This is a genomic window from Aeromonas piscicola (assembly GCF_000820005.1).
GTDB lineage: Bacteria > Pseudomonadota > Gammaproteobacteria > Enterobacterales > Aeromonadaceae > Aeromonas > Aeromonas piscicola.
In genome coordinates this window covers 1-55,579 of the sequence record NZ_CDBL01000087.1, presented here as the reverse complement: position 1 = coordinate 55,579, position 55,579 = coordinate 1, and the positions used below count along the sequence as shown (strand labels likewise).

54 protein-coding genes and 2 pseudogenes are annotated in these 55,579 nt (G+C 55.6%); 26 read left to right on the top strand and 30 right to left on the bottom strand.

From position 1 onward, the window contains the following. The 4 genes from BN1128_RS23345 to lexA form a co-directional block, all read right to left on the bottom strand. Positions 1-1,297: MATE family efflux transporter (locus BN1128_RS23345; RefSeq protein ID WP_042873426.1), on the bottom strand; the 1,297-nt coding region annotated here is incomplete at its 3' end. Positions 1,298-1,319: 22 nt separating this feature from the next. After that, positions 1,320-1,946, bottom strand: coding sequence for an SCO family protein (locus tag BN1128_RS23340; RefSeq protein WP_042873424.1), 627 nt, complete (start codon positions 1,944-1,946; stop codon positions 1,320-1,322). A gap of 222 nt (positions 1,947-2,168) precedes the next feature. Further along, complete coding sequence (locus BN1128_RS23335) at positions 2,169-2,456, bottom strand: hypothetical protein (RefSeq protein ID WP_042873422.1); 288 nt, start codon at positions 2,454-2,456, stop codon at positions 2,169-2,171. A gap of 464 nt (positions 2,457-2,920) precedes the next feature. Then, complete coding sequence (lexA, locus tag BN1128_RS23330; RefSeq protein WP_042873420.1) at positions 2,921-3,544, bottom strand: transcriptional repressor LexA; 624 nt, start codon at positions 3,542-3,544, stop codon at positions 2,921-2,923. 204 nt (positions 3,545-3,748) lie between these two features. Between lexA and plsB the strand changes: the two genes are divergently transcribed. Beyond that, positions 3,749-6,172 carry a glycerol-3-phosphate 1-O-acyltransferase PlsB gene (plsB, locus tag BN1128_RS23325; RefSeq protein ID WP_042873417.1) on the top strand — a complete coding sequence of 808 codons (2,424 nt, stop codon included), beginning with the start codon at positions 3,749-3,751 and terminating at the stop codon, positions 6,170-6,172. Positions 6,173-6,294: 122 nt separating this feature from the next. On the opposite strand, the gene ubiA is transcribed toward plsB, so the two are convergent. Further along, positions 6,295-7,158, bottom strand: coding sequence for a 4-hydroxybenzoate octaprenyltransferase (ubiA, locus tag BN1128_RS23320; RefSeq protein ID WP_042873414.1), 864 nt, complete (start codon positions 7,156-7,158; stop codon positions 6,295-6,297). Then, positions 7,155-7,691, bottom strand: coding sequence for a chorismate--pyruvate lyase family protein (locus tag BN1128_RS23315; protein WP_042873412.1), 537 nt, complete (start codon positions 7,689-7,691; stop codon positions 7,155-7,157). The genes ubiA and BN1128_RS23315 overlap by 4 nt, the downstream gene beginning before the upstream one ends. A gap of 145 nt (positions 7,692-7,836) precedes the next feature. Between BN1128_RS23315 and BN1128_RS23310 the strand changes: the two genes are divergently transcribed. Next, positions 7,837-8,268 carry a flagellar basal body-associated FliL family protein gene (locus tag BN1128_RS23310; protein ID WP_042873410.1) on the top strand — a complete coding sequence of 144 codons (432 nt, stop codon included), beginning with the start codon at positions 7,837-7,839 and terminating at the stop codon, positions 8,266-8,268. Between the two features lie 103 nt (positions 8,269-8,371). Continuing rightward, complete coding sequence (locus BN1128_RS25775) at positions 8,372-8,536, top strand: hypothetical protein (protein WP_005321246.1); 165 nt, start codon at positions 8,372-8,374, stop codon at positions 8,534-8,536. A 22-nt stretch (positions 8,537-8,558) separates the two neighbouring features. On the opposite strand, the gene BN1128_RS23305 is transcribed toward BN1128_RS25775, so the two are convergent. The 4 genes from BN1128_RS23305 to BN1128_RS23295 form a co-directional block, all read right to left on the bottom strand. Beyond that, positions 8,559-8,894, bottom strand: a complete 336-nt coding sequence (locus BN1128_RS23305; RefSeq protein ID WP_042873408.1) for a DUF2799 domain-containing protein — start codon at positions 8,892-8,894, stop codon at positions 8,559-8,561. 136 nt (positions 8,895-9,030) lie between these two features. Beyond that, on the bottom strand, positions 9,031-9,153 hold the full coding sequence (locus BN1128_RS26475) for a hypothetical protein (protein WP_111589670.1): 123 nt from the start codon (positions 9,151-9,153) through the stop codon (positions 9,031-9,033). Positions 9,154-9,227: 74 nt separating this feature from the next. Beyond that, on the bottom strand, positions 9,228-10,208 hold the full coding sequence (gene acuI, locus BN1128_RS23300; RefSeq protein ID WP_042873406.1) for an acrylyl-CoA reductase (NADPH): 981 nt from the start codon (positions 10,206-10,208) through the stop codon (positions 9,228-9,230). A 32-nt stretch (positions 10,209-10,240) separates the two neighbouring features. Further along, complete coding sequence (locus tag BN1128_RS23295) at positions 10,241-11,260, bottom strand: LacI family DNA-binding transcriptional regulator (RefSeq protein WP_042873404.1); 1,020 nt, start codon at positions 11,258-11,260, stop codon at positions 10,241-10,243. A 253-nt stretch (positions 11,261-11,513) separates the two neighbouring features. Here BN1128_RS23295 and BN1128_RS23290 point away from each other — a divergent pair, with 253 nt between their 5' ends. The 3 genes from BN1128_RS23290 to BN1128_RS23280 are packed head-to-tail and all read left to right on the top strand — an operon-like array spanning position 11,514 to position 13,591. Next, complete coding sequence (locus tag BN1128_RS23290) at positions 11,514-11,957, top strand: PTS sugar transporter subunit IIA (protein WP_042873401.1); 444 nt, start codon at positions 11,514-11,516, stop codon at positions 11,955-11,957. Positions 11,958-11,992: 35 nt separating this feature from the next. Then, positions 11,993-12,280, top strand: coding sequence for a PTS sugar transporter subunit IIB (locus tag BN1128_RS23285; protein ID WP_042873399.1), 288 nt, complete (start codon positions 11,993-11,995; stop codon positions 12,278-12,280). A 51-nt stretch (positions 12,281-12,331) separates the two neighbouring features. After that, positions 12,332-13,591 carry a PTS ascorbate transporter subunit IIC gene (locus BN1128_RS23280; protein ID WP_042873430.1) on the top strand — a complete coding sequence of 420 codons (1,260 nt, stop codon included), beginning with the start codon at positions 12,332-12,334 and terminating at the stop codon, positions 13,589-13,591. An 83-nt stretch (positions 13,592-13,674) separates the two neighbouring features. On the opposite strand, the gene waaA is transcribed toward BN1128_RS23280, so the two are convergent. Then, entirely contained in the window at positions 13,675-14,940 is a 1,266-nt protein-coding gene (waaA, locus tag BN1128_RS23275; RefSeq protein ID WP_042873397.1) for a lipid IV(A) 3-deoxy-D-manno-octulosonic acid transferase, read from the bottom strand. A gap of 1 nt (position 14,941) precedes the next feature. After that, on the bottom strand, positions 14,942-16,057 hold the full coding sequence (gene waaF / locus BN1128_RS23270) for a lipopolysaccharide heptosyltransferase II (RefSeq protein WP_042873396.1): 1,116 nt from the start codon (positions 16,055-16,057) through the stop codon (positions 14,942-14,944). A 241-nt stretch (positions 16,058-16,298) separates the two neighbouring features. On the opposite strand from waaF, the gene BN1128_RS23265 reads away from it, so the two are divergent. After that, complete coding sequence (locus BN1128_RS23265) at positions 16,299-17,087, top strand: glycosyltransferase family 2 protein (RefSeq protein ID WP_042873393.1); 789 nt, start codon at positions 16,299-16,301, stop codon at positions 17,085-17,087. 61 nt (positions 17,088-17,148) lie between these two features. On the opposite strand, the gene BN1128_RS23260 is transcribed toward BN1128_RS23265, so the two are convergent. Next, complete coding sequence (locus BN1128_RS23260; RefSeq protein WP_042873391.1) at positions 17,149-18,192, bottom strand: glycosyltransferase family 9 protein; 1,044 nt, start codon at positions 18,190-18,192, stop codon at positions 17,149-17,151. Positions 18,193-18,425: 233 nt separating this feature from the next. Here BN1128_RS23260 and coaD point away from each other — a divergent pair, with 233 nt between their 5' ends. After that, positions 18,426-18,908 carry a pantetheine-phosphate adenylyltransferase gene (gene coaD / locus BN1128_RS23255; protein WP_042873389.1) on the top strand — a complete coding sequence of 161 codons (483 nt, stop codon included), beginning with the start codon at positions 18,426-18,428 and terminating at the stop codon, positions 18,906-18,908. Positions 18,909-18,975: 67 nt separating this feature from the next. Here the strand turns inward: coaD and BN1128_RS23250 are convergent, their stop codons facing one another. The 6 genes from BN1128_RS23250 to radC all read right to left on the bottom strand — a co-directional run bounded on the left by BN1128_RS23250 (position 18,976) and on the right by radC (position 22,644). Then, complete coding sequence (locus BN1128_RS23250) at positions 18,976-19,854, bottom strand: VirK/YbjX family protein (protein ID WP_042873386.1); 879 nt, start codon at positions 19,852-19,854, stop codon at positions 18,976-18,978. A gap of 178 nt (positions 19,855-20,032) precedes the next feature. Next, complete coding sequence (mutM, locus tag BN1128_RS23245) at positions 20,033-20,845, bottom strand: bifunctional DNA-formamidopyrimidine glycosylase/DNA-(apurinic or apyrimidinic site) lyase (protein ID WP_042873384.1); 813 nt, start codon at positions 20,843-20,845, stop codon at positions 20,033-20,035. A 24-nt stretch (positions 20,846-20,869) separates the two neighbouring features. Then, a complete protein-coding gene (locus BN1128_RS23240) occupies positions 20,870-21,325 on the bottom strand; it encodes a hypothetical protein (protein WP_042873382.1) in 456 nt (151 codons plus the stop codon). A 93-nt stretch (positions 21,326-21,418) separates the two neighbouring features. Next, complete coding sequence (gene rpmG, locus BN1128_RS23235; RefSeq protein ID WP_005307500.1) at positions 21,419-21,586, bottom strand: 50S ribosomal protein L33; 168 nt, start codon at positions 21,584-21,586, stop codon at positions 21,419-21,421. A gap of 11 nt (positions 21,587-21,597) precedes the next feature. Then, complete coding sequence (rpmB, locus tag BN1128_RS25045) at positions 21,598-21,834, bottom strand: 50S ribosomal protein L28 (protein WP_005321271.1); 237 nt, start codon at positions 21,832-21,834, stop codon at positions 21,598-21,600. Positions 21,835-21,969: 135 nt separating this feature from the next. Next, positions 21,970-22,644, bottom strand: coding sequence for a RadC family protein (radC, locus tag BN1128_RS23230; RefSeq protein ID WP_042873380.1), 675 nt, complete (start codon positions 22,642-22,644; stop codon positions 21,970-21,972). Between the two features lie 147 nt (positions 22,645-22,791). Here radC and coaBC point away from each other — a divergent pair, with 147 nt between their 5' ends. The 4 genes and pseudogenes from coaBC (at position 22,792) to BN1128_RS25040 (ending at position 25,699) form a co-directional block, all read left to right on the top strand. After that, complete coding sequence (gene coaBC / locus BN1128_RS23225) at positions 22,792-23,994, top strand: bifunctional phosphopantothenoylcysteine decarboxylase/phosphopantothenate--cysteine ligase CoaBC (RefSeq protein ID WP_042873379.1); 1,203 nt, start codon at positions 22,792-22,794, stop codon at positions 23,992-23,994. Between the two features lie 89 nt (positions 23,995-24,083). Then, a pseudogene (dut, locus tag BN1128_RS23220) lies at positions 24,084-24,341 on the top strand (dUTP diphosphatase); the annotation flags it as partial. Between the two features lie 128 nt (positions 24,342-24,469). After that, positions 24,470-24,781, top strand: coding sequence for a site-specific integrase (locus BN1128_RS23215; protein ID WP_042873376.1), 312 nt, complete (start codon positions 24,470-24,472; stop codon positions 24,779-24,781). Between the two features lie 75 nt (positions 24,782-24,856). Beyond that, the gene (locus BN1128_RS25040; protein WP_167335831.1) at positions 24,857-25,699 is read left to right on the top strand and encodes a tyrosine-type recombinase/integrase; all 843 of its coding nucleotides are present in this window, start codon (positions 24,857-24,859) and stop codon (positions 25,697-25,699) included. Between the two features lie 85 nt (positions 25,700-25,784). Here the strand turns inward: BN1128_RS25040 and BN1128_RS23205 are convergent, their stop codons facing one another. After that, positions 25,785-26,201 carry a helix-turn-helix domain-containing protein gene (locus BN1128_RS23205; protein WP_042873371.1) on the bottom strand — a complete coding sequence of 139 codons (417 nt, stop codon included), beginning with the start codon at positions 26,199-26,201 and terminating at the stop codon, positions 25,785-25,787. Positions 26,202-27,187: 986 nt separating this feature from the next. Between BN1128_RS23205 and BN1128_RS25765 the strand changes: the two genes are divergently transcribed. From BN1128_RS25765 to BN1128_RS23195, 3 genes are read left to right on the top strand one after another with little or no spacing between them, the layout of a single operon-like run. Then, positions 27,188-28,723, top strand: a complete 1,536-nt coding sequence (locus BN1128_RS25765; RefSeq protein WP_156140672.1) for a hypothetical protein — start codon at positions 27,188-27,190, stop codon at positions 28,721-28,723. A 1-nt stretch (position 28,724) separates the two neighbouring features. After that, positions 28,725-30,638, top strand: coding sequence for a site-specific integrase (locus BN1128_RS25760; protein WP_156140670.1), 1,914 nt, complete (start codon positions 28,725-28,727; stop codon positions 30,636-30,638). Continuing rightward, positions 30,631-31,065 carry a hypothetical protein gene (locus tag BN1128_RS23195; RefSeq protein ID WP_042873367.1) on the top strand — a complete coding sequence of 145 codons (435 nt, stop codon included), beginning with the start codon at positions 30,631-30,633 and terminating at the stop codon, positions 31,063-31,065. The genes BN1128_RS25760 and BN1128_RS23195 overlap by 8 nt, the downstream gene beginning before the upstream one ends. A 136-nt stretch (positions 31,066-31,201) precedes the next feature. On the opposite strand, the gene BN1128_RS23190 is transcribed toward BN1128_RS23195, so the two are convergent. After that, positions 31,202-31,603 carry an H-NS family histone-like protein gene (locus BN1128_RS23190; protein ID WP_042873365.1) on the bottom strand — a complete coding sequence of 134 codons (402 nt, stop codon included), beginning with the start codon at positions 31,601-31,603 and terminating at the stop codon, positions 31,202-31,204. A 783-nt stretch (positions 31,604-32,386) separates the two neighbouring features. On the opposite strand from BN1128_RS23190, the gene BN1128_RS26625 reads away from it, so the two are divergent. Then, positions 32,387-32,524 (top strand): AbiTii domain-containing protein, encoded by a 138-nt coding sequence (locus BN1128_RS26625; protein ID WP_167335830.1) that lies wholly within the window; start codon positions 32,387-32,389, stop codon positions 32,522-32,524. Positions 32,525-33,161: 637 nt separating this feature from the next. Here BN1128_RS26625 and BN1128_RS23185 read toward each other — a convergent pair. Next, positions 33,162-34,412, bottom strand: coding sequence for a hypothetical protein (locus BN1128_RS23185; RefSeq protein ID WP_209428614.1), 1,251 nt, complete (start codon positions 34,410-34,412; stop codon positions 33,162-33,164). Positions 34,413-35,213: 801 nt separating this feature from the next. Between BN1128_RS23185 and BN1128_RS23180 the strand changes: the two genes are divergently transcribed. Next, a complete protein-coding gene (locus tag BN1128_RS23180) occupies positions 35,214-35,453 on the top strand; it encodes a hypothetical protein (protein WP_042873361.1) in 240 nt (79 codons plus the stop codon). A gap of 87 nt (positions 35,454-35,540) precedes the next feature. Here BN1128_RS23180 and BN1128_RS23175 read toward each other — a convergent pair whose 3' ends face one another. The 5 genes from BN1128_RS23175 to BN1128_RS23155 all read right to left on the bottom strand — a co-directional run bounded on the left by BN1128_RS23175 (position 35,541) and on the right by BN1128_RS23155 (position 42,237). Continuing rightward, positions 35,541-37,055: a hypothetical protein gene (locus BN1128_RS23175; RefSeq protein ID WP_042873359.1), complete on the bottom strand. Its 1,515-nt coding sequence runs from the start codon at positions 37,053-37,055 to the stop codon at positions 35,541-35,543. Positions 37,056-37,499: 444 nt separating this feature from the next. Beyond that, on the bottom strand, positions 37,500-39,920 hold the full coding sequence (locus tag BN1128_RS23170) for a S8 family peptidase (protein WP_042873357.1): 2,421 nt from the start codon (positions 39,918-39,920) through the stop codon (positions 37,500-37,502). Positions 39,921-39,944: 24 nt separating this feature from the next. Continuing rightward, positions 39,945-40,931 carry an AAA family ATPase gene (locus BN1128_RS23165; protein ID WP_042873355.1) on the bottom strand — a complete coding sequence of 329 codons (987 nt, stop codon included), beginning with the start codon at positions 40,929-40,931 and terminating at the stop codon, positions 39,945-39,947. Between the two features lie 262 nt (positions 40,932-41,193). After that, positions 41,194-41,784: a DUF6088 family protein gene (locus BN1128_RS26620; RefSeq protein ID WP_042873353.1), complete on the bottom strand. Its 591-nt coding sequence runs from the start codon at positions 41,782-41,784 to the stop codon at positions 41,194-41,196. A gap of 201 nt (positions 41,785-41,985) precedes the next feature. Next, positions 41,986-42,237 (bottom strand): type II toxin-antitoxin system Phd/YefM family antitoxin, encoded by a 252-nt coding sequence (locus BN1128_RS23155; protein ID WP_042873351.1) that lies wholly within the window; start codon positions 42,235-42,237, stop codon positions 41,986-41,988. A gap of 642 nt (positions 42,238-42,879) precedes the next feature. On the opposite strand from BN1128_RS23155, the gene BN1128_RS23150 reads away from it, so the two are divergent. The 5 genes from BN1128_RS23150 to BN1128_RS23130 all read left to right on the top strand — a co-directional run bounded on the left by BN1128_RS23150 (position 42,880) and on the right by BN1128_RS23130 (position 46,458). Continuing rightward, a complete protein-coding gene (locus BN1128_RS23150; protein ID WP_042873349.1) occupies positions 42,880-43,338 on the top strand; it encodes an antitoxin Xre/MbcA/ParS toxin-binding domain-containing protein in 459 nt (152 codons plus the stop codon). A 689-nt stretch (positions 43,339-44,027) separates the two neighbouring features. Next, positions 44,028-44,492, top strand: a complete 465-nt coding sequence (gene dut / locus BN1128_RS23145) for a dUTP diphosphatase (RefSeq protein WP_042873347.1) — start codon at positions 44,028-44,030, stop codon at positions 44,490-44,492. An 82-nt stretch (positions 44,493-44,574) separates the two neighbouring features. Beyond that, positions 44,575-44,805 carry a dCTP deaminase domain-containing protein gene (locus BN1128_RS23140; RefSeq protein WP_420864949.1) on the top strand — a complete coding sequence of 77 codons (231 nt, stop codon included), beginning with the start codon at positions 44,575-44,577 and terminating at the stop codon, positions 44,803-44,805. A 69-nt stretch (positions 44,806-44,874) separates the two neighbouring features. Continuing rightward, positions 44,875-45,471 carry a nucleoid occlusion factor SlmA gene (gene slmA / locus BN1128_RS23135; RefSeq protein ID WP_005321293.1) on the top strand — a complete coding sequence of 199 codons (597 nt, stop codon included), beginning with the start codon at positions 44,875-44,877 and terminating at the stop codon, positions 45,469-45,471. Positions 45,472-45,621: 150 nt separating this feature from the next. After that, a complete protein-coding gene (locus BN1128_RS23130) occupies positions 45,622-46,458 on the top strand; it encodes a mechanosensitive ion channel domain-containing protein (protein ID WP_042873341.1) in 837 nt (278 codons plus the stop codon). Between the two features lie 160 nt (positions 46,459-46,618). Here BN1128_RS23130 and BN1128_RS23125 read toward each other — a convergent pair whose 3' ends face one another. Further along, positions 46,619-46,807, bottom strand: coding sequence for a hypothetical protein (locus BN1128_RS23125; protein WP_042873338.1), 189 nt, complete (start codon positions 46,805-46,807; stop codon positions 46,619-46,621). Between the two features lie 431 nt (positions 46,808-47,238). Between BN1128_RS23125 and pgi the strand changes: the two genes are divergently transcribed. Continuing rightward, the gene (gene pgi / locus BN1128_RS23120; RefSeq protein ID WP_042873335.1) at positions 47,239-48,888 is read left to right on the top strand and encodes a glucose-6-phosphate isomerase; all 1,650 of its coding nucleotides are present in this window, start codon (positions 47,239-47,241) and stop codon (positions 48,886-48,888) included. Between the two features lie 156 nt (positions 48,889-49,044). Here the strand turns inward: pgi and ilvC are convergent, their stop codons facing one another. After that, positions 49,045-50,526, bottom strand: coding sequence for a ketol-acid reductoisomerase (gene ilvC, locus BN1128_RS23115; RefSeq protein ID WP_042873333.1), 1,482 nt, complete (start codon positions 50,524-50,526; stop codon positions 49,045-49,047). 187 nt (positions 50,527-50,713) lie between these two features. Between ilvC and ilvY the strand changes: the two genes are divergently transcribed. Continuing rightward, positions 50,714-51,607, top strand: a complete 894-nt coding sequence (gene ilvY / locus BN1128_RS23110) for an HTH-type transcriptional activator IlvY (RefSeq protein ID WP_042873332.1) — start codon at positions 50,714-50,716, stop codon at positions 51,605-51,607. On the opposite strand, the pseudogene BN1128_RS23105 reads toward ilvY, so the two are convergent. After that, positions 51,596-52,468 (bottom strand): annotated as a pseudogene (locus BN1128_RS23105) (hypothetical protein). The gene ilvY and the pseudogene BN1128_RS23105 sit on opposite strands and share 12 nt — an antisense overlap. 171 nt (positions 52,469-52,639) lie before the next feature. Here BN1128_RS23105 and BN1128_RS23100 point away from each other — a divergent pair. Continuing rightward, positions 52,640-52,831: a hypothetical protein gene (locus BN1128_RS23100; protein WP_042873330.1), complete on the top strand. Its 192-nt coding sequence runs from the start codon at positions 52,640-52,642 to the stop codon at positions 52,829-52,831. Between the two features lie 72 nt (positions 52,832-52,903). After that, on the top strand, positions 52,904-55,477 hold the full coding sequence (locus BN1128_RS23095) for a bifunctional acetate--CoA ligase family protein/GNAT family N-acetyltransferase (protein WP_042873328.1): 2,574 nt from the start codon (positions 52,904-52,906) through the stop codon (positions 55,475-55,477). The last annotated feature ends 102 nt before the right edge of the window (positions 55,478-55,579 follow it).

Sequence of the window (55,579 nt, the reverse complement as noted above, 5' to 3'; positions counted from 1 at the left end):
GCGTCAGACCCCTCCCCGCCATCAGCGCCCCCATGGCGGCCCACAAGGCGGCCACGCCCCAGCCCTGACAGAGCCACCAGATGGGGAAGAAGCCGCACAGTACCGCCACCAGCATGCTGTTACGCATCTCGCGGGCCCGGGTCGCACCGATGAAGACCCCATCCAGCAAGAAGCACCAGACCGCCAGCAATGGCATGACGATCAGCCAGGGCAGCTGGCGATTCGCCTCGGCGATCACCGCCGGAATGTCGGTGATATGGGCGATGAGCCGACTGCCACCCGCCGCAAACAGCAGACTGAAACCAATTGCGATGAGCAGCGCCCACCCCAGGTTCAGCACTATGGCCTCGCGCAGCCCCTGCCGATCCCGCCGACCTATGGCGCGGCCCACCATGGCCTCTACCGCATAGGCAAAGCCATCCAGCCCGTAGGAGATGATCATCAGGAAGTTGAGCAACACCGCATTGGCGGCCACAGCTACATCTCCCAGTCGCGCCCCCTGCAAGGTCATGAAGGCGAAACAAAGCTGCAGACAGAGGGAGCGGATGAAGATATCCCGGTTCAGACTGAGCAGTCTCAGCAAGGCCGGCCACTGACGCCAGCGCTGCCAGGCACTCTGCCACACTGCGGGCGACAGGCGGCGCAGATGACGGCTCACCAGCCAGAGTCCGACCCCCAGGGCGCTGTAATCTGCCAGCAGCGAGGCGGCGGCCACCCCTTTCACCTGCCAGCCCAGCCCCAGCACGAACCAGGTATCCAGCGCCATGTTGACCAGGTTGGTGAAGATCAGCAGCAGCATGGGGCTGCGGGCATCCTGCATACCCAGCAACCAGCCCATGATCACCAGATTGCAGAGTGCCACCGGCGCGCTCCAGATCCGTACCGACACATATTCGCCAGCATAGCCCTGCACCTCGGCTGAGCCGCCACCGAGTGCAATGAGCGAAGGCAGGAAGGGCAGCAACAGCAGTAGCAGGGCCAGCCCCAGTCCGACGGCGAGGCCGAGCGCCCGCGCCAGGGTGTCGAGCTGACTGTGCGGGCTACCGGCGCCATGGGCCTGGGCGGTCAACCCTGTGGTGGACATGCGCAGGAAACCCAGCAGCCAGAAGATGAGGTTGATGAGGGTTGCCCCGACCGAGACGCCACCGAGGAACCAGGCCTGGCCGAGATGACCGATCACCCAGGTATCCACCAGCCCCAGCAAGGGGGTGGTGATATTGGAGAGCACCATGGGCAAGGCCAAGGCAAACACGGCGCCATGGCGCCGGCCGTCTTTCAACCAGGGCGGGATCAACATGACAACCGACGCTCGCCTGACATCACTCGCTTTCCAGTCGCACGATTCTGGCAAAATCGGAGACCAGGGTCGCCATGACCACGTGCGGCACCTGCCCCTCGCTCATCTGGGGGCGGAACACGGCCTCCAGCTTGCCTTCCGGGTTGATCAGCACGATGGAGGCGGAATGGTCTATCAGGTAATCCTTTTCCCCCTGATCGGCGATGGAATAGATGAGGCCCAGATTGCGTACAAACGGGAACAGCTTGTCATGGGAACCGGTCGCCGCCTTGAACTCGGGGTGAAAGAAGGCGGTATAGGTCTTGAGGCGGGCCACGTCATCCCGCTGCGGATCCGCCGAGATGAACACCACCTGGCTCTCGGGTGCGATCTTCTTCAGCGCCGGGTAGACGGAGCGCAGATCCGCCAGCGTGGTCGGGCAGATATCCGGGCAGAAGGTATAACCGACAAACAGGAAGGTCCAGTGCCCCAGCAGACTGGCCGGGACGAAGGGCTGACCGTCCTCGTCGGTGAAGGCAAACGGATTGATGTCCCTCCCCGCCGGGTAGTAGTCGGCCTGCTCGGGCAGGGAGGGCTGGTTCCAGTAGAATGCGGCCATCATGCCCCCGACCAGCAGCAGAAACAGCAAGGGGTAACGCGGTTTAACCATAAAAACAGACCCTTTCACTTCGACATGCCCGCAGACCGGGCCCGAATGGATGACCCATTGTAACCCAGCCAATCCCGGACTGGACCATCCCATGTACCGGATGCCGATTCGGCATCCAACTTCGGTCAGAGGATGACGCTATGGGCTGGTCGCCGGACGAACAAGGCCAGAAAACAGCAGCCCCACCGTCAGGGTGGGGCTGTCAGCAGCAAGCGGGGGATATCAGGGTTGCAGCCTGCGCCGCTCATGGGGGCGGCGGACCAGGGCACGGAGCGGTATGACGGGGGCCGTCCAGGGAGCCGCCGCCGGCCCCCTGTCGTGATGGCTGTGAAACAGACGGACCAGGCGGACTATCTTGTCCTTGGGACAGCCCAGCCAGATGGTCCAGCAGGTGCCCTTGTGATGCACCCAGAGCGCATAGAAACGGGTCATCCGGTTACCCTTGATGAAACGTGTGATGGAAGAAACGGGCGATGCCAGACCCGGATCCCATGGCGAGTTTGAAGCCATACCTGTCCTCCTTGACCAAGAGGTCACGTCGACCGGCATCGTCTGCTACCGCTAGGTGGCCAGATCCTGTGACTGCCGCGTGTCGACTGCGCGAGTGTGCCCTCATTACCCGGACGGTCATTGCCGTCGGCGCCATGCTGGCCACCCTCCCTTCTTATCCCGCGATATCGCCTCTCTCTGTGGTGAGCCGGTCCAATGCCATTGCCGCCCAGCGCACATGAGGCTGTTGTCATGTATCCCTGCTGCCCTTGGGTTCCTGCGACGTGGGTAAAGAGCGTCTTGTCGAGCATCCGGGGGCAGCGCAACGAGTCCACTGCCTTACCAAATGATATATCTGAAATGAGTCACCTGCGGCCGTTCGCCGCAGACAAAATGGCGGGCATCAGGATCTGATTGAAATCATGGGGAAAGGAACACAGAAACGACACGGCCTCCCGCAGGAGGCCGTGTCGTGGCGAGGGTGCTTACATCCAGTCGGCGTTGCGGATCACGCCGACGGCCAAGCCCTCTATGGTGAGCTGCTGGCTGGAGAGATCCACCGCTATGGGCTCCAGATCCTCGTTTTCCGGCAGCAGCCACACCTGGCTGCCCTTGCGCTGGAAGCGCTTGACGGTGACATCCTCATCGAGGCGCGCCACCACCACCTGGCCGTTGCGCACCTCCTGGGTCTTGTGTACCGCCAGCAGATCGCCATCCAGGATGCCGATGTTCTTCATGCTCATGCCTTGCACCCGCAGCAGAAAATCCGCCCGGGGGTGGAACAGAGCAGGATCCACCTGGTAGTGGCTCTCGATGTGCTCCTGCGCCAGGATAGGTTCACCGGCCGCGACCTTGCCGATCAGGGGCAGGCCTGTCTCTTCCAGCACCTCTTCCTCTTCGATCAGCAGACGGATGCCGCGGGAAGTCCCCGGCATGATCTCGATGACCCCTTTCTTGGCCAGGGCCTTCAGATGTTCCTCGGCCGCATTGGCCGACTTGAAACCAAGCTTCTGGGCAATCTCGGCACGAGTCGGCGGCATGCCGGTCTCGCTCATATTCACCTTGATCAGCTCCAGCACTTCGGCCTGGCGGGGGGTAAGGGGTTTCATAACATTGGCACCTGTCTTTTTATACAGCACACTGGCAGTATATACAGTGCTGTGGCCAAGGCAAGGCGCAGCTGACATTTGTCATGGCCTGGCGCTCATTTACCCTTGTTTTGATCCTGCGCAGCCGACTCATCGTACCTCTCGGCGACAAGGCGCCGGTGATTTGCTATGCTCACGCCGCATTTTTTCGGAGAGCAGACGCACATGTCCCTTGGACAGAAGATTTCCAGAGCCATCTTGCAATGGCCGGTCAGTGGCTTGGTCAATCACAAGAGCCTGCCGGAAAATCCCATCACAGAGCTCAAGCTGGATCCGGCCAGACCCATAGTCTATGCCCTGAAAACCAGCTCGATCACCGACCTGATGACGCTGCAACAGTGCTGCGAGGATCTCGGCCTGCCCGGCCCCTTCACGCCGCTGGAGCTGAACGGCCAGTTGCTGCCGCGCTACGTCTGTCTGGACCGTCCGCCTCCCCTGTTTGGCAAGCGCAGCAAGCCGCTCCCCTTCCTGCAGGAGTTCCACCAGCTGCTGGATCTGCACAAGCAGGATCCGGCACTGGATATCCAGGTGGTGCCCGTCACTCTGTTCTGGGGCCGCGCCCCCGGCCGGGAAGGCGAGGAAGCCTCCGGCTGGAACATCATCAGCAGCTTGGCACCGAACCGCCTCAAGAAGGCGCTGATCGTGATCCTCAAGGGTCGCGAAAACCTGGTGCGCTTCTCCCCGCCGCTCTCCCTGCGTCAGATGGCCGACAAGCATGGCACAGACGAGGCTATCGCCCACAAGCTGGCGCGGGTGGCACGCACCCACTTCAGCCGCCAGCAGCTGGCGGCCACCGGCCCCAAGCTGCCGAACCGCAGCCTGTTGTTCAAACAACTGCTGGATTCGCGCGTGATCCAGCAGGCGATCGAGGAAGAGGCGCAGCGCGACGGCATCAGCCTGGAGAAAGCGCAAAAGCGCGCCCACGGTTACATGGACGAGATCGCCTCCGATTTCTCCTACCGGCTGATCCGTCTCAGTGAAAGCTTCCTCGGCTGGCTGTGGAACAAGCTCTATCGCGGCCTTTCGGTCAACGGCGCCGAGAAGGTACGCCAGCTGGCGCAAGAAGGGCACGAGATCGTCTATATGCCCTGCCATCGCAGCCACATGGACTACCTGCTGCTCTCCTACGTCATCTACCACCAGGGGATGGTGCCGCCCCACATAGCGGCGGGCATCAACCTCAACTTCTGGCCGGCGGGTCCCATCTTCCGCCACGGCGGTGCCTTCTTCATCCGCCGCACCTTCAAGGGCAATCCGCTCTACAGCACTGTATTCCGCGAATACCTCAACCTGCTGTTTGCCAAGGGCTATTCGGTGGAATTTTTTACCGAGGGTGGGCGCTCCCGCACCGGTCGTCTGCTGCCGCCCAAAACAGGCATGCTGGCGATGACACTGCAGGCAATGATGCGCGGGCTGGACAGACCCGTGACCCTGGTGCCCGTCTATCTGGGCTACGAGCACGTGATGGAGGTGAACACCTATCACAACGAGCTCAAGGGCAGCCGCAAGGAGAAAGAGAGCTTTCTGCAGGTGCTCGGCATACTGCGCAAGCTGCGCAACTATGGCCGCGGCTTCGTCAACTTCGGCGAACCCCTGACTCTCAACAGCTACCTCAATGAACATGCGCCCGAGTGGAAGGACCACATAGGTCAGGAGGAGCGCCCCGAGTGGATGGCACCCACAGTCACCCGGCTGGCCGAGCTGCTGATGACCCGCATCAACGCTGCCGCCGCCGTCAACGGCCTGACCCTGAGCGCGCTGGCACTGCTGGCCGCCGAACGCCACGCCCTGACTCGCGATGAACTGCAGGCACAGCTCAACACCTATCTGGACCTGCTCAAGCAGGTGCCCTACAGCCCCCAGAGCACAATCCCGGATGAGGATGCCAAAACACTGCTGGATCAGGCGATGGAGCTCAACAAGTTCGAGGTGAGCGAGGACAAGCTGGGCCAGATCATCAGCCTGGACCGCTATCAGGCGATCCTGCTGACCTACTACCGCAACAACATACTCCATCTGTTCGCCCTGCCCTCCCTGGTGGCGGCGCTGATCGAGCGTTGCGAGGGAATCTCCCGCGGCGAGATAGTCGCCCGTTGCATCGACATCTATCCGCTGCTCAAGACGGAGCTGTTCCTGCGCTACGAAGAGGATGAGCTGCCCGAGCTGGTCGATGCCCTGCTGGCCGAACTGCAACGCCAGCAACTGGTCGAGGCACGGGATGGCGGCTACTGGGTCAATCCGGGCAACCAGATGCGCCTGCTGCTGCTGGCCGAGAGCATTCAGGAGACGCTGCAACGCTACGCCATAGTGCTGACCCGGGTGCTGGCCCAGCCCCATGTCGAGGCGGAGCAGCTGGAGGCGGACGGCCTGATGATGGCGGAGCGCCTCGGCACCCTGCACGGCATCAATGCCCCCGAGTTCTTCGACCAGAAGCTGTTCAGCACCCTGATCCACACCCTGCGCAAGGAGGGCTACCTCTCTCCCGAGTGCAAACCGGATCTGGGCCGCTTCCAGGCGCTGGCCGACAACATAGTGCCGCTGCTGAGCAACAAGATCCGCCGTACCATACAGGCGGGCAACCGGCTCTGACCTCAAGAAGAGCCAGACACAGAGCAATAAAAAGGCCGCAGCATGCGGCCTTTTTCATGGCAGCAGGGTGACCCAGCCTCCGAATAGTGAGCGTCCCGGACGCCCGCGTCAGCGCGGCCGGCTCACAGGTAGTTGAGCGCGACCCCGGCAAACACCAGCGCGCCCACATAGTTGTTGTTGAGGAAGGCCTGGAAGCAGGCCTCCCGCTGCCGCTCCCGGATCAGCCGCTGCTGGTAGACAAACAGCGCCGCCGCCGCCAGCAGCGACCAGTAGTAGCTGGAGCCCAGCCCGCTCAGTTGACCCACCGCCAGCAGGATCAGCAGAGTGGCCAGTTGCAGCACCCCGATGATCCGCTTGTCATGACGACCGAACAGGATGGCGCTGGACTTGAGGCCGAGCCTGAGGTCATCGTCCCTGTCCACCATGGCATACTGGGTATCATAGGCGATGGTCCACAGCAGGTTGGCGAGAAACACCAGCCAGGCCACCAGTGGCAAGGCGTTGGCCTGGGCCGCATAGGCCATGGGAATGGACCAGGAGAAGGCCATGCCGAGCACCAGCTGGGGGATCGGAATGTAGCGCTTCATGAAGGGGTAGCAGACCGCCAGCAGCAGGGCCGCGAACGACAGGCCTATGGTGAGCGGGTTCATGGTCAGCACCAGACCGAACGAGATGAGCGCCAGCATGGTGAACAGCGCCAGCACCTCCCGCGGCTTGACCTTGCCCGTGGGCAGGGGCCGACCGGCGGTGCGCTTCACATGGCCATCGAAGTTGCGATCCGCGTAGTCGTTGATGACACAGCCGGCGGAGCGCATCAGAAATACCCCCACCACGAACACCAGCAGGGTCCAGAGATCCGGCAGGCCATCGGCCGCCAGCCAGAGTGCCCACAGGGTCGGCCACAGCAGCAACAGGGTACCGATGGGCTTGTCGATGCGGGCCAACTGCACATAGGCCAGTCCCCGCTCCTTGGTTAACAGATTCACTCCGGCTCCTTATTCGATGACAGCGAGGGCAAGAAGAGTTCATGGACCAGCAGTGGCCATTGCCCCAGAAACAGACGGGAACGGCGTCCCCAGACGGTGGCGGCCGGGCACCAGGGATTGCTCGCAATCTCGAAACAGGCCAGTTGCAGGTGATCGCGCCGCACGGGCTCGTCACCGAAGATACGCTCGCCCAACGGCTGTTCACCCAGCTCGCGCAGCCCGCTCTCTTGCAGGGCGGCTTCGGCAAACAGAGTCCAGCCCAGCACAGCCGGCCCCCCATCGCCATGCAGTATCACCTCGCGGCACAGGCCCATGGGTTGCTTGGCGGCCACCAGCTGCTGCTCATCGGCGCCAAGGGCGACGCTGCGATTGCCGAGCAGTTGCAGCGAGAAGTGACGGTTGTGACGACGCAGGCGCCGGGTCATGGAGTCGGTCTCCAGCAACCAGGGCCGCAGAGCCTCTGGCGGCTCACACTCTGCGGGAGCCCGCCACGGGACGAGCTGGACGAAGGGAACAGTCAACTCGGACTTCACAGCTTCACCATCCAGAGATTTCCGTTATCAGGTTAAAATCCGGTTTATTATCCGTAAATCAATCGAGAATTGTAAGAACATCCGTGCTTGACGGCCCCGATGGCAACATCAAAAATGGGGTATCTGCCGCTGATGAGCCATCTATATGAAGATCTTCAAAATTCTGCTGGTGTTGTTACTGAGCTGTGGCGCCCTGCATGCGCAGGCCTCGTCAGAGGAGGAGCCGCCCGCCGAAGGGGCCGAAGCCGCCAAGCCGGGTTTCCTCTATCACCTGCTGGATCCCGACATCATCACCAACTACCTGAGCGATGGCAAAACCCTCGGCTATATCCGGGTCACTGTGGAGCTGATGGCCGAGAACGAGGCCGATCTCAAGCTGCTGGAGCAGCACGACCCGCTGATCCGCGACGCCATCATACGCCTGATGGGCAGCAAGACCGGCGAGCAGATCAAGTCGCTGGTGAACCGCGAGGAACTGCGCAAGGAGTGCCAGACCCGGGCCAACGAGCTGCTGGTGAAAGAGACCGGCAAGAAGGCGGTGCGCGAGCTGATCTTCACCAAGTTCCTCTACCAGTAACCGACACAGGCAAGCAATACGGCCACCCAGGGGTGGCCGTATTGCTGTGTTCGAAATGAAAATTGATTACACTAGGCCCCACTGAGCTGTCGAGGTAGTCGGTATGGGCAACAAGACCCTGTGTGAATGGCGTCGCAGCGAGATCCCGACCGATCTCAAGACCCTGCGCAAGATAGTGCGCAAACCCAAGTTTGTCTGTGGCAAGTGCGCCCGCAGCGCCAATGACAAGAGCTATCTGTGTCAGCCGCTGCGGTTGAAAGAAGAGTAAGGCAGGTCATCCGCGCGGCCGGCTATTGATCGGTCCAGCCCTGGCGCCCCTGTTCGAACAATCTGCGCGCCTGTGTGTCGTTGGGACAGACGCCGCGATATTCGCCACCGGATCGGCCCGCCAGATAGAGGTGCTCCGGCCGGCAATACCAGGCCAGCCCTTTCTGGTGCCCCTGCTTCCACAGCTCGGCATCCACCTTCTTGCCACACTGCGTCTGGTGAAACTCGACCCGTTCCGTGGTGAAGCCCAGCTTGCCATCCGCCTCCCCCACCTCGCTCCATACCTTCTCGCACGGATCATCCGAGTGGGAGGCACAGCCCCCCAGCAGGGCGGCAAACACTATGACAGAGAGTCGCATAATCATCCTTGAGTGTCGTTTGGGCAGTTCATTCTAGCCAGCCTGACGCCGCCGACCAAGCGCTCGTCCCCATTCCTGTGAGCCGCACAAAAAAACAGGCGGGCCCCAAGGCCCGCCTGTGTGCTCAATGTGTGGACTACTGGTCGTCGAGAGGGTCATCGTCCTGCCAGCTCTCGTCTTCCCATTCATCCAGCTCTTCTTCCCAGGATTCCGGTTCCCATTCATCATCGAGATCGTAATCCGGCTTGTGTCCACCCATGCTCATTCTCCTTGGATAGTGCACCCGCACTCAAAGTCTATCCAGAAAAATGGGGCTCGCCAGTCAAGGCAGGATCAAAGTTTGACCAGGGTGCGCCCCGCGATCCGGCCCAGCGTGATGGCCTCGGCGGCCTCGACCACCTGCTCCAGTGCTATCTCGGTCACCGCCTGTTCGAAGAAGCTGGCGGGCAGATCCCGCGCCAGTCGCTGCCACGCCAGCTGGCGACGTGTCAGCGGGCACATCACCGAATCGACCCCCTGCAGCCGCACGTTGCGCAGGATGAAGGGCATCACGCTGGTCGGCAGATCGAAGCCGCCCGCCAGCCCGCAGGCGGCTACGGCGCCGCCGTAGTTCATCTGGGCCAGCAGCTTGGCCAGCACCTGGCTGCCGACTGTGTCGATCGCCCCGGCCCACAACTGCTTCTCCAGCGGCTTGGCGGGCTCCAGCAGCTCGCTGCGTGGTACTATGCGACTGGCCCCGAGGGCGGTCAGCATGGCTCCCTGCTCCTCGGGACGGCCGGTCAGAGCCGCGACTTGATAACCCAGCGCGGCCAGCAGGGCCACGGCGGTGGAACCCACCCCGCCCGCGGCGCCCGTCACCAGGATCTCGCCGCTCTGCGGGGTGACGCCCGCCTCCTCCAGCGCCAACACGCAGAGCATTGCGGTGAGGCCGGCGGTGCCGATGCACATGGCCTGGCGTTCATCCAGCCCGACCGGCAGCGGCACCAGCCAGTCGGCCTTGACCCGCGCCTGCTCGGCCATGCCGCCCCAGTGTCCTTCGCCCACACCCCAGCCGGTCAGCACCACCTTGTCACCGATCTGATAGCGGCTATCGGTCGATTCCAGCACGGTACCGGCGAAGTCGATACCGGGCACCAGCGGCCACTGACGCACTATCTTGCCCTTGCCGGTGATAGCCAGCCCATCCTTGTAGTTGATGGAACTGTAGGTGACCGCCACCCGCACTTCACCTTCCGGCAACTGGCTCTCGGCCAGCCGGGTCAGGGTTGGAACAGTCTTGCCGTCTTGGTTTTCCAGTAACAGAGCCTTGAACATGGTTGCCTCTTTGATGACGTGTGAAACGGGAATTAGCTGCTTTGGCGCTTTTGCAGTTGAAACTCGAGGAGCTGGGTACACTCTTGCAGTTCCTCGCCGGCCAGCTTGCGCAGGATAATCTCGGCAGCCATGCTGCCCATTTTGCGATAGGGAATATGTACCGATGTCAGAGCTGGATAACAGGCCTTCGCTACATCGGAATCGTCAAAACCGGCTATGGCCAGCTTGCCGGGCACGTTCAGGTGACGACGTTGACACTCGAACAGCACGCCAGCTGCCAGCTCGTCGTTGACGCAGATCAGCGCGTCCAGCTCTGGCCAGCGCATCAGAAACTCACCCAGCATGGCAGCCCCTGTGCTGAAACTGGGAGCCTCCGAAGTATTGATCACCATATCTGGCGAGAGATAACTCTCCAGCATCGCCTGTTGCCAGCCGCGCATTCGCTGCTGCAGCATCCACTGCTCCTGGCGGGCGCAGAGAAAACCGATATTACGGTAACCCCGCTCGATCATATGACGAGTCAGCCGATAGCCTGCATCTTGATTGGAGCCGCCTATACAGATACCCATGGGATGGGGCACCAGTGCACCCACCTCGACCACCGGCAAGCGACTCTGTCGCAACAACAATTTGTCATCCGGCGACTCAAGACAGCCCAGCACGATCACGGCTGCCGGATTGTACTGCAGCAAATGCTCCAGCTGCTCGCTCTGCTGGCGCAGGTGTTGGGCGTCTCCCAACACCAGCTGATAACCGGCTTTCATCAACACAGGTTGCAGCCCGGCCATCAGTTCGGCACTGGCTCGATCCAGCAGGCTTGGCACTATCACCAGAATGACATGGGAGGTACCCGAGGCCAGCGCCCCCGCCGCCCGGTTGGGAATGTAGCCGAGTTCATCCACGGCGGCATCGATGCGCTCGCGCATCTTGTCTGACACCAGCTCGGGGGTGCGCAGGGCACGGGACACCGTCATGGCCCCCACGCCGGCCAGCTGGGCCACATCGTTGAGGGTCACCCGACCCGTGCTACGGCGCTTCTTCGCTTCTGACATCCCTTCCCTTCCTCGACATACGGGTGCTCACTTTAAGGCAAAAGTGCAGCACTGACTATTTGCTCAAACCGGATTTTACCCCCTTTGAGCGAGTGGAGGGGCAAGATGAATCCCACTCATGGTATAAATGATAGCGCTATCACAGTTTCATGTTAGCGCTATCAGATAGCGCTAACTTTCGCGATCACCCTCACAGTTTCACCACCGCAAGATGGTTAGATTGGCCCCCATCTTAACTAGCCGGATCACCACCATGCTGACTCAACTGCTGACCGAGGATGTCATCCGCATCGAACCCGCCGCCCGCGACTGGCGCCACGCCATCGAGCTGGCGACGGCGCCCCTGCTGGCCAACGGCACCATCGAGCCCTCCTACGTGGCGGCGCTGTTTCGCTCTCATGAAGAGCTCGGCCCCTACTACGTACTGGGCCCCGGTCTGGCGATGCCACACGCTCGCCCCGAGGATGGGGTTAACCGCTTGGGTCTGGGGCTGACAGTCATCAAGCAGGGGGTCAACTTCGATTCCGAAGGCAACGATCCGATCCAGCTGCTGATCACCCTGGCGGCCAGTGACAGCAACTCCCACGTGGAGACCATAGCCCAGCTGGCCGAGCTGTTTATGAATGAAGAGGATGTGGCGGCCATCATTGCGGCCGACACCAAAGACGACATCTTGCGCGTTCTGGCGCGCTACTGATCTGCGCCAAGGCGCACCTGACAGAGGAAGAGACAATGAAAATTCTGGTTGTATGTGGTCACGGTCTGGGCACCAGCCTGATGATGGAAATGAGCATCAAGAGCATCCTGAAAGAGCTGGCCGTCACCGCCGAAGTGGATCACCGCGATCTGGCCTCCGCCGGTAGTGAAACCGCCGAGATGTTTGTCGCCACCCGCGACATCGCCGAGCAGTTGCAATCCATGGGCGTCAACGGCCGTCTGGTGTCGCTGGACAACATGGTCGACAAGGCCGCGATGAAAGAGAAGCTCTCCACCGCCCTGCGCGAACTGGGCGCCCTCTAAGAATCCTCCATGCGGCCTGCGGGCCGCATCTTCCATTGCCAGGAGCTGACCATGGAATTTTTCAATTTTCTGATGTTTGACGTGCTGTCCGAGCCGGCCGTGCTGGTCGGCCTGATCGCGCTTATCGGCCTGATTGCCCAGAAGAAACCGGTGACCGAGTGCATCAAGGGCACGGTCAAGACCATCATGGGTTTCGTTATTCTGGGGGCTGGTGCCACCCTGGTGATCAACTCGCTGGGTGACTTCGCCGTCATCTTCCAGCACGCCTTCGGCATCAAGGGCGTCGTGCCCAACAACGAGGCCATCGTCTCCATCGCCCAGACTTCGTTTGGCAAGGAGATGGCGATGATCATGTTCTTCGCCATGCTGGTGAACATCCTGATCGCCCGTCTGACACCGTGGAAATTCATCTTCCTGACAGGTCACCACACCCTGTTCATGTCGATGATGGTGGCGGTGATCCTCTCTGCCGGTGGCATGAGTGGCATTCCGCTGATCGCGGTCGGCAGTCTGGTAGTTGGTGTCGCCATGGTCTTCTTCCCGGCCATCGCCCACCCCTTCATGAAGCAAATCACCGGCTCCGATGAGGTGGCGCTGGGTCACTTCTCCACCTGCTCCTACGTGCTCTCCGCCCTGATCGGCGCCAAGTTCGGCAACAAGGCCCACAGCTGTGAAGATGTGCAGGTACCCAAGAGTCTGCTGTTCCTGCGCGACACCCCGGTGGCCATCTCCTTCACCATGGGCATCATCTTCCTGGTGACCGCCGCCTTCGCCGGCCCCGAATTTGTGACCAGCGTCGCCAAGGGCAAGCACTGGTTCATGTTCTCCCTGATGCAGTCCATCACCTTCGCGGCGGGCGTCTACGTCATCCTGCAGGGTGTGCGGATGGTCATCGCCGAGATCGTACCGGCCTTCAAGGGGATCTCCGACAAGCTGGTGCCGAACGCCAAACCGGCGCTCGACTGCCCCATCGTCTTCCCCTACGCCCCCAACGCCGTGCTGATCGGCTTCCTGTCGAGCTTTGCCGCCGGTCTGGTGGGGATGGTACTGCTCTATCTGCTGGGGCTGACCGTCATCATCCCGGGCGTGGTACCCCACTTCTTCGTCGGCGCGGCCGCCGGGGTATTCGGCAATGCCACCGGTGGTCGTCGTGGCGCCATTCTGGGCTCCTTCGCCAACGGCCTGCTGTTGCTCACCATTCTGCCGGTGTTCCTGCTGCCGGTGCTGGGCGACCTCGGCTTTGCCAACACCACCTTCAGCGACTCCGATTTCGGCGTGCTGGGCATCCTGCTGGGGCTGATCGTTCGCTAATCCCGGTCAGTGCCAAAAACAGAAACGGAGCGCATCGCGCTCCGTTTTTTATGGCTGGTCATCTTGTATGAGTGGGCCTGGGCTCAGTCGCTTTCCAACGCAGCGAGGCAGTGGGACAGGGTGCGCACCAGCGCCCCCTGATTGCGCAACACCACGGCACGGGCATGCTCCCCCATCTTGCGGCGGGCGCTCCCGTCAGCAAACAGCTGGCTCACCTGCTCGCCCAGTGCGGCGGCATCGGCCACGATAACGGCGCCCCCCTGAGCCACCAGCTGGCGGGTGATATCGCTGAAGTTGAAGTAGGCGGGGCCAGTCAGACAGGGCTTGCCGAGCGCCGCAGGCTCCAGCAGGTTGTGACCACCGATCTTCACCAGACTGCCACCGACAAACGCCACATCGGCCGCCGCCAGCATCAGCGGCAACTCACCCATGGTATCGCCGAGATAGACCTTGTGCTGCGCGCCTATCACGGCATGACTGGTACGCCGCACGCAGCCATAAGGGGCACACAGCTCAGCCACCCGGTCGAACCGCTCGGGGTGGCGCGGCACCAGGATCAGCAGCGCATCGGGATGGCGCTTGAGCAGCAGATCGAAGGCGACCAGCACCTGCTCGTCCTCACCCTGATGGGTGCTGGCGGCGATCCAGACCGGCCGATCCGCACCCAGCTGCTGACGCAGGGCGCGACCCTTGGCCTGTACCTCGTCCCCCAGCTGAATGTCGAATTTGATGGAGCCGGTCACTGCCAGCCGTGCGCGGCTGATGCCGAGGCGGGCGAAACGGTCGGCATCGTCCTGATGCTGGCAAAGCAGATGGGTCAGCGGCCGGCTCAAAGTATCAAACGCCCCCTGGAAACGGGCATAGCGCTGGCAGGATCGCTCCGAAAGGCGAGCATTGATGATGGTCACCGGCAGGTGTCGCGTCTCGCAGGCCGCCAGCCAGTTCGGCCACAGCTCTGTCTCCATCACCCAGAGGGCGCGCGGCTTGATGCGCTTGAGGAAGGTGGCCACCGCCCAGGGGTAGTCGAGCGGGGCGTAGCGATGCACCACCAACTCCCCCAGCTTGGCGGCCTGCTCGGCGCCGGTGCGGGTGGTTGTGGTGAGCAGGATCGGCAAGTCCGGCCGCTCGGCCTTGAGGGCGCGAATGAAGGGACTGATGGCCAGCGTCTCACCGACGCTCACCGCATGGATCCAGAGCGGCGTCTCTTGCCCGCTGGCCGGCGTCCATCCCAGATGCTCGGCCCAGCGCGCACCGAAGCCGGGCTTGCCCTTCTTCGGCTTGTAGAGCGCCAGCAACGCCAGCGGCAAACCCAGGTGGATCAGCAGGTTGTAGAGCAACCGATAGCCCATGCTATTTCGGCTCCGATCGCTTGCCCGGGTCGGAGACGAAGCGCGGTGGCTCGCCCACTTGCAGTACGATCGGTTGAGCCGGCGACTCGCCGCACTCCAGTCGCCTGCCCGCCTCTATCACCTGCTCCGGTATCAGCTCGATCAGGCATTTGAGGTGACCGAACTTGCAGGTGCGCTTGAAGCAGGGGCGGCACTCTATGTCGGTATGTACTATCTCGACCCTGTCCGCCAGCGGCGGCGTGTAGAGCGGCGAGGTAGAGCCATAGACCCCGATCAACGGCCGGTTGAGGGCAGCGGCTATGTGCATCAGGCCGGAATCGTTGGCGATGACCCGCCCGGCCAGCGCCATCAGGTCAATCGCCTCGTACAGGCTGGTCTTGCCCGCCAGTACATGGCAGTTGGGACGCGACAGGGGATTGATCCGGTCGCGAATGGTGTTGGCCACGGGCACATCCTTGCCGGAGCCGAAGATCCACACCTGCCAGCCCTCATCCAGGTGCTTCTGCGCCACCACGGCGTAGTGCCCTTCCGGCCAGCGCTTGGCCGGGCCGAACTCCGCCCCCGGGCAAAGCACCAGCACGGGGCGGGCGCGATCCAGACCGAGTCGGTCCAGCGCCTTGCCCTGATTGATGAGATCCACATTGAGCGATGGATGAGGAATGACGGGAATGTCGGCCCGGCTCTTCATCTGCGCCTTGGGATAGGCCAGCGCCAGGTAGGCTTCCACCATCAGCGGAAAGGCTGACTTGTTGCTGCGCATGTCGTTGAGCAGACCGAAGCGGTGCTCCCCCTTCCAGCCAGTGCGTACCGGGATCCTGGCAAACCAGGGGATCAGCGCCGACTTCATGGAGTTGGGCTGGATGATCGCCTGATCGTACTTCTCGGCTGCCAGCTGCTTGCCGAGCCGACGGCGGGCCCCCAGCTTGAAGTCACCGTGGCCGAGCGGCATGGGGATGGCTTTGTCCACCTCGGGCATTCGCTCCAGCAGGGCACCACACCAGGCGGGCGCCATCACATGCAACTCGCTGTCGGGGTGATTGGCCTTGATCGCCTTGTAGAGGCTCTGGGACATCACCATGTCGCCGACCCAGGAGGGGCCGATCACCAATATCTTCATCTCACGCGTCTCTTGGGGCCAAGCCCTGCGGTTAATCATTACTGGCCGAGATTATGCCCGAAGAATGGCCCGAGAAATAACAGAAGATCCCCGTACCACCCGCTCTCATGCCAAAAAAGACTCCGTTTGAAACTGACGCACTGCGGGCGCCGGAACCATGCTCCGCCTGCCGTTTTAGGCTAGAATGGGCGCCAATTCGAGCATGGCCCGCCAGCCGGGCGCCAACAAGAGCCCTTAATCCGTGAAAAAACCGACCCTGGCGGCCGTCCTGATCGTCAAGAATGAAGCCGCAAACCTGAGAGCCTGCCTCGCCTCCCTCGACGGCTTGGTGGACGAGATCGTCATCATGGACTCAGGCAGCCAGGACGAAACCCCTGCCATCGCCGCCGAATTTGGCGCCCGCTTCTTCGTCAACCCGGTATGGCCGGGCTTCGGTCGCCAGCGCCGCCTCGCCCAGTCCCACGTCCAGTCAGAGTGGGTGCTGTGGCTGGATGCCGACGAGCGGCTCACTCCCGAGCTGAAAGCGGCCATCGCCACCGTCATGGCCAACCCGGCCAGCGATACCATCTACTCGATCCCGCGCCTCTCCTGGGTGTTTGGTCGCTTCATCCGTCACAGCGGCTGGTATCCGGATCGGGTGCTGCGCCTCTACCCCAAAGCGCTCACCAGCTACAACGAGGTGCTGGTGCACGAGAAAGTGGAGGTGCGTGCCAACATGAAGATCGTCAATATCCATGGCGACCTGCTCCACTTCACCTATCGGGACTTGGAGCACTATCTGGTGAAGTCCGCCGGCTATGCCAGGGCCTGGGCCGATCAGCGCACCGCCCGTGGCAAGAAGGGCTCCCTCAGCCAGGGGCTGGTGCATGCGCTGGGCTGCTTCCTCAAGATGTACCTGCTCAAGGCGGGCTTCCTCGATGGCAAGCAGGGACTCTTGCTCGCGATCCTGTCGGCCCACTCCACCTTCGTGAAGTACGCCGACCTCTGGATCCGCCAGCAGCCGCAGGCGCCGGATCAGACTGGCAACTAATTGCGCAGCCGCTCAAGCCAGCATGACGAAACAGGGCCCGAAAGGGCCCTGTTTGTATCTATCAGCTCTCTGTCCGCCAGAACGGCGGTGCCCAGCGGGCGATCGCCGCCGCCATTGTCTTGGGATCGAGCTGGCTCATGTCTTCCGGGTGATCGCTGTCTTCCGGCGGGCTGAACGCCAGGTGGCGCCCCTCGCTGTTGAGCGGACGCCAGCGCAGCGGGGTGGCCGAGCGGTGCGCCGGGAAGAAACCTATGGTGGGCACGTCCAGCGCCGCCGCTATGTGCAGCGGCCCCGTGCTGCCCGCCACAAACAGTGCCGCGTTGGCCATCACCTGACAGAACTTGGGCAGCCCCTCGTCGGAGCGGTAGATCCAGCCGTTGCCGCCGTGGGCCAGCAGCTCGGCCGCCAGCTGTTCGGCGATCTTCTCCTCCCCCGGCCCCGCCGTCAGTATGCACTGCAACTCGGGGCAAGCCTGGTTGAGCTTGATGATGAGGCGGGCGTACTGCTCGATGGAGAGGTTGTTGGCCGAGCCGCCGCTGCCGGCATGCACCATCAGCCAGGGGCGGCTGGCATCCAGCTTCAAGCGGGTTGCGACCTGCTCGCGCACCTGCTGCAGACTCTGGGGATCGAAGCTGAGATAGGGGCCCTGCGGCTCGACCACGCTCACCTGCTGGTCGGCGAGGAAGCGGCGCACCAGATCCAGGTTGTATTCGTACTCCGGCTTCTGGGAGCGGGAACGACGCTGGATCAGGCGCTGGTTGTAGAGCACCTGGGCCAGCTTGGTGGCAGGGGCCAACCGGTAAGGGATGTGTGCCTTCCACACCAGCATGGCATTGCGAGAGTTGGAGAAGAGGCAGATGGAAGCATCGAAGGCGGCCGCCTTGATGCGCGCCTGCAAGGCACGTTGCTGTTCCTTGTCGGCTCCTGAACCCGGATCCAGGATAATTTCGTCGATCCAGGGACAGAGACGGGCCAACGGCGCCGTGTAGGCAGGAACCAGGGCAGTCACATGACAATCCATGGAGCGCTTTAGCATGGCAAAACTCGGCCATGCCAGCATGAAGTCACCAATCTTGTCGTTGCGTACTACCAGAATACGTTTCATAAAAAATCCCTTTGCTCCCTGTCACCAATGCAAGGAGGCTTGATGCGCGGTGCGGGTATTCTTGCCTGATGCACAGCTATTCTCAAGCGAAGACACCAGACGATACTGATTTGGACGACCAAACCGGGCCTCTCGCGCCAGGTCCCGCACAAAACGGACGTCGTCCCGGTCGCGACAAAACGCCAACAGACCCTATAATGCGACCAAATTCCCAGGTTGCAGGAATCAACAACATGACCAACAAGGTAATTTATCCCGGCACCTTCGACCCCATCACCAATGGCCACACCGACCTCATTGGCCGGGCCGCCAGACTGTTTGATGAAGTGGTGGTCGGGGTGGCCAACAGCCCGAGCAAGCGCCCGCTGTTCGATCTGGCAGAACGTGTCCTGCTTGCCCAGCAAGTGACCGCCCACCTGCCCAACGTCAAGGTGGTGGGCTTCTCCGGCCTGCTGGTGGATTTCGCCAGGGAGCAGCAGGCCAACGTGCTGATCCGCGGCCTGCGCGCCGTCTCCGACTTCGAGTACGAATTCCAGCTGGCCAACATGAACCGCCGCCTGATGCCGGAACTGGAGAGCGTCTTCCTCACTCCGGCGGAGGAGAACTCCTTCATCTCCTCGACCCTGGTGAAGGAGGTCGCCCTGCACGGTGGCGATATCCGCCAGTTCGTCGACCCGATCGTCGCCAAGGCGATTGCCGCCAAGCAAGGCAAGTGATCAAAAACAGGCTACCCGAAGGTAGCCTGTTTCTTGAGGGGCACATTCATCTCGCCAGCATGGACCGTCAGCCCGCCTGGCGAGCCAGCACCTGCTGGCAGGAGAGCGCCAGCGTGTCGAGCCACTCGTAGCGGCGCCGGTACATGGCCCGCTTCTTGGAGGCGATCTCCTCCAGCGGTTTGCGCTGGACAGGCTGCAACCGCACGAAGTTGTCATCCAGATCCACGGCGCCAAACTCCTGCCACAGCTCGTCATAATCCGCCTGCAGACAGGCTTTCTTCTTCTTACTGTAGCGCCTGGCCTGATAGATGTGGGCCTTCATCCGTACCGCCGAGATATGCTCGGCTTCCATCGCCTCGGCCAGCTGCATCACCAGCATCACCACCAGCGACTTGGGCCTCAGACCCTGGCCCTCCTTGGTCAGCGCACGCACCTTGTCCTGCGCCTGCTCGATGCAAGGCTCGGGCCCCTGCACAGAGCCGATCACCAGGGCCAGCTTGTTGGGGGTGCCCGCCAGCGAGAAGGCACAGCTGTATAGCCGCTTGCCCTGCGGATCGACGATGGAGAGGGCCAGTTCGGCCTCGCGGCGGAAGGTACCATCGTGACGCAATATTATGCGGCAGCCACTCTCGGGATAGCGGCCGAGCTCGATGCCATCGCCCAGATAAAGCGGGTCGATCAGCTCCGGGTAGCGGGCCAGCATCAGCCGGTAGTGGTTCTCCAGCATCTCGGCCCGCTCGGTCGCGGTGGAGCCGGCAAAGCGGTAGGGCCGCATCGGCTTGTCGAGCAGCTCGGGATAGTGGGCAGGCAGGGCCTTGAGGGGTTCGGCCTGAAACAGCTCGAATACCCGGCTCAGCTGCTGCCGATAGAGCAGGCTGCGCAGCACGAACTTGGCACGATTGAAGGTCTTGCGGGCGCTGTCATCGGGATAGAGGAAACGGGCCATTTTTTGGGCACAATAGTGCCCCTGCCGGGATAAATGATCCCAGTCTATTGATTTAGCTGTCATTTTATTTTCTCAAACTGCCTGAACGGTCGAGATACTAGTGACGGGCGCGCAAATATTCAACAGACTGGAAATACTCTCTTACAACTTGGCCGTTTCAGGCCGAAATAACGGCCATTCAGCGCTGGCAGTGGGAGCAAAACACAGTGGTTCTCTGCCCCAGCCGGATTTCACTGAGCAGGGTGTGACAATGAAAACAGGGCTGGCCACCCCGCCCATAGACCTGCAACTGCTGCACGAAATAGCCCGGCTTGCCATCGGCGCTGGTGAAATCCTTGAGGGTGGTGCCGCCCTGCTTGATGGCCTCGGCCAGCACCCGCTTGATCTCGGCCACCAGGGTTGCCAGTCGCTCGGCACTGATGTTGCCCGCCGCCCGCTTGGGATGAATGCCGGCAGCATAGAGAGCCTCGTTGGCGTAGATGTTGCCCACCCCGACCACCACATGGTTATCCATCAGGAAGGTCTTGATGGCGGTGCTGCGCCCCTTGGCGCGCCCCTGCAGGTAGTCGGCGCTGAAGGCATCGGTCAGCGGTTCCGGTCCCAACTTCGCCAGCAGCGCGTGCGCCTCGGCCGGTTCACGGGTCCACAGCAGGGCACCGAAGCGGCGCGGATCGTTGAGCCGCAGCAGCTTGCCATTTTCCAGCTCGATATCCACATGGTCATGTTTCTCGGCCGGGGTGCCGATATTCAGCACCCGTAGACTGCCAGACATGCCCAGATGCAGGATGGCTGTGCCGAAGTCGGTCTCCAGCAGCAGATACTTGGCGCGGCGGCTGACCCTGTGGATGGTAAGATCCACCAGCTCCTGGATTTCGCCCGGCACCGGCCAGCGCAGCCGGCCATCCCGCACCACGACGCGAGTGACCTTGATGCCGGTGAGCCAGGGAGAGATGCCCTGGCGGCTGACTTCGACTTCCGGTAATTCAGGCATGGGGTCCTCTCGCTCGAAAATGGATTAGGGGGTGGGACGCAGCAGGCTGCGATACTGCTCCTGACTCAGGCTGAGCCAGGTCGAGGGCGGCAGCAGGGCAGCAAACTTGTCGCTGTCCTGATAGAGCCCTACTTCAATCGGATCGCTCTGGCCAGCGACCCAGATCTTGAGGGTGACCGGCGTACCCCGCACGGCACTACCCGGTGGCAACAACCAGCCCTGCCAGCCTTCGATGTGAGCGGCCAGCTGGGCACTGCTGAGCCCCAGATCAGGCCCGCTGCGCCAGCCCTGACCGATGCGCTCGATCTGCCAGCTCGGCCCCTGCCAGGTGAGCACGACGGCGCTCTCCGGCAACAGGGGACGGGCACGCTGGGCACTGTTCTCCTGCTGGGCTGTCTCCAGCCGGTGCAGCAGGGTGATCACCGCCAGCACAGCCACTATGATCACGTTATTCCAGCCTTTGCGGCTCAGTCTGAACATGGCAAGCCTCCGTTTGAACCGGCAGTGTACTGAATTCCAGCCATAAAAAAACCCGGCACTGGGCCGGGCTTTTGGGAATGCAGCATCAAGTAATTACTTGATTTTGCCTTCCTTGTAGATCACATGCTGACGAACAACGGGATCAAACTTTTTGATCTCCATTTTTTCGGGCATGGTGCGCTTGTTCTTGGTAGTGGTATAGAAGTGACCAGTACCGGCGCTGGAGTTCAGACGAATTTTCTCGCGAATACCTTTAGCCATGATCTAATTCCTTATACCTTAACACCGCTGGCGCGCAGTTCAGCCAGAACCACTTCAACGCCACGCTTGTCGATGATACGCATGCCTTTTGCGGATACGCGCAGACTTACGAAGCGTTTTTCACCCTCAACCCAAAAACGGTGAGTGTGCAGGTTCGGCAGGAAACGACGCTTGGTAGCGTTGTTAGCGTGCGAACGGTTGTTACCAACTGCCGGGCGCTTGCCGGTTACTTGGCATACTCTAGACATGTCAGTCTCTCCAAATCTTACTTCATTGCTCGAGCAAATATCTGCCCCGCTGGCCTTCGATTGCGGGGCAAACAGAAGGCGGCATTTTATACAGCATCCGTGATCAAAGATCAACTAATACAGTGCCAGAGCCAGTTACAACCAACCACGCTCTGCAAAAGAAACCGTGATGCCATCACCGATCACCAAGTGATCCAGCACTCTGATATCGATCAGGGCCAAGGCGGCCAAGATCCGATCCGTGATCTGGCGGTCGGCCCGACTGGGCTCGGCCACGCCGGACGGGTGATTATGCGCCAGAATCACGGCGGCTGCATTATGTTTGAGCGCGATCTGCACGATTTCTCTGGGCCAGACGCTCGCCGAGTCGAGGGTTCCGTAAAAAAGTTCAACGAATTGAATCACTCTGTGCTGGTTGTCCAGCAGCAACAAGGCGAACACTTCTCGCGGCCGATCCCGCAGCTGGGCCTGCAGATAATCCCGGGTCAACTGGGGCGAGGTAAGGGCATCGCCCCGCTGCAACTGCTCGGCCAGATGACGCTTGCCCATCTCCAGCACAGCCTGCAACTGGGCGTATTTGGCCGGACCCAGCCCATGAGCATCGCAGAAGGCCGACTGATCGGCGCCGAGCAATGCCCGCAAGGATCCGAACTGCTGCAACAGCTGGCGCGAGAGATCCACCGCGCTCAACCCGTTGACGCCGGTGCGCAGGAAGATGGCCAGCAATTCGGCATCGGATAAGGCGCTTGGCCCCTGGCGCAGCAGCTTCTCTCGGGGACGCTCATCCTCTGGCCACTCCTTGATGCTCATTTGTCTCTCCCTCATGCCTATTGAGAGAAAACATAGCAAAAAATCGCGGGAGCCCGACCGCAAGTCCCCCATGTCAGCCTCTGTCGTCATCCCTTGCCTGTGGTATCTTAGCCGACCAGTCAGAGTGAGCCGGAAGAGAAACAGCAGATGAGATTGGCCGATAAACGCATCCTGTTGGGTGTCAGTGGCGGGATCGCCGCCTACAAGAGTGCCGAACTGGTACGCCGCCTGAAAGATCAGGGAGCCGAGGTACGGGTGGTGATGACCCGCTCCGCCAAGGAGTTCATCACCCCGCTGACCCTGCAGGCCGTCTCCGGCCATCCGGTGGCAGACAGCTTGCTGGATCCCGCCGCCGAGGCGGGCATGGGCCACATCGAACTGGCCAAGTGGGCGGATCTGGTACTGATCGCCCCGGCCAGCGCCAATCTGATGGCCCGCATGGCCGCCGGCATGGCCGATGAACTGCTCACCACCCTCTGTCTGGCGACGCCGGCACCGGTGGCTCTGGCCCCGGCCATGAATCAGCAGATGTATCTCAACGCCGCCACTCAGGCCAACCTCAAGACTCTGGCCAGTCGCGGCATCCTGCTGTGGGGGCCGGATTCAGGCAGCCAGGCCTGTGGCGACGTGGGCCCGGGCCGGATGCTGGATCCCCTCGAACTGGTGGAGCGCTGCTGGCAGCAACTGGCCGCCGAGCCGCTGCTGGCGGGCGTCAGACTGCTGCTCACCGCAGGGCCGACCCGCGAGCCGCTGGATCCGGTGCGCTACATCAGCAACCACAGCTCCGGCAAGATGGGCTACGCCATCGCCCGCGCCGCCCGTGAGGCGGGTGCCGAGGTAACGCTGGTGAGCGGCCCGGTCGCCCTGCCGACACCGGGCGGGGTAGCACGAGTCGATGTGGAGAGCGCCGAGCAGATGCATCAGGCGGTGATGAGCTTGGTGGCCGACTGCGATCTCTTCATTGGGTGCGCCGCCGTGGCCGACTATCGGCCCGAGCAGGTCGCCAGCCAGAAGATCAAGAAGACCGGCGACAACGACCAGATGGTGCTGACCCTGGTCAAGAATCCCGACATCATAGCCGCCGTGGGGGCGTTATCAGACAAGCCCTTCACCGTCGGATTTGCCGCCGAAACCGTGGATGTGGAACAATACGCCCTCGACAAACTGCAGCGTAAGCGGCTGGATATGATCGCCGCCAACGACGTGTCCCGCGCGGGTCAGGGCTTCAACGCTGATGACAACGCCCTGACCGTGTTCTGGCAAGGGGGTCAAGCCCCACTGCCGCTGGCCGATAAGCTGACGCTGGCCCGTCACCTCATCGCCCTGATTGCACGTCACTACCGGGGCTAACACCCGGCAGGCGAACGATTCACGACGACACAGACTGCACTGGCCATGCTGGGCGTCCACACAAGCACTCATTGAAAAACGAACTATCCATGACAACACAAATTGAATTGAAGATTCTGGATGCCCGCATCGGCACCGAGTACCCGCTGCCCGCCTATGCCACACCGGGCTCTGCCGGCATGGATCTGCGCGCCCTGCTGGATGCGCCCATCACGCTGGCACCGGGCGATACCACCCTGGTACCGACCGGTCTGGCCATCCACATCCAGGATCCCGGCCTGTGTGCCACCATTTTGCCCCGCTCCGGCCTCGGCCATAAGCACGGCATAGTACTGGGCAACCTGGTGGTTATACGTCATTAAAAGAAATGTCTCATTCGTTGCATAACAGAAGTAATTCCCCTTTTAATGGTTTCTAGATCCTGATAATGCGCGTATAAAATATGCTCCAATAGTCTCAAAAATTGGAGCTACACATGGCCGAGCTGTTTTACTTTGACACTAGCATTTTCAATCACTTGCATCCGGTAGAGCGTGCTCAGTTCAAAGAACTTCTTAAAAAGAACATAATTCCAAACGGCCGCCCATTCTTTTTAGATAGCAATAACCTACCAGATCGAGAACTCGATGGTTTCTGTAATTACCTGCTTAGCCCTCGCCGTGGAAGTGTAAAAACTTGGAAAACTTATGCTAGTCAAGTCGGAGTATTTATCCGATTTATGGCAGCTCAGGGGAAAACTTGGTTACAAGCCACCAAACGCGATCTAGACCTGTACTACATCGTATGAACCAGTGGTGAATACCAAAACCAACCAGCTTTAACTGGGCGTTCTTGGAATGTAGCTAAAACTGCAATCGTACATTTGTACGAATATGCGGTTGACGAGGGGCTCATAAACGAAGTTCCTTTTAAGTATCGCCAGTCAAGAGTAATGTTTGGTGGAAAGGGGATAAATACAGCGGATATCGGAACCAAGTTTACTCCAGAACCAATAAATTTTATTAGTGTTAATAACTATCAACAATTATGGCGCCCCCTTATATCCAACGGTGAAAATTCTCAGAGAAATATAGCATTAGTGGACACCTTGATCGTTTCTGGCCTACGTATTTCTGAGGCTCTAAATTTAGACGTTTATCAAATTCCAGATCCTGATGACCTACGTTTTTCCGGATTAAAAGGAATCAAAGTTAGGGTTGTAGGAAAGGGAAATAAAAGTCGTTATATACTCATTCCAAAGCGTATAGCTCGAGCCATACGCTTTTATTGTGATGAGGAACGCACAGAGGTTCTCAAGCAGGCTAAATCAAGATCGGCAGGCAAGGCTTCCTCAAATCAATCCACTAAGATTTTTCTATCGCGAACTGGTCAGCCTCTATCAGTCCGTACAGTAGAGAGCTTTTTCACGAGGATGTCCAAAAAAACTGGAATACGACTGACGCCTCATGGCTGCCGTCATACGTACGCAGTCTATCAGCTGGAAGCTATGATCAAAAAAATGTCCACAAACCTGAAGATGCTCAGAGAAGGAGGAGCCGACGCCTATCGACAGATCTTGAATGACCCACTAAGAGAGCTACAACGCCTACTAGGACACTCTCAGATAACCTCGACTCACATCTACCTAGATTTTTTGGAGGAATCTGAAGCTTTGGTTGACGAGTCGCTGGACGATTGGACCTCATGGAAAAACGATAGAATGTAATTTTTCCAATTACGCTCCCCTATCGGCTGGATAACTCGCTTCCAAGCGCGACGGTCTGACTCGAGCTGTTCAACCACATTGGCAATCAAAAGAACAGTGCAGGTGATACTGCAAAGCGCTTGCTTAGTGCCTTGATATGTTGGCGAGTCAGTTTCTTACCCTCGGCTGCATTGAGCAGTTTGCTAACATTGGACTTGGATCCCAGCTCAGGCAGGTCAGCCACCCCCAGTCGGTATTGGCTCATCAAAGTCTTTAAGACGGCAATGCCCGGCTCCACACATGCCAAAGCCTTATTGAAGTCGGCAAACTCGTTAGCCCCGTCTTCCCAACGCTCGATACTGGTTGCAAGCAACCCAATTAATTGTCTATTGGTGTCATAGTCATCGACCAGCTCGTCTATTAGCTTAAGAGCTCGCTCATAATCGTCCTGATTATTGATGTGGGCGATGTAGGGCACTTGGACCAATGCTTCTCTAATTTGAACCAGCGCAGGATTTAACATGATGGTTACTCCTTGTTTCTCCGGCACTCGCCATGAATAGCGGCTATCTGGAGCAGGTGATTCTGTCAGGAATGAGAGTACTGAACAAATAGTGAGTATTGATGATCTCACCCTACTATGGGAATTTCCAACACTCAGATCACAAAGGGGTGTTATACGAGGCCGCGCCTGGCTGATAGCATCACGCGGGAGCTCATTCGAAGCGCCCCTGGCGAAGGCTTCCAGGATAACAAGATGATCCTAGCCCTCATCCTGTAGCTCAAGATAATATTTCAACCTCTAATGCGAAAATGATCGTTAATCTGAGTACATTTGTCACCATATGGCGCATTCATTTATATCGTTCTTAAACATCAAACAGAATAAACACCCAAAATAAATAACTTTTACAGAGTAATGTAAAAATACATTAGTAAGTTGAGAAGATTATAATATATTGATTTTTATACAAATTACTAAAGCGATGATAGAGAAAAGGAAAAGCAATATGTGAATAATCAATGAGTTAGGTCACTTGTGGTATAGGTGTGTCTTTCGCTAGTTTATAGTCTTGTTTAGGTGAGCTATAGATATGGAGAGGCCATGCCCCAACTAATCGTCACAAATATCGGGATAGTTGACACGGACACCTGTCCATTGAGCCCAAGCGCCGGCCTAGTAGAGGCGCACTTATGAACAATGACCGACTAGAGTTCGAGTACATACCTCAAACTCCAGATAATGTCCACATCGCTGGCAGTCTGGTATTCGATAGGCGCAGCGAATTGGGTCCCCGTGCATATCTAGATTTGACAGGCATTGAGACTTACCAAATATTAGCACGAGACTGCATTGCTGCTCTCTACCAACATACCTCGCCTAGTCGAGTCGCCAGTGATCTTACGATTGGCAGCTATAGTACGATCATTCGAGAGCTGCTGGACTACTGTGGCAAGATAAATTCACCTAGTCAATTCTGTATGATGGACATCACATATGAATTTCTGATGGACTATCGTGCGTATCTACAATTGATCTCTATTGATTTCAAATCAGAATATTCCCGTCGACGTTTTGGAAATATCATACGCCTCTTAGAGGCCGGACGGATGTTGAATTTAGCACGACCAGACTTCTCGCCCCCACGTAGTTTCAGTCATAAACATGATAATGACAGAGTACAGCCATACACTGCTAGCGAAGCTTTGGACTTTGAAAGTATATGTCGAACCAAAATCAGGGAAATGTTAAGTCGACTAGATAAAGGAAAAGAATTACTAGCAATAGGAGAAGATCCACGAGGTCGTCACAAAAGGCGAGACCCAGCTACTGGGGCCCCTCTCGAACGCCCATGGCTTCAACTCAAAAATATTATATGGTATATCGTCAATATCATGGATGGTCAGTACCTAGATAGATCTCAGCTTCTTGCTGGCCGTCATTCCACGTTTAACAATGTTATGATGGGCTGTTTTGACGTTCCATACCGAAAGAAAGATACATATTCTCTACTTTATCCACTAACGTGGGACTTAATACCCTTTATTATTTTGCTAGCAAAAAAAACCGGGCGGAATGAGCATTCTATTCTCGAACTGACTCGTGACTGTCTGCAGGAGATCGATGGACGGTTTATTTTATGGTATGAGAAAGCTCGTGGTAGTGCTCGGAGATATAAAAAATATATCGACAATGATGGACCATTCTCACCCGTCGCACTAATAAAGACCCTTTTAAAGATAACAGAACCGCTAGTACAACATGCACCCACTGAGGATCGGAAATATCTATTTTTGGGTTTAACCATAGACGGACATGGTCGAGAGCCCGTAAAGAGAATAGATCCTGGTTATATAAAGTTTCAAATGAACCATGACGGCGGCTGGTGTGATCAACACGAATTAAAAAATGAGCATGATCAACCACTTCGAGTCTCCTTAAGACGCTGGCGAGTTTATTATCTAACCAGCCGCTATAAACAGACTGGACAGCTCAGCAGAGTGAGCCGGGATGCCGCTCATACACTCGGGACGACTACAGTAGATTACATTGCGAATGATGCTACTCGGCACATTCATGAGCAAGCAGTCAGAGAGGCCCTGTATGAAGCGCGGGCATTAGCATCCCCCAAAATATTAACAGATGAGAGTCCTGAGACTATCGCAACCACCTTAGAAGTAGATATAACCAGTGCCGAGAAGATAATAAGTGGAGAGCAGGATGTACTATTTTCCTCCTGTAAAGATTTCTATAATCGCCCTGGGGGACAACTAAATACGCCATGCGATAAACCATGGGGATGTTTTGTCTGTTCTAACTCGGTCATTACACGCCATGTACTCCCCCGTGTGATTGTTTTACGCGACTTCATTCAACAGGCTCACAACGAGCTATCGGCAGAAGATTGGAATACTAAATTCGGCTCTCTTTGGCACACATTAACCATTGAAGTGCTTCCTCTATTTTCGAGAGAGGCTATCGCTGAAGCTGAGCATCTGGCTCAGTCGCAGATATTTTACATTCCTCTGAATATGAGGACATAAAATGAGTCTTAAATCACAATATCCTTCTCCCCGAGAAGAGTTACTACCACCCACTAGTGGTTTGATAGGTAGTAAGTTTGTTTCTCCCAACATCAGCGTCTCACCTGCTTCTTTGTTTGGCGATCCTAGCTGGAATATGTCAGCCCTAGTCTCCGCACCAGGTATCGGAGATGCTGCTAAATCTTGGAATTTTGAATCAGTTCCTGGATACCCTTGTGGATTTTCTCTATCACTTGCTGAGTATGCTTACGCAAGGCTATACAAACCCGTAGCAACCCACGATAGAGCAGGAGAATGGCTGACAGTAAATAATGAGCTGTATATCCTGAAAAGTTTTGCACAATACTGTGGCAGTCAAGGACTTAATGGGTTCCATGAAGTTGATAGCCAGCTTCTGAGCCGATATCTAAAAAGTATCTCGTTCAGTAACTGTAAAACAGATGGGAGGATTATCGCCATATTCCGTATTATCTATCGACTATGGGAGTATAGAAGTCAGATCACCACTCCACTCACAGAGAAACCATTTGAAAAAATGTTTATCCGAAAAAAAGATAGTGAAAGCCCTTATAATAAGACGCTACCGATCCCTGAACCGATATATTCAGCCATCATGAGCACTGCGCTGGATTATGTACTAAAATATAGCAAAATACTTTTAGAGACTTGGGAGTCATTACAATCTATATGGGAAAAAGAAATTACCCACCTCAATTTGAGTGATAATGGAAAAACCAAGCGATTTAATAGAAAAGCTACTAAAATAATTCGAAAAATAAATTCGTACTGGCGTATAAGTCCCATGTGCTCCCACGGAGACTTATATGATGAACTCCACCAGCTCCGATCCGCTTGTATACTCATCATCCTCGCCTATTCTGGTATCCGCCCAAGTGAGCTGTTGTCCCTCACGGCTGGCTGCTACATTAGCGATGTAAGTGCCAATGGCCAACCTATATATTATATTAATACATTATTACATAAACATAGAGGTGGGGGTTGTAAAGATTCATGGGTAGTTATTGAGGAGGTTGTTCTAGCTATAAAGATTTTAGAGATATTGACCAAGCAAATTAGAGACGCAGCAGGTAATGAGCGTTTATTTCTCACTGACAGGTCCAGCGGTAGTTTTAATATTAGAAAAACATTTGTCGGTAAACAGATCACTGAATTCACCACGGGTGCGATTTCCTATCAAATTAACAGGTTTCAAAAGTATTGTAATCAAAACCTCCATTACAGACCGATACCTGAGTGGCTTAATGAAGCGGGAACTACCGAACCATGGCATTTCAATCTGCGACAATTTCGACGGACATTAGCCAGATATATAGCAAGACAACCGTTTGGTATTATTGCCGGGATGCTGCAATATAAACATCTAGAAGTAGCTATTTTCGAGGGATACGCAGGCGAAGAACCGGAATGGAACAAGCTACTGGAGCAGGAAAAAATTTTAGCGAGTATCGATATCCTAGGAGAACTCGCAATAGACCTATCAGAGGGAATGGTCGCTGGCGAATTCGGCATTAGTCTAAAATCCGCATTTAATGCCGCTTTTAGAGGGCGAGTAGAAGACTACCCGCCATCACAGATTGTTAAATGGTTAGCTAATGCCAATAAACAACTCTTTGTTGGGAAATTCAATTTCTGCTTCTTTGATCCTGCCAAGGCGATCTGTACATCAAATAACACACTGACAGATCGGCCTGTTCTAAATTTTTGCCAACCAGGGCAATGCAGTAATGCATGTATTTCAAAACGCCACAAACTGTTGTGGGAAGCCCAACTAAGTCAGGCAAAAGAATTCGCCATACATCCAAAAGCTTCAAAACTCCAGAAACATCAGCTACAAATAGAAATCATTCAGTTAGAAGCTGTTATCAATGAACTGGGAGCCAGCCCTGATGCCTGACAGAAACTATCAATCAATTGTTGATGCATTAGATATACTGGCACGTGGCGCATCAACTAAAACGAATGGGAAGATTACTAGTGTCAACCTGGCCAAGGAGGCCTGTGTCAGCAGGGCAACTGTCTATCGTTATTTACATGAGTATGCAGACCTGAGTGATGCCTACGAAGCCATAAGGAAAAATGGTCTAAGCTGTGCTGGCGATGCTCCTGTTACACTTCTGGAGGCATACCAGCTTCAAGATCTGGAAGTAAGGAGCCTTCGAGTAGCATTGAATCAGTGCAAAAAAGACGCAGCAGAGACTAATAAAATGAAGGCTCATCAGATCCAACTGCTATGGTTGGAAAATGAGCGATTGCAATCTGAAGTTTCCCGACTCCAGAGCTTAATAAAAAACAATATTACTGCACTAAAAAAGACACAATAACTAATATTTCTGTTGTCGGTTATTGATTACTAGAATAATTTTATTTGGCGATTGTATTAAGATGATTTTACATTGGTGAGACCACATAACAGAATAATAACGCCACCTTGAATCAAGAATGGCGTCCACTGCGTGATTAGATGAGAAACTCATCCAGCTGACGACCTTGTGCCAGTTGTTCTGCCAAATATTTGGGCGTACGTCCCTGACCAGTCCAGGTTTTCTCCACACCATTCTCGACATAGTGGTATTTCGCCGGGCGAGGTGCTCGCTTGGCCTTTGCGCTGCTAGCCGCAGCCGGTGCGCTACCGACCAGTTCGCGAGGGTCTATACCTGCTTCTGCCAGCATAGCCTGGAACTGTGCCAGTTTGTTCACATGCTCAGCTTGGGCTGCCTGCTCTTTCTCCACCAGCGCTGCACGCTCCAGATAGATGGATTCAAATTTCTCGTGCGCTTCTTTCAACTGTTCCTGCGTTAGATCACGCAGTGCGGCACGCAGGCTGCGTATATTTAGTAAAACTTTCAAAAAATCGGTCATAGGGATATCTCAGTGTAAATAAATAGGCTGTCTATCGTGACGACAACACAGCGAAACCGAGTGTGTTGACATCACAGTAAAAGAACTGGGTTATACACCACTTCCTATCCTGTTTTGTATCGACACGTACGGTTCTGCTGCCTTTCTTTTCTCATCGGATAAATACGATACCGCACTGTGGTGTATTTGCCTGTACTAGAGCTTGCTGGACCGCTACGCTCTCGATGATATGTTCATTGTTCATCCCCTTTTTGTTCATCGATCACATCCAGAGGCTTAGGTATTTGAGGGTAAGTCTATGCTGAAGGGATGTTGCCATAACCGCCACACAACGCAAGTTGGAATAATGTAGGTTGGGAAACCATCCACTGGCCATGAGGTGGCATCTCTGCCCAAAAAGGTCTCGATGCTAACCCCTATTCCCAGACTGGCCACCATAGCCAACGCGCCCATCTCTGATACCCTTCCTCAATTACAGGAACCTCAGAGGGGTTCTTGTAGGCGATCCGCCTCCACTTGGCAAGTGCCCTATGCTATGCCTGCGAGTGTATCTCCCCTCTTTTTATAGGTGCCTAAGGTAGGCTCAAGTTTATTCAAGATAGTGATACCCGGAAGAAGACGTTCAATGAAGGGAAGAGGCAAAGACCGAAGTTCCTCCCCAAACGGCTGGCGAGCGCCTCCTTCTTGCAGTACTGCAACTGGTGCGGTTCAAATCGGTTACCATAAAGCCCCCATTGTCGCCGAGAAGTGTCCGATGCCCGCCCTTATCCCAGAATTAGTCACATGGCCAGTGATCCATCCGTCACTCCCGCCGACCGGTTACGCCGTGCCCTGGTAGCAGCCCAACGCTTACAATTGCCAGAATGGGCCTCCTGGATTGAACGTGAGCTGGATGGGTATGGGATGCACGATCCTTGTTGAAGGAGAAGTCTTGATTGAAACCCCTCATGGGACACAGGTCTTGCACTTTCCATCTGCAACGCTCGCGGCAAAATGGCAACTATGCACCTTCGATACCCCCATTGAAGAGATCCAAGGGTGGTGTATGGCAGGCGACGATATCCACATGCGCTTTTCACCTCAGGATGCAGACACATTGAGTGCCATCAGTAGCACTCGTTTTATACCTTTACGTCGCTTTACCCTTGCCAGTATGAGACGGATCATCGGAGCAGTCAGAAACGAGATTTTGCGTTGGTGTAGGAGAGGAATAAAGTTTCATACTAAACAGTCAAGTAACCCTGTTCGTACCATTTTAGATTAGACGTGACCAGAAATATAGATTCATACTGATTGGTACAAGCAAGTCTATATAGAGCTATAACTTAGTATTAAATTATCATACTGGATGTGTCTCATGTGGGGATAAAAACGTGTCAGCGCCCTTGCTGAATTAGTAATTAATGAATTACTACAGGCATGGAAAAGTGAAAAAAGCACACCGTCAGGTTCGATAGCAATAGAGAGAACGAAGCCGATCCTACAAGTACCAACAAGCAATCCCACAACAAATAACCCGCAGACAGCGGGCTTTCTATTTAATTACGAACTAATAGAACTACCTCTTTGCTTTCTGTTTTACATTCCACAAGAAATGACTTGGATTAGCAGTGACTTTTGATTTGTAGTCGTAGTGTGACTTCAGATAATTCAACCCCGCAATGCCAGTAGCAATCAAACTAGTCCCGCCAGTCACAATACTAAGCCCTAAGCCAGCAACGGCAATACTAGCTTCAACAAAATGTGTTCTTTTTAAATGCTTCACTTGTGGGGCTATCTGGCGCATCTGTACTTCGAATAGTTCATGCTGAGTATCTTCGATAATTGCTTTCACACGACTAGGGTCAGTTTCATACCTTGCTTCACGTAGCCCTTTTTCTAATTCAGCACGGAACGACTGGAATGCTTCACCGTCGTTGTTTCGAATAGACATCAAATCAGCAGAGGATATTTGTTCCATGAATGGCACGTCCATCTGTAGCGCACAATTTAATGTATTGGCTTGAATATCAGTACTACCGACATTCATGTTAAGTAGATTGCTTTCAAACGGGTGTTCCGTACCAAACATGCAGCCGAGGTATTCAGATAACGCTATACGCTTACTGAGGTCAATGTAGTGATTTCGTGCAGTTTGATTTACAGATTGATATACCCAAGCATCAAAATCAGCTTTACTGGGTGGCACAGAAGACTTCTTTTGAATGACGGTGAATACGTTTTCTTTATCAGTCGGTACAAATTCTGTTGGGTTTAATAGATAACCCATAGCGAAGCCGCCTTCCATGCCTTGGAAATGAATGCTGATGTTTCTACATGGATATAGATCACGCATTACGAGCATTCGTCCATTATCGTTCTGAACACTTCGCACATCAGAACTAGCTTTGTACTGTTCTAAGATGTTTGGAGGTAAGCAATCTTCAAATCCAACATCTGAGTAGAGCAGTGGTACTTCAGTACCCTTTTCAATTTCAAAAGTAACTGGGTACAGCTTAACATAACCACCTGCTACTAACGGACGTAATTCAATCAGTCGAAGCGCTGCTTTGGTTAGTTTCTGGCGGTCTATCTTTGGGGTTGGAGCCATGCCGATAAATGACGTCAAGGCTTCTGTAGCTTGGGTTCTAAAGTCAGTTAGTTCAAAGACTGGATCTGCAACTACAGCTTCTTCTAGATATAGTGCAGCCTGTTTTAAATGAGAAGTATGAGACAGCGTATCAGTTGCCAAGCAACTAACTACGCCCTGCGATTTGACCACATCACGTATTTCAGGCAGTACCTTTAAGCAGTATTCACGGTACTTCATAAGTTCCTGTTCGAGTACTGCATCTGACAGGTCACTGTAAAGTCTAGTAACGAGTGTACTATCAAGTAGCAATGAGTCATTTAAGTAGTCGTATGCGTAGCTTCCCATGACTTCTGAATCCGTATTGATAAGGCATCAGTATTTTATCTAGTTTCGATCTCTAAGTAACGGAGTTTAAGCCCGCACTAGAGATAGAAGATCTATGATCTGACTCGCCGAGGTTAGCGTCTACGACAGAGTGCCAAGCACGGAGGGTTTTAACAGGGATTAATTCTTCCCGAACAAGACAAACAAACCACTTTGCCAATGAGTCAGAAACATTAAGTTCCTCTAGCACTAACAGATCAATATCACGCTCATTAACGCTCTGAAATAAACGCAATTGCTGTAACACTGTCTATGGATGAAAAGTCTTTGGATAAAAAACACCTCACCTGACGAGGTGTTTTTTTCTTGGGTGCACAGCGATGATTAGCTTCGCAGTGCCCGGTGCTGTATGTTACTGGCAAGGAAGGGGGCATAAACGTTTTAGAAATGGCAGCGTACCTATGTGATCGTCGCCATTTCAGAATGAAACTTTAATACTTACCCACAGTTGGGCACTGTAGCTTGAAAAAGAAGGGATCTTAGGAGAAGGCATTAGCTTCACTGTCAATACCGATCGAATTGTGACCCACCCTGCCAAAGTAAAAGGGACCCACCCCCTGTTAATGGTTAAGCAGAAGGAATGGCAACTAATGGCTGGCTCGTCCGGAGGACTGCAACAGCAAACCGTGACCAGCGTGCAGAAAGAGGGAAGCCTTGGCCTCCCTGCTGCCATGGCTGGCACAGGTAATCGAGCAAGGCGAGCTGCAGCAGGAAGCCTGTGATGAGCTGCAGGCCAATCATGCTGCCCTGCAAGCGCTAGCCACCTCGCCAAAACCATTCTGGCCTGCTATCGGGGCACTGGCTGGCAGTGTGCGGGCAATCCTGGAGAGTGCCGGTGGCGGGGTGCTGGCAGGGCAGGCACTGAGCTGGTTGGCCATCCTCTCGGCAAGTTAATGGAAACTTGGGGAACCGGCGGGACTACGACCCCGCTTTGTAATATATGAAGTGCATTTCAATAAATAGGCTTGTGATTAAGCAACGTCAGTTTTGAATCTTGCGTAATGGGTAATCATAAAAACACTTAAAGAAAGTTTTTCGAAGCTCTTTGTCATCACATTTTTCAACTTCATCTTTCACCCTCTGAGCATCCAAGAAATCTAATTCATACTTGCCTGTAAACGTTTTTGATTGAGATAACAGAGCAATGGATTCATCACTGAATCTTCCTGTGGTCCAAATTTCAAAGCGTAGATTTTTGCTCTTCCAGTCTGGGTGTTCTTTAGCATACCGGTTTAATAATGGCACTCTTTCGTGTAGCCATTTTTTAACTTCGCTATGTTCAACCTCTCCTCCTGGTCTGTGGCCTTTACACTCGATGAAAAGGATCTCACCATTTCCTTCTGAGATGACATCAGCCTCAGCGGAGTCTGGGCCTACTTTGCACTTCTCATTAATTCTAATTTTATTAGAATGGTTTATTTTTGGAATAAGGATAGCTGTGAAATATTCAAATAGCACCCCGCGAAGATTTCCAGCAGCGCCTTCTATTTTCCCAAGGGACTCAAATAACGCATTGAACTTTTCAGGTGAAATGGAAATCTGCCTAGCTGCATCGTTTAGCGTTTTTATCAATTCTTTCAAGCTTTTGGACAGCTCTGTTCCGAATAGATTTTCCACGGTAGCAGGCATGATCCCTGCCCGTTTGGCTTCATTGAATGCATCTTCACTAAACTCTTCAGCCACGAAGAAATGAATCGTCCTACCGACTTTCTTCAGGCCTCTAAGTGCGTTGCACTTTCTTATAAATGGTTCAATCCCATTAAGTGTTACCTTCCCGCCAAGAAAAACATCACAGGTAAAGAATCCAGGCTTTATATCTGAATGAGGAGCTCTGCTTATTTCAGCTAAGCCAGATATATAAGATGGCCCGCAGATATCCCAAACGGTAGTGCTAACTTGTGGCAAGCGTTCGCTATTCCTATTGGAAACTTTGTTGTAACTGACCATTCCAATATTTTTGGCCCAGCTTGCTATAGCATTGATAAGGATGTTTTCAGCTAGGATCCTCGCTTGTTGCTCTGTCACAAGCCAATCTTGTTGCTCATCCTCAGTTAATAGAACACATAGTCCAAGCCCATTAATGGTTTTCTTTGCAATAACACCAACTGATATAAGCCGTTCGATTATCTCATCGGGAGGTAGGTGTTTTTGTTGTCTTAATGGTGAGCCACAACAAATTAGAAAGTGTGGATAAGGAATTGGGCCACCGCGTAAGCGAAGGGCAGCAATAGCAAACCAATAAGCAGAATTTGTATCCCTGAATGCTCCGTACAAAGCTGTCCAATAATATGGCGAACGGTAATCCTTTTTTAAATATATAAATTTTGCATTTCTTACGAAATTCATCCCTTTTAATTTGTGAACATCGACGCCTCCCCGAGACACTTGTTGTCTAGCTGCGTCTGGAGACAGGCCAAACCGCTCCACGAGCTTCTTGTTCAAGTCGGAGCTGAGACAGGGACCATCTTCGCTCAAAATCCTTTCTACATTGTTCATGTCACACTGCGCTATATATATTTCAATATCATGGGGTATAGGGCGTTTTCAATCCTCTGCATACAAGTATATACAAAACAATGAGTTACGATCATGCTTTTGCGGTAAACTTTGAATGATGTCACAGTCGTCGAAATCCAGTGCTACTGGAAGCACTTAGAAGTCTGGGTTGTAAACTTCCTGGCATCCTATGCAAACGGCCAAAGTGGCTGTCAAATCCGAGCCTAACCGGGACGGGACCACCCCTTGCAGTACTGCAATCTGAACGGCCAAGACAGCCACAATCGGAGCCTTTCCGTCAGGAGCGCCTCGATGCCAATCCCTATCCCTGAGCAAATCACCATGGCAAGCGATCTTCAAACTTCACCGGTAGCCAATGGAGGATGAGCTCGTACGGGGCAGCAACAACAGATCATCACCAGTGAGCAGAAAGAGGCCGCCTTATTAACCCCGTGCCTGCAGACGCGCCTGATGCCGCTCCCTATTTTCAACTTGCTGTGCAATCAGAGCCTGGATCTGGGTATAGAGCTGTGCATTTTCGTTGTCTCGATCCGCAACAGTTACTACCAGCGCATATGGTTCCTCATCCAAAACATCAGGATGCTTCCACTCCCGGTCCTGCCGAATAACCACCACAAACCATTTTTCATCGGGATTGCGCTGCTTGAAAGTCCAGCGTGATGACTGCACCGTACCACGGCTACGCTGCTGGGCCGTAACATCACGATTATTTGTTGCGTCGTCATTCCGAGTATCAACATCAGCCTTATTGGCCTGGTTAAAGTACCTTTGAACCTCATCCAGAGAGGCCCCTTTGACCAAACGGAAGCTGATTTGGGTTGCCAGATACTCGATCCTGGTTGTTCTGACCGCTGGTGAATACGCTAGAGTGACTGTAAGTTCTCGCGTGGCCCGCTTCTTTCGCAAGAAGTCGGCTGGTAAAGGCAACTCGAAGAACTGGCATGAATCCTTTTCAATGGCTTGCTCCGAGATCAAAACAACAGTGTTATCAGATGATCGGAATAGATCTCCCTCATTCACTGCACCATAGCCAGCCACATCCCTAGCCACATCACGGTTTAACGTATTTTTGTCTTCTTTGTAGGCATGCCTGAAATCGTCTGAAAACGTCGTGGCAACCTCATTGGGTAGGTAGGCCTGGTTCACCAACATGGCACGAAGCAGGTTAGCGGACGATGTGGGGTACTCGTTGAGCAAGCGTCCGGCCAGATGCGTGATATAGGGAGCCGCCAAACTGGTCCCACTGACTTCTTTGAATATTGTGTTACCCACAAACTCATGGTTGAACGTGAGGACACCGAGCCCTCTCTCAACCTGCCGCCACTGACCATCTGCAGGCCTCATAGGGCACGCTAGGTTGCCACCTGTTGCGACGAGGTCCGGCTTGAACGCACCTTTGACGGAAGGTCCATGCCGAGTGAAAGGTGATGGCTGGTTTTCGGATGCCGGGGAGAGTTGATTGATCTCTGGGAAGCGCTGAGTGTCAATCGTGGCATTATGCCGAGCAATGCTCCCTACGGTCAGCACCGACATTGCTGGTGCAGGGTCAATGATCGAGCTCTGCTCTGACAGCAGGTACTCAGGGTACTCATCCCGCCAACTATTGACTGGAACTGCCGGATCCTCCGACCCACAGAAATTCCCAGTCGATACCACAAACAGGATGTTATGCCTCCTAGATAAGACATCCAAGATGTAGGCCAGACCCCGTACATGCATCCCATCGTAGGGCGCATTGCTGTTTCCCAGCGAGAGATTGAAGATCCGGCAGCCCAGCTCGACAAAGTGCTCTACAGCTCGAGTTAGTGAAGCCTCAAGGTAAAACTCATTGTAAACCGCATTACCTGTCTGAGGGCACCTCTTCATCACCTTGCCGTTGTAAATCCAAAACTGAGGTCGCCAGAAATTGCCTTCATTACACGCCTCGACATCACCGTACAATGCAATCCCAGCCACCGCCGTTCCATGACCCGCCTGATCCGCCTCTCCCTCTTCATCAACAAAAGACGCGCTCTCAGCCATCGCAGGCCGTAGAAGTGGATGATTCGCATTGATACCGCTATCCAGAATACAGACTCGTGATGCCCCAACCGCGGGAGAAGGAACATCTCGGGGCAGCACATTGATGTCTCGATTAAGCTGTTGAACGCTGATGCCAGTGGCCGGGATGAGATCAATTATGCGCACATCACGGTGATTCAGCAGCAACTGTGCTTGGTCTAGGCTCACCATCACCCGATACATGAGAAGACTATCCAGGTTGATCCTGTCGAGCCTAATAATACCAGCGTCACCGAGCCAGCTCTCAAAGGCAGTGGTTAACTGGGTTCGGTTAGGATGGCTTGCTACCTCGACGGGCCAAAGCTCCACATCAAGCTCGAACACCTCAGCCTGGGGGAAGCCGAGATGGGTAAGTGCCCAACTCATCCGATCTTCAGCAGCCCATGCTTCAATGCCCTCGATTGCTTCCAAGATCTGCCTATAGGTTAAGGCTGCATCGATAACGCCAAGCTTACTCAGATGATCAGCAAACTGGGCTAAGCCAGCCTCCGTAGCAAACACGACGCAGAGCTGCTTATTTTCTTGGCTGATGAACTCCAACCCGTGTGCAGTAAGACTGGTGAAGGTAAGTGCACCCTCATATTTGAGTTTGAGAACGAAAGGGGAGTTGGCAGAAGACCCGATTTGCTTTCTGGCTTGCCCAGCGGCAGTCGCGAAGTAAGCATTGAGCTTTTGGCCGTGGCCACTTAGATCTGCGCGTCTTATAAAATGCGGAGGATTCTTGGTCCGGCGTGGGTTGTCCAAAATTTCCCTAGCAATGCTCAGATGCTTATAAGTAGCCACTGCGTCTTCCTTGAAGGCTGATGGTTAGAACTTCCTGAGATTCTCCCGTACAAGTGCATTTTTCAGCTCCTTGATAGTCAGGAATTCTTGCCCTCTCAGGATCATTCTTTTTGCTGCGCGCCGTACGACTCGCTCAATATCGGCACCACTCTTACCCTTAAATTCCTGTATTACTTCCTTATCGTCAATATCAAATTGACGTCGGATCCCACGTAATTTCAGAGTAAGGATATCTACCAGCTGCTTCATATCCGGAAGCGGGAATTCGATAGACTCATCGAATCGCCTCCAAATAGCCGAATCCAGGATCATTTCGTGGTTTGTAGCAGCAAGGATCAGGCTGCGGCCCTCATACAAATCCATCATCTGGAGAACCGCGTTAACGACCCGGCGTAACTCGCCATGGTCGCCACTATCGCCTCGCTCTTTACCAATTGCATCAAACTCATCGAACAATACAACCAGTGAATGCTGGGAGATGAAGTCAAACACTTTTCTAAGATTCGCCGCAGTCTCACCGAGAAACGAGGAAACCAAAGCATCCAATCGAACAATGGCCAGCGGCCGATCAAGTTCAAACGCAATGACCTCAGCTGCCAGGGTCTTCCCGCAACCCGGTGGGCCGAAGAAGATGACCTTGGTGGCAGGCTTCATCCCATAGCTACGAAGGACATCATCTCTCCGGTTTTCCTCCAAGATCTCCTCTAGAGCAACAGAGCTGCTGGGGGGAAGGATGACTTCATCGAGAGAACGCTTGGGCGTCCAGATGTCCAGCAGCGGCAGACCGCGCTCTTTATCCGTTGGGATATCGTAATGGATACGCTGAAGATTACTGGCTGCACGCGAATTAACGTCACCACCGTAGAGGATCTGCTCTAAATCGTTTGCAAGGAGATGGTGTTGCTTTTGGCGCTCATCTTCGATCACAGCTTGTGACGCACGACGAAATGCATCTGTATCGCCCATTGCGCCAGCCCGGAATAACTGCCGGAGAACCTTTCCATTCGCCATGTGTTTGCCTGCTATATAAATAATTGTTTTCTATAGAATTATGTGGTCAGTTCGTAAAGTGGCCTCTCCTAAATAGCTTGCAATGACCAGCCTCGCATTTGGGTTTTCATTGCTAAAAACTCCCTTGTTTTCACTTATCTAAATGTACTTGAAGCCTAACGTTCACTTCACAATAGGGTATCTAGCTCGGCGGCGTAGCCTAATTCACTTTGAAGGCACTTTAAACCGCCTCTCCCAAACATTGGCTGGGTTGTCGTATCTCTCAGACCACCGCACGGCCGATTACTTGGACCATCCAAGATGGGAGGAGACTCCAGACAGAACGCAAAACCAGCCAATCGCTCGGGGAAAGAATATCTCGTAACTTTTCCATCACTCCACCCATATTCACCTTACCTAGCCAAGCAAGTGCCCGAATAACGGTGCCTGGGCGCGTCGTCCCAAACAGCAGCATCCACTTAGGTGCGTGCCTGATCTCCACCTCGACCCCATTTAGTTTGAGCTTACGTCCCCGCCCGCTGGTGAGGAATACCTTTCCAACCGGCACCTGCGTAGTAAGTCCAAGTGCGTTTGCGGCTCGCCCCCCGCAGTCAGTGATTGCTGTTTGGCTCTTTTTAGCCAGGACGCTAACTGTCTTCTCCACAGCAGGGGCTCGCATCCCACTCTTGGTGGCAATCGGCGCCACATACAAACCACGCGCTGCGCGTATGAGTAATCCAGCTTTCGCCAAGCGCGAAAACGCCTGATCCACAGCAGCCCGACTTCCGAGATACAGGAACTCCTTTGGCGTCAGTATGCCCCCTTCGGGCAGTTGCCTACTGTGATCCAAAATTGTTTCGGGAAGAGTCTTCATAGCAGCCCAGCCGATGTTTTCATTCAAAGTCAGATAAGATAATCATAATCTGACATAGATCAGAAAACAACCAATTCGGTCTTAAGGCCTGAACTACTAAAACGCGTTAGACTACGCCGCGACTACGCTCCGTTGGTGTGAGAATTCAGGTTATGTCAAAGGGGGTCTTGTACCTTGTACTATGACTTGAGGAATTTTCTGTCATAGGTCATCCAGCGAGACGTTGACCATATCCGGTGAGTCCATACGCTCATCAGCTATTCGGTTAAGCTCGGCGTCTTCGGCCAGCTCAACATAGTAGGCAAATAGATCGGGAGGCACACAGTAAAAGGCTGGCTTATTGTGGCTTAAGATGGCAACGGCAGAGCCATTGCCCTCCTTGAGTATGCCGATCGGATTGCGTTTCAGTTCGGTAATGCTCGCCGTAGTCACAGAGAGAATCTGGTAGCTCATACTCGGTTCCTACTAATTTTGTGCTGCTGATCGAGTCTATACACACCATCAGTGTGCGCAGACTTACTCCCCATTTTCTATACCGCCCACAATTTTAGAGGGCTCTAATGGCCTTCACTATGGGAAACACCTTAACTTCACGAGACTCTGATAGCCTTCGCTATGGGAAACACCTTAACCTCAAGAGAGCCCAATGGGCCTCTCCATGGAGAACACCTTAACTTCACGAAGCTCTGATAGCCCTCGCCATGGGAAACACCTTAACTTCAGGAGGCTCTGATAGCCTTCGCTATGGGAAACACCTTAACTTCAAGAGACTCTGATAGCCTTCGCTATATGGGAAACACCTTAACTTCAAGGGGCTCTGATGGCCTTCACTATGGGAAACACCTTAACTTCAAGGGGCTCTGATAGCCTTCGCTATGGGAAATACCTTAACTTCAAGGGGCTCTGATAGCCTTCGCTATGGGAAATACCTTAACTTCAGGGGCTCTGATGGCCTTCGCTATGGGAAATACCTTAACTTCAGAGGCTCTAATGGCCTTCACTATGGGAAATACCTTAACTTCAGAGGCAAACGGCCCCCACAAGGGGACACTATACTGTTCATATGATATATAATTAGCTGGTGGTGGAATAGCTATGAATGTAGGAACTATGTACAAGCCAAAAGCTTCGGTCATAACAGCAGTCAGTCTTCTATCGACCCTGTCGCTACCGAAGCAACCTGTTGATGCACACATAGGGATCCTGGCTGGATTACCCTCTAACATCTTGTCCAATCTTTCTTCAGAGATACATGTTGATGAGATGATTATTTGTGAATGGGTAGGTATCTGTTACTCCACCTACCGTAGGAAAAATAAAGAGTATAAGAAAGCCTTTTCGGTTGAGCATGGCTGTAAAATTTACATGTTAGTCAAGGTCTTGGATGCTACCATTCAACTATTTAATAGAGATATATCGGTAGCTATTAAGTGGCTCGACTCACCAGCCAGAGCCTTGGGTGGAGAACGCCCTTTACATTTTTTGAGCACCCCAATAGGTGCGGAGGCTATCTTGGATTTTATTGGCCAAATTGAACATGGAGTTATCTCCTGATGTATTCTATATATGAAAATATTCATATAATTACTGAACAACAGTCAATCATTTATCTATTCCCATATCAGCCTTTCCAAAATCATATCGTAATTTATATGTAATGATAATTTTTCACCGCAACAAAGTCATAGAACGTCTTAATTTAACCCCCAAATTCACACAAGCAATCCGAACAAGCAAATCGCGCTCAATACCTGTATATACTTGAGGCTATAAAGAGGCTGTTGGTAGATCAGAGCTATTAATAGGGTTATTAATTTAGCCTGTCATAACCCTCCTGTTTTCTCTTCAAGAAAGAGCCATAAAATAGTTATCAATATATCTTAATAGAAAATTTGGAAGGACATAGGTAGGTCCCTGATATAAGAGTTGCGGTGAGTCCATCCAATTAGGTTCCTCATTTGGTTCCGTGATCAATGTGGTCGAAATGAATCTCCTTAAATTGGAACTTAGCCCACTCCTGACGATCCTCGGCTACTCACGAGATAGTTTCGCGTACCCTACCCTCGCCATGCAGGGAGGCAATCTGGTATCTTAGCCCCTCGGTCAACGGTTGGTATCTCATGGCTTATCCTTTGCGATTATTGGAAAAGATAGCCTGAAGTTGGGTACTTCGTCTCCCAGCGCCTTTGCGTTGCGCTCATTTTATTGAATCCGCCAGTTCAAGCTTTATCGAGGAACACAAGATGTATCGACGCATAGAAGCACGTATGGTCAATAACCTTCTGGGTACAGAACAGCTCCCAATGCCGACCTATGCAACCGATGGCTCCGCAGCCATGGACCTACGCGCATGCATCGCCGAGCCAGTGACGATTGCGCCAGGTGCTCGTCATCTTCTCAAAACCGGACTAGCTATCAATATGATGGATCCCAGTCTAGTGGCCATAGTTGCGTCGCGTTCAGGACTGTCACTAAAGCACGGCATTCGAGTAGCTCAAGGCATTGGTGTAATTGATGCGGACTATCATGGCGAGATAGGGGTTATCTTGGCCAACGATGGGGTTGAGCCTTACACCGTACAGCCTGGTGACCGGATCGCACAGTTGATGTTCCAACCGGTTGTACAGGTGTCGTTGAGTGTTGTTGAGGAATTCTCCACCGAAACCGAGCGTGGTAGTGGTGGTTTCGGTAGTACCGGTAAAGCATAGACCGCCAACATACCAAACCTGAGGCCTGAGACACTTTTTCCGGCATGAAGATAAAAGAACTTTAATTTCATGTACTTAAGATATTGATACGGTTTTTTATCGTATAACAGTGGGCCTCATCGATTCCGATTACCAGGGACAGCTGATGGTCTCGGTCTGGAACCGTGGCAACGACAGCTTCACCATGCAGCCCGGCGAACGCATCGCCCAGCTGGTGATCATGCCGGTGGTGCAGGCCAGCTTCCAACTGGTCGATGAGTTCAATCAGAGTGAACGGGGTGAAGGCGGTTTTGGTTCTTCTGGTCGCCAATAACAGACCACACAGACCCTTGGGCCTGTGCCTAATAATAGAATCAAGCCATTGTTTTTTTTAGGGGAATCCATGGCAAGCAGTAATCAGAAACAGAGTCGGCGCGATCAGATCCTGCAAGCACTCGCCCATATGCTGGAGACCAGTCCTGGCCAGCGTATCACCACGGCACGTCTGGCGGCCGAGGTGGGGGTCTCTGAGGCAGCCCTCTATCGACATTTTCCCAGCAAGGCGCGGATGTTCGAAGGGCTGATCGACTTTATCGAGGATTCCCTGCTGTCACGGGTCAACCTGATCATGGCGGAAGAGAAGGACACCATGGCCCGCTGCCATCACATCCTTCAGCTGCTGCTGGTGTTCGCCGAGCGCAACCCCGGCATCACCCGCATCCTCAACGGCGACGCCCTGCTGGGCGAACACGACCGGCTGCGCGATCGCATCAGCATTCTATTCGACAAGCTGGAGACCCAGATCAAGCAGGTACTGCGGGAAAAGCGACTGCGGGAAGGCCAGGGCTTCCAGCTCGACGAGACCATGCTGGCCAATCTGCTGCTGGCCTATACCGAGGGACGCATCAGTCAGTTTGTCCGCTCCGAGTTCAAACTCAAGCCCACCGCCGGCTTCGAGGATCAGTGGCTGTTCATCCGCAGCCAGCTGCTACAAAGCTGATCCAGACGGGTTGGTGCAAACAGGGAGGCCTTGGCCTCCCTTGTTTTTTGTGGCAAAAAAGAGGGGATGAGCACCAGATGCGACCCGGATTGTCGCATTCCAGTGTTAGATTCATGCGTCATAAACCTTTACTGCCTGACAGGACATCCTATGGAACCCGAAATCATTACCGAAGCGCAGACCTGGCTGGTCAATAACCAAGGCCTGCTGATCGAGTATGCCGTCAACATCGCGGCCTCCCTGATCACCCTGCTGATCGGTTACATCGCCGCCAACCTCCTCAGCAGCGCAGTGGTCAAGGTAATGCAGGCCCGCAAGCTGGACATCACAGTCACCCATTTCGTCGGCAGCATCCTCAAGTACACCATTTTGGTGTTCGTGGTGATCGCCGCCCTAGGTCGGGTCGGGGTACAGACCGCCTCCTTCGTCGCCATCATAGGTGCCGCCGGTCTGGCTATTGGTCTGGCGCTGCAAGGCTCGCTCTCCAACTTCGCCGCCGGCTTCCTGCTGATCATCTTCCGCCCCATCAAGGCGGGCGAGTTCATCGAAGTGGCGGGCACTGCGGGTGTGGTGCAATCCGTTCAGCTGTTTACCACTACCCTCACCTCGGGTGACAACAAGATGGTGGTGGTACCCAACTCCGCCATCCTCAACGGCACCATAGTCAACTACTCCCGCATGGATACTCGTCGCGTCGACATGACCTTCGGCATCGGCTACGGCTCGGATCTGCGCAAGGCCAAGCAGATCCTGGAGCGCCTAGTGAATGAAGAGCCGCGCATCCTGAAGGATCCGGCCGCTACTATCGCCGTCGCCGCCCTGGCCGACTCCTCGGTCAATATAGTGGTACGCCCCTGGGTCAAGACCGCCGATTATTGGGGTGTCTGGTTCGACTTTCACGAGAAGGTGAAGCTGACTTTCGACGCAGAAGGTGTCGAGATCCCCTTCCCGCAGATGGTCATGCACATGCAAAAGCCCCAGGCCTGAACCCGGACCTGAGTGCTACCATGCCAGCCTTAGTGCTGGCATGGTCGTTTCTGGGCCTCATGTCCGCGCCACAGGCATAAAAAATCCGGCCACCGGGGCCGGAAATTGCTCAGCTGTCATCATGGGCCGATACGCCCATCCATACAGGCGACAGAGCCCCTTACCCCAGTCGACGCGCGACCCGGTTGAGCAAAGGCTGCACCAGCACATAACCCCCCAGTACGGCGCCTATCACGGCCAGCACCCGTATCTCCAAGGTCGGCGCCGCACTGGTCAGCACCATGGTCAACAGGCCGATGAGGCCGGTGCCGATCAGGCTCAGGGCAAACAGGGATAAAACGTGTTTCATATCGATCTCCTCATTCCAGACAGTGGCCATCCCTGGGAGATCTCGTCCATTCGGTGCACATACTAGCCAACGCCCAACCTCGACAATTTGCGTTTGCTCATAAAATGAGCCAAAAAACGGCTGTCAGATACCCCTTTGGTGTAGCACGCACTTGCCAAGCAGCAAGCTGCGATCAGCCATAGATGAAAACCCTTTCAGCCCGCGCAAGCCGGGTGAAGTATGAGCAAACTCAAGATCCCCTAGCCATGAGTGACTCATAATCGCAGCGTTTTGGTTGTAAACTCCTTCGATGGCAGACAATTGGTAAAGCTCTGTTACACGAGCCGTACCATGGGCTCGGTATAATGGGCCCGATAGAGTGCTCGAATAATAAGGTTTGGCGGGAGCCTTGCCTGCAAGGTTCAAACACAACTTGGAAGATCGGTAATCCTATGAAAAATATCAATCCAACCCAGACCCAGGCCTGGCAGGCGCTGGAAGCCCATTTTGCAGCTAACAAAGAGACTCGACTCAAGGATCTGTTCGCGCAGGACCCGCAGCGCTTCGACAAGTTCTCCCTCACCTTTGGCGGCGACATTCTGGTCGACTACTCCAAGAACTTGATCACCGAGGAAACCCTCAAATTGCTGGTTGATCTGGCCAAAGAGACTGATCTTCGCAGCGCGATCGACGCCATGTTCAACGGCGACAAGATCAACATGACCGAAGGCCGCTCCGTACTGCACGTGGCCCTGCGCAACCGCTCCGACCGCCCCATCGAGTGCGACGGCAAGGACGTAATGCCGGAAGTGAACGCCGTGCTGGCCAAGATGAAGGGCTTCTGCGAGAAGATCATTTCCGGCGAGTGGAAAGGCTACACCGGCAAAGCAATCCAGCACGTGGTCAACATAGGTATCGGTGGCTCTGATCTGGGCCCTGTGATGATCACCGAGGCACTGCGCCCCTACAAAAACCACCTGCAAATGCACTTCGTCTCCAACGTCGATGGCACCCACATCGCCGAGACTCTCAAAGAGATTGATGCGGAAACCACCCTGTTCCTGGTGGCCTCCAAGACCTTCACTACTCAGGAGACCATGACCAACGCCCTGACCGCCCGCGACTGGTTCATCAAGATCGCCGGTGACAAGGCCCACGTTGCCAAGCACTTCGCTGCGCTCTCCACCAACGGCAAGGCTGTGGCAGAGTTCGGTATCGACACCAACAACATGTTCGAGTTCTGGGACTGGGTTGGCGGCCGCTACTCCTCTTGGTCTGCCATCGGCATGCCCATCGCCCTGTCCGTCGGTTTCGAAAACTTCGAAGCCCTGCTGCAAGGCGCTTTCGAGATGGACATGCACTTCGCCACTGCCTCCTATGAGCAGAACGTGCCGGTGCTGCTGGCGCTGATTGGCCTGTGGTACAACAACTTCCATGGTGCCGAGTCCGAAGCCATCCTGCCGTACGATCAGTACATGCACCGCTTCCCTGCCTACTTCCAGCAGGGCAACATGGAATCCAACGGCAAGTACGTGGATCGCAACGGCAAGCCGGTTGACTACCAGACCGGCCCCATCATCTGGGGTGAGCCGGGCACCAACGGCCAGCACGCCTTCTACCAGCTGATCCACCAGGGCACCAAGCTGATCCCCTGTGACTTCCTGGCTCCGGCCATCAGCCACAACCCAATCGGTGATCACCATCCGAAACTGCTGGCCAACTTCTTCGCCCAGACCGAAGCACTGGCCTTCGGCAAGAGCAAGGAACAGGTCGAAGCCGAGTTCCTTGCTGCTGGCAAAACCCTGGAGCAGGTCAAGGATCTGGTGCCGTTCAAGGTGTTCGAAGGCAACCGCCCGACCAACTCCATCCTGTTCAAGAGCCTGACCCCGAAAACTCTGGGTGCCCTGATCGCCATGTACGAGCACAAGATCTTCGTACAGGGCGCAATCTGGAACATCTTCAGCTTCGACCAGTGGGGCGTGGAGCTGGGCAAACAGCTGGCCAACAAGATCCTGCCGGAGCTCAACACCGATGCGGCTGTCACCAGCCACGACTGCTCCACCAATGGCCTTATCAACACCTGGAAAGCGTGGAAAGCCTGATTTAGCCGGCCTTTCTGAATGCAAAAGCCCCGCTCGATGAGCGGGGCTTTTTTATGGCTGTCAGGCTGGTTTTTCTGGCTGGCCGGTCGGGTGTCCAGTCCGACCGGCGACGGAGATCGTCATCCCCGCCCCTTCATCATCCTGCCCGACGCAGGCTTAACCGCCGACGGCGATGCGCTTCATGTCTTTCATGTAACCGCGCAGTACCTGACCGATCTTCTCGATCGGATGGTTGCGAGTCGCTTCATTGGCCGCCAACAGCGCCAGGTTGTCGACGCTCTGCCCTTCCGCCTTGCTGGCACCCAGATCGCCAGCCTTCAGAGTCGGCATGAAGTGCTCACGCAGCAGCGGCACAGCAGCGTTGGCAAACAGATAGTTACCGTACTCGGCGGTGTCGGAGATGACCACGTTCATCTCGTACAGACGCTTGCGAGCAACTGTGTTGGCGATCAGCGGCAGCTCGTGCAGCGATTCGTAGTAGGCGGACTCCTCGTAGATACCGGAAGCTACCATGGTCTCGAACGCCAGCTCGACACCCGCCTTGACCATGGCCACCATCACCACGCCATTGTCGAAATACTCCTGCTCGGCAATCTTGCCAGCGAACGCAGGAGCGTTTTCGAAGGCGGACTTGCCGGTCTCTTCGCGCCAGGTGAACAGTTTGACGTCATCTTCGGCCCAGTCGGCCATCATGCCGCGGGAGAACTCACCGGCGATGATGTCATCCATGTGCTTCTCGAACAGCGGACGCATCAGGGTGCGCAGTTGCTCGGAGAGCTCGAAGGCACGCAGTTTGGCGGGGTTGGAGAGGCGGTCCATCATCAGGCTGATGCCACCCTGCTTCAGGGCTTCGGTGATAGTCTCCCAGCCGAACTGGATCAGCTTGCCGGCGTAGGCCTTGTCAGCCCCTTCGGCAACCAGCTTGTCATAACAGAGCAGAGAACCGGCCTGCAGCATGCCGCAGAGGATGGTCTGCTCGCCCATCAGGTCAGATTTCACTTCCGCCACGAAGGAGGATTCCAGCACCCCGGCACGGTCGCCACCGGTGGCAGAAGCCCACGCCTTGGCGATGGCCATGCCTTCGCCCTTGGGATCGTTCTCCGGGTGGACAGCGAGCAGAGTCGGCACACCGAAACCGCGCTTGTACTCTTCACGCACTTCGGTACCCGGGCACTTGGGCGCTACCATGACGACAGTGATGTCGGCGCGGATCTGCTGACCCTCTTCCACCACGTTGAAACCGTGGGAGTAGCCCAGCGCGGCGCCTTGCTTCATCAGCGGCATCACGGTTTTCACTACGTCGGAGTGCTGTTTGTCCGGGGTCAGGTTCAACACCAGATCGGCGCTCGGGATCAGCTCTTCATAGGTGCCGACCGCAAAGCCGTTGTCGGTGGCCTTCTGCCAGGAGGCGCGCTTCTCGGTGATGGCAGCCTTGCGCAGGGCGTAGGAGATATCCAGCCCGGAGTCGCGCATGTTCAGACCCTGGTTCAGGCCCTGGGCACCACAGCCCACAATCACCACCTTCTTGCCCTTCAGCACGTCGCAGCCATCGGCGAATTCCGCCCGCTGCATGAAACGACATTTGCCCAGCTGGGCCAACTGCTGACGCAGGTTCAAGGTGTTGAAATAGTTAGCCATGGTGATTGCTCCGTTCGATTGATTCCATGCCGGGTAACGGCGTTGTCTGAACCACTATAGCGCGGGACACTTATTGCCTGAACTGATATATTCGAAACAGTACGTTGCAATAATTGAAAGATGATTCTTGGCAATCTCACCCAGTGTCACCCCAGATCGGCAAGCGCGCCGCGGCAGGAATTAAAAGATGGACCTTCGCAATCTCGAGCTGTTTCTCCACCTCGCCGACTCACTCCACTTCGGCAAGAGCGCCGATGCCATGGCGGTCAGCCCCTCCACCCTGAGCCGTGCCATCCAGCGACTGGAGCAGGAGACCGGCTGCGTGCTGTTCGATCGAGACAACCGCTCGGTGCGATTAACCCCCGCTGGCGAGAAGCTACGGGAGTTCGGCGGCGGCCTGTTGCAGGAGTGGCGTCAGCTCAAGCAGGAGCTCAAACGCAGCGATGAACCGCTGCAAGGGCGGCTGCGGGTGTTCTGCTCGGTCACCGCCAGCTACTTTCTGCTGCCCGAGGTGCTGGAGCGCTTTCGTCGCCGCTATCCCCAGCTGGAGATCAAGCTGGAGACCGGCGACCCGGCGCTGGCGGTGGACAAGATCCTGGCCGACGAGGCCGATCTCGCCATCGCTGCGCGGCCGGATGCGCTCTCCGCCAAGCTGGAGTTTGCCAGCCTGCAGCAGGTACCGTTGGTGTTCATCGCCCCACGCAACCCGCCTCAACCCAACCAGTGGTTTTTGCAGGGAGAACCCGACTGGGAGCGGCTGCCGCTGATCCTCTCCGAGCAGGGTCTGGCGCGAAAGCGCTGTGACCAGTGGTTTCGCAACAAGGGCATAGCCCCCAACATCTATGCCGAGGTGGCGGGCAACGAGGGCATAGTCGCCATGGTGGCGCTCGGTTTTGGCGTCGGGCTGGTGCCTGCAGCCGTAATCGATCACAGCCCCATGGGGGAGAAGGTACGCATCGTCGACCCCAAGCCAGCCCTCAAGCCGTTCGATGTCGGCATCGCCGTGCTCAAGAAGCGGCTGGAAGAGCCGCTGATCCGCGCTTTCTGGGATACGGCGCGCGGCCAGGGGTCACTGCGCTGACGGGCTGACCGCGACCGGTGCATAGATGAGGGTCGGGTCGGCCATCATGGCGCGGCTGCTGGCGGGCAGATCCGGGTTATCCAGCTCCAGCATGGCCCGCTCATCCAGCTTCAACCGACGAATGGTACTACCGAACCCCTCCTCAAAGATCCGCTCAAAGGCACCCGATTGGCGCGCCCGCTGCAATCCCAGCTCGATGCGTTGTGCCAGCTCGGGATATTTGGGCGAGACAAAAAACAGCAGCGCCAGCGGATAACGAAACACCAGATGAGGCTCTATGGCCAAATCCGGATGCTGTTTGAGCTCATCTTCTATTTCGATGACGGAGCGCAGGAAGCAGTCGAAGCGCTGCTTGCGCAGCATGTTGAACAAGGCCTCATACAGGCTGCCAACCACAACTCTGAGACCGTTCGTCTTGAGCAGGCGGGTATCAGGCCAGGATCTGTGCTGGCCTATGGTGAGCCCGGATTGATGCCATTCAGCCAAGGAGTGGATCCTGGCAAACCGCGCCTCATCCCCCTAGCGGATGAGGCAGACCCGCCAGCCCAGCAATCCCTTCGCCAGCGGAATATGGATGGGAAGCAGGGTACGTTCCCGCTCCTCGTCGGGCGCGAATACCCCGATCTGCACCAGCTCGCCCCCCTGCAACTCCTTGACGGCTCGTCCCTGCTCCATCGGCGGGCTGGCACTCAGGCGGTAGGGCCCATATTCAGGCACGGTGAGATCGAGCGACAGCCGCAGCAAGCCTGCCACGGCTGGATTGGGATGATCCAGCAGCAGGTTCCAGGCCCGAATGTGCGACTCGGCAGCCAGAGCACTCCCCGCAAAGAGTGTGATGCACCACAGCCAGATCCTGATCATGTACCTCGCCCCTCAGCGCTTCATGCACTCACTATAATGCGTGCGGGCCAGGTACCTAAGCCCGGCCCCGCAGATGTGTGAGCCGCTTCGTGTCAAATCTGACAATGGCCATAACGAGATGGCGGTCACAGACTAGACTCTACGTTCAGTCTGAATGGAAGGAGCCTCGCCATGATGCGTCATCTGATCGAAATCAACAGCTCACAGCTGTTTGAAGAGTACCTGCAGAGCCTGGGTGTAGCGCAGACACCGCTGGATCGGGAGCAGGATATCTATCTACAGGAACGCCATCTGGCGGCGGTGCGCCAGATCCAGGGCAAGATGAAGTTTTATCTGCGAGCCAGCGCTCTCACCAAACAGTGATCCGCAACCGGTCACAGAACCGGCAGTCAAAGCGTATTACACTGGCACCATCCGCCACCCACGGGAGTGCCCATGAAACCAAGCGGCCTGGATCGGCTCTTCAAACCCCAGTCAATCGCCGTCATCGGTGCCTCGACCGACCCGCAGAAGGCGGGTCATGTGGTGATCAGGCACCTGCTCGCGGGCCAGTTCAAGGGCCCCATACTGCCGGTCAGCCCACACAACAGGGCCATCGCCGGCGTACTGGCCTATCCCGATATCAGCAGCCTGCCGCTCTCCCCCGATCTCGCCATCATATGCACCAAACGCGAACGGGTACTGCCACTCATCGAAGAGTTGGGCAAGAAAGGCACAGGAGCTGCCATCATACTGGCTGCCGACTTCTCCATGCAGGAGAGAGCACGGCTCCAACAGCTGAGCCGCCAATATGACATTCGCCTGCTCGGCCCCAACAGCATGGGCATGCTGTTGCCGGGTCAGGGCATCAACGCCAGCTTTTCCCCCATCGCGGCCAAACCGGGCCAGGTGGCGTTTCTCTCCCAGTCAGCCGCAGTCAGCACCACCATCCTGGACTGGGCCAAGCAACATGAGCTCGGTTTCTCCGCCTTCATCTCCCTCGGCGATCACTGTGACATCGACTTCGGCCAGTTGCTGGATCAGCTCTCCCGCGATGGCACCACTCGCGCCATCCTGCTCTACATGGACAAGCTGCACGACGCCCGCCACTTCCTCTCGGCAGCACGGGCGGCCTCACGCAACAAGCCCATCCTGGTGCTCAAGAGCGGTCGCCACGATCCGGCCAATGGCCTCGACAACGTCTACGATGCAGCCATCCGCCGTGCTGGCATGTTGCGGGTGCGAGATACCCACGAGCTGTTTGCCGCAGTCGAAACCCTGAGCCACTCCCTGACCCTCAAGGGGGAACGGCTGGCCATCATCTCCAATGGCCGTGGACTGGCCAACATGGCGGTCGACGTGCTGCTGGAGCGGGGCGGCAAACTGGCCATGCCACCACGGGACATCGGCAGCGATGCCGATATCGCCACCTATCGGCAGGCACTGGAGACCTTGCTGCAAGGCGATGAAGCCGACGCCATCCTGCTCATTCACGCCCCTTCCCTCACGGCACGCGGAGCCGAACTGGCCCGTAACCTGATCGACTACGTCAAACAACATCCCAGGGCCAGGCGCTTCAATATCCTGACCAACTGGGCCGGAGAATACTCGGCGCAAGAGGGACGTCGTCTGTTCAGCGAGGCCGGATTTCCGACCTATCGTACTCCGGAAAGCGCCGTCGCCGCCTTCATGCACATGGTGGAATACCGCCGCAACCAGAAGCAGCTGATGGAGACCCCCGCCTCTCTGCAGGGCGACAAGCTCAACGCCAAACTCTGTCAACAACTGATCCACCAAGCGCTGGAGCGCAAACAGCTCACTCTCGATACCCACCTGGTGCACCCCATACTGCAGGCCGCCGGGCTCTCTACGTTGCCGACCTGGATCGTCTCCGATGCCATCGAGGCCACCCTGACCGCAGAGCAGATCGGCTATCCGGTCGCGGTCAAACTGCGCTCACCGGATATTGCCCACAAGTCTGCGGTGCACGGCGTCATGCTGAACCTGCGCACCTCGACCGAAGTCGCCCAGGCAGCGGATGCCATTCTCGACAGGGTGAGGCAACACGACCCGGGGGCGCGTATCGAGGGGTTGCTGGTACAACGGATGGCGCGCCGCAGCGGCGGGCTGGAGCTGAGGATCCGCCTGCAACAGGATCCTGTCTTCGGTCCCGTCATCCTGCTCGGCGAATCGGGGGCCGAGCCACAAGAGATGGTGGCCGCACTTCCGCCGTTGAACCAGGCGCTGGCACGCTACCAGATCATAGGAGCCCTCAAGAGTCGCAAGATCCGCGAGCAGGCCACCCCCGAAAAACTCGATATCGATGCTCTCGGTCAGGTGCTGTGCCAGCTGTCGGAGCTGCTGCTGGCCTTCCCCGAGATCCAGGAGCTGGACCTGCATCCGTTGCAGGCATGCGGGGCCGAGATGGTCATCCTAGATGCCAGCCTGACGCTGATGCCTGTGGTGCAGGGACGCAATACGCTGGCCATACGCCCCTATCCCACCGAACTGGAAGAGGGAGCCTGGCTCAAGGATCAAAGTCATGTTCTGCTGCGCCCGATCCGGCCGGAGGATGAACCCGCCCACAAGCAGTTTGTACTCAAGGTATCGGACGAAGACAGGTACAAGCGCTTCTTCGCCGACGTAGGGGAGCTTGGTCATGAAGAGCTGGCCCGCATGACCCAGATTGACTACGACCGGGAGATGGCCTTCGTTGCCGTCGGGCAGGACGGGGCCTTCAGTCAGCAGATCCTCGGGGTGGTGCGGGCCATTTCCAACCCGGACCTATCCGATGCGGAATTTGCCATTCTGGTACGTTCCGACCTGAAAGGACTCGGGCTCGGCAAGCTGATGATGGAGAAGATTGCGCGCTACGCCAGAGAGCGGGGCATCGGTCAGCTATCGGGCATGACCATGCCCAGCAATCGCGGCATGATCAATCTGGCCAAGAGGCTTGGCTTCAAGATCGACATCCAGCTGGAAGATGGGGTGGTCAACATGGAGCTACCCTGTGCCAATCAGGGCCAATAAAGAAGGGGATCAGCTGTTTATCGCTTATAAACGGCTGATTTCTGGCAATAAAAAAGCCCGCTCAGATGAGCGGGCTTTCAACGTTGGGTGCCTGGCAGTGTC

Excerpts from the sequence above, each read along its gene's own strand:
- BN1128_RS23340 (WP_042873424.1), bottom strand. The coding sequence starts at position 1,946 with ATGGTTAAACCGCGTTACCCCTTGCTGTTTCTGCTGCTGGTCGGGGGC.
- BN1128_RS23335 (WP_042873422.1), bottom strand. The coding sequence starts at position 2,456 with ATGGCTTCAAACTCGCCATGGGATCCGGGTCTGGCATCGCCCGTTTCT.
- lexA (WP_042873420.1), bottom strand. The coding sequence starts at position 3,544 with ATGAAACCCCTTACCCCCCGCCAGGCCGAAGTGCTGGAGCTGATCAAG.
- plsB (WP_042873417.1), top strand. The coding sequence starts at position 3,749 with ATGTCCCTTGGACAGAAGATTTCCAGAGCCATCTTGCAATGGCCGGTC.
- BN1128_RS23310 (WP_042873410.1), top strand. The coding sequence starts at position 7,837 with ATGAAGATCTTCAAAATTCTGCTGGTGTTGTTACTGAGCTGTGGCGCC.
- BN1128_RS25775 (WP_005321246.1), top strand. The coding sequence starts at position 8,372 with ATGGGCAACAAGACCCTGTGTGAATGGCGTCGCAGCGAGATCCCGACC.
- BN1128_RS23305 (WP_042873408.1), bottom strand. The coding sequence starts at position 8,894 with ATGCGACTCTCTGTCATAGTGTTTGCCGCCCTGCTGGGGGGCTGTGCC.
- BN1128_RS26475 (WP_111589670.1), bottom strand. The coding sequence starts at position 9,153 with ATGGGTGGACACAAGCCGGATTACGATCTCGATGATGAATGGGAACCG.
- acuI (WP_042873406.1), bottom strand. The coding sequence starts at position 10,208 with ATGTTCAAGGCTCTGTTACTGGAAAACCAAGACGGCAAGACTGTTCCA.
- BN1128_RS23295 (WP_042873404.1), bottom strand. The coding sequence starts at position 11,260 with ATGTCAGAAGCGAAGAAGCGCCGTAGCACGGGTCGGGTGACCCTCAAC.
- BN1128_RS23290 (WP_042873401.1), top strand. The coding sequence starts at position 11,514 with ATGCTGACTCAACTGCTGACCGAGGATGTCATCCGCATCGAACCCGCC.
- BN1128_RS23285 (WP_042873399.1), top strand. The coding sequence starts at position 11,993 with ATGAAAATTCTGGTTGTATGTGGTCACGGTCTGGGCACCAGCCTGATG.
- BN1128_RS23280 (WP_042873430.1), top strand. The coding sequence starts at position 12,332 with ATGGAATTTTTCAATTTTCTGATGTTTGACGTGCTGTCCGAGCCGGCC.
- waaA (WP_042873397.1), bottom strand. The coding sequence starts at position 14,940 with ATGGGCTATCGGTTGCTCTACAACCTGCTGATCCACCTGGGTTTGCCG.
- waaF (WP_042873396.1), bottom strand. The coding sequence starts at position 16,057 with ATGAAGATATTGGTGATCGGCCCCTCCTGGGTCGGCGACATGGTGATG.
- BN1128_RS23260 (WP_042873391.1), bottom strand. The coding sequence starts at position 18,192 with ATGAAACGTATTCTGGTAGTACGCAACGACAAGATTGGTGACTTCATG.
- coaD (WP_042873389.1), top strand. The coding sequence starts at position 18,426 with ATGACCAACAAGGTAATTTATCCCGGCACCTTCGACCCCATCACCAAT.
- BN1128_RS23250 (WP_042873386.1), bottom strand. The coding sequence starts at position 19,854 with ATGGCCCGTTTCCTCTATCCCGATGACAGCGCCCGCAAGACCTTCAAT.
- mutM (WP_042873384.1), bottom strand. The coding sequence starts at position 20,845 with ATGCCTGAATTACCGGAAGTCGAAGTCAGCCGCCAGGGCATCTCTCCC.
- BN1128_RS23240 (WP_042873382.1), bottom strand. The coding sequence starts at position 21,325 with ATGTTCAGACTGAGCCGCAAAGGCTGGAATAACGTGATCATAGTGGCT.
- rpmG (WP_005307500.1), bottom strand. The coding sequence starts at position 21,586 with ATGGCTAAAGGTATTCGCGAGAAAATTCGTCTGAACTCCAGCGCCGGT.
- rpmB (WP_005321271.1), bottom strand. The coding sequence starts at position 21,834 with ATGTCTAGAGTATGCCAAGTAACCGGCAAGCGCCCGGCAGTTGGTAAC.
- radC (WP_042873380.1), bottom strand. The coding sequence starts at position 22,644 with ATGAGCATCAAGGAGTGGCCAGAGGATGAGCGTCCCCGAGAGAAGCTG.
- coaBC (WP_042873379.1), top strand. The coding sequence starts at position 22,792 with ATGAGATTGGCCGATAAACGCATCCTGTTGGGTGTCAGTGGCGGGATC.
- BN1128_RS23215 (WP_042873376.1), top strand. The coding sequence starts at position 24,470 with ATGGCCGAGCTGTTTTACTTTGACACTAGCATTTTCAATCACTTGCAT.
- BN1128_RS23205 (WP_042873371.1), bottom strand. The coding sequence starts at position 26,201 with ATGTTAAATCCTGCGCTGGTTCAAATTAGAGAAGCATTGGTCCAAGTG.
- BN1128_RS25765 (WP_156140672.1), top strand. The coding sequence starts at position 27,188 with ATGGACTATCGTGCGTATCTACAATTGATCTCTATTGATTTCAAATCA.
- BN1128_RS25760 (WP_156140670.1), top strand. The coding sequence starts at position 28,725 with ATGAGTCTTAAATCACAATATCCTTCTCCCCGAGAAGAGTTACTACCA.
- BN1128_RS23195 (WP_042873367.1), top strand. The coding sequence starts at position 30,631 with ATGCCTGACAGAAACTATCAATCAATTGTTGATGCATTAGATATACTG.
- BN1128_RS23190 (WP_042873365.1), bottom strand. The coding sequence starts at position 31,603 with ATGACCGATTTTTTGAAAGTTTTACTAAATATACGCAGCCTGCGTGCC.
- BN1128_RS26625 (WP_167335830.1), top strand. The coding sequence starts at position 32,387 with ATGGCCAGTGATCCATCCGTCACTCCCGCCGACCGGTTACGCCGTGCC.
- BN1128_RS23185 (WP_209428614.1), bottom strand. The coding sequence starts at position 34,412 with ATGAAGTACCGTGAATACTGCTTAAAGGTACTGCCTGAAATACGTGAT.
- BN1128_RS23175 (WP_042873359.1), bottom strand. The coding sequence starts at position 37,055 with ATGAACAATGTAGAAAGGATTTTGAGCGAAGATGGTCCCTGTCTCAGC.
- BN1128_RS23165 (WP_042873355.1), bottom strand. The coding sequence starts at position 40,931 with ATGGCGAATGGAAAGGTTCTCCGGCAGTTATTCCGGGCTGGCGCAATG.
- BN1128_RS26620 (WP_042873353.1), bottom strand. The coding sequence starts at position 41,784 with ATGAAGACTCTTCCCGAAACAATTTTGGATCACAGTAGGCAACTGCCC.
- BN1128_RS23155 (WP_042873351.1), bottom strand. The coding sequence starts at position 42,237 with ATGAGCTACCAGATTCTCTCTGTGACTACGGCGAGCATTACCGAACTG.
- BN1128_RS23150 (WP_042873349.1), top strand. The coding sequence starts at position 42,880 with ATGAATGTAGGAACTATGTACAAGCCAAAAGCTTCGGTCATAACAGCA.
- dut (WP_042873347.1), top strand. The coding sequence starts at position 44,028 with ATGTATCGACGCATAGAAGCACGTATGGTCAATAACCTTCTGGGTACA.
- slmA (WP_005321293.1), top strand. The coding sequence starts at position 44,875 with ATGGCAAGCAGTAATCAGAAACAGAGTCGGCGCGATCAGATCCTGCAA.
- BN1128_RS23130 (WP_042873341.1), top strand. The coding sequence starts at position 45,622 with ATGGAACCCGAAATCATTACCGAAGCGCAGACCTGGCTGGTCAATAAC.
- BN1128_RS23125 (WP_042873338.1), bottom strand. The coding sequence starts at position 46,807 with ATGAAACACGTTTTATCCCTGTTTGCCCTGAGCCTGATCGGCACCGGC.
- pgi (WP_042873335.1), top strand. The coding sequence starts at position 47,239 with ATGAAAAATATCAATCCAACCCAGACCCAGGCCTGGCAGGCGCTGGAA.
- ilvC (WP_042873333.1), bottom strand. The coding sequence starts at position 50,526 with ATGGCTAACTATTTCAACACCTTGAACCTGCGTCAGCAGTTGGCCCAG.
- ilvY (WP_042873332.1), top strand. The coding sequence starts at position 50,714 with ATGGACCTTCGCAATCTCGAGCTGTTTCTCCACCTCGCCGACTCACTC.
- BN1128_RS23100 (WP_042873330.1), top strand. The coding sequence starts at position 52,640 with ATGATGCGTCATCTGATCGAAATCAACAGCTCACAGCTGTTTGAAGAG.
- BN1128_RS23095 (WP_042873328.1), top strand. The coding sequence starts at position 52,904 with ATGAAACCAAGCGGCCTGGATCGGCTCTTCAAACCCCAGTCAATCGCC.